The sequence below is a fragment of the Rothia sp. ND6WE1A genome, from assembly GCF_001683935.1.
Taxonomy (GTDB): Bacteria; Actinomycetota; Actinomycetes; order Actinomycetales; family Micrococcaceae; genus Rothia; species Rothia amarae.
Window position 1 is genome coordinate 1 of the sequence record NZ_LXTU01000073.1, and the last position, 57,671, is coordinate 57,671.

Below are 57,671 nucleotides of genomic sequence, written 5' to 3' on the forward strand. Positions count from 1 at the left end.
CACCCCGCCATATTCAAGAGCTTTAGGCTCCTAATGCGTCCAAACCAGGAAGGGTCTTACCCTCAATGTATTCGAGGGAAGCACCGCCGCCGGTTGAGATATGACCAAACTGATCGTCGGTGTAACCAAGCTTGCGAACAGCGGCTGCTGAATCGCCTCCACCAATGATGGAGAAAGCATCTGAATGCACGATAGCTTCAGCGACTGCCTTGGTACCGTGAGCAGTGTTTTCAAACTCCGCTACGCCTACAGGACCATTCCAGAAGATAGTCTTTGCAGACTTAATTTTCTCTGCAAAGAGCTTACGAGTCTCAGGACCAATATCCAGGCCGTCAGCGTCTGCGCCCAGCTCTCCACCTTCCATATCGTCAATGGGACGGGTTTCGAACTTGGCATCATTGGAGAAGTCATCGCCGCAAACAACATCAACTGCAGTCACCAGTTCGGTGCCCTTTGATTGCGCTTCTTCAATGTAACGCTTCACAGTAGAAATCTGATCCGATTCAAGAATCGACTTACCTACCTTGTAACCCTGCGCAGCAGCGAAGGTGTAACCCATACCGCCGCCAATCAGGATGGTGTCAGCTTTACCAATCAAGTTGTCGATGACCGCAAGCTTATCCGATACCTTAGCGCCACCCATGATTACCACGAACGGACGCTCAGGATTGTTCAGTGTCTTCGCCAAGACATCAACTTCGGTCTTGACCAGGTCGCCCAGGTAAGACGGCAAACGCTTGGCGACATCGTACACCGATGCGTGTTTGCGGTGCACAGCACCAAAAGCATCATCAACATAAGCACCGTTTTCACCGGTGAGCTTTACTAACTCATCTGCGAATTCTCCGCGCTCAGCGTCGTCCTTAGAAGTTTCGCGCGCATCGAAACGAACGTTCTCTAGCACGAGAACTTCGCCGTCCTGCAATGATTCAGCCTTGGACTGAGCGTCCTGACCTACTACATCTTCAGCAACGATGACGCTGAAATCAGCAAGTTCTGACAGGCGGGTAGCCGCAGGAGCAATGCTGAACTGAGGATCAACCTTGCCCTTGGGGCGACCGAGGTGAGCCATAACGATCACCTTAGCGCCAGCCTGAGCGAGCTTAGTAAGAACCGGAAGTGATGCCTTGACGCGGCCATCATCGGTAACGGTGGTGCCATCCAGAGGCACGTTCAAGTCCGAGCGGACCAGAACGTGACGACCAGATACACCTTCAGCAAGAAGATCTTCAACAGATTTTGCCATGGTGTTCAACTCCAATATTGATGAGCTATGAGTGCTTACAGAACAACTCTAAGAGATTAGAGTGCTGAAACAACCTTGTTGGTGAACATTACAAGACGTGAAGTGTAGCCATATTCGTTGTCGTACCAAGCGATAACCTTGACCTGGTTACCAATAACCTTGGTCAGAGGAGCGTCGAATACGGTGGAGATAGCTTCACCTTCGATGTCCTTAGACACGATGGGGTCTTCGTTGTACTTGATGATTCCCTTGAAGTCACCTTCAGCGGCTTCCTTCATTGCAGCGTTGATTTCCTCAGCGGTGACATCCTTCTCGGTCTCGAAAGTGAGGTCGGTGATGGATCCGGTGGGGGTGGGAACCCGAACAGCGAAGCCGTCTAGCTTACCCTTGAGTTCAGGAAGAACCAAGCCAACAGCAGCTGCTGCGCCGGTTGAGGTGGGAACCATGTTAAGAGCTGCTGCGCGTGCGCGGCGAAGATCTGAGTGAGGAGCATCCTGCAAACGCTGATCAGCGGTGTAAGCGTGGATGGTGGTCATGAGCCCCTTCTTGATACCGAACTTGTCGTTCAGAACCTTTGCCATGGGAGCCAGGCAGTTGGTAGTGCAAGAAGCGTTAGAAACGATGTGCATTGACTCTGAATCGTAGTCAGAATCGTTGACGCCCATGACGAAGGTGCCGTCAATGTTCTTGCCGGGTGCAGAAAGGATAACCTTCTTAGCGCCAGCTTCGATGTGAGCCTTTGCCTTCTCACCATCGGTGAAGAAACCGGTGGATTCGAGAACGATGTCAACCCCAAGGTCCTTCCAGGGTAGGTCAGCGGGGTTACGCTCAGCCAGAACCTTGATTTCCTTGCCGTCTACGGAGATACCGTTTTCAGTAACCTCTACTTCACCGTTAAAGCGACCCATGATGGAGTCATACTTCAGAAGGTGAGCAAGAGTCTTAACATCGGTGAGGTCGTTGATAGCAACAATCTCAAAACCTTCGCCGTGTTCCTTTGCTGCGCGAAGGAAGTTACGACCGATGCGTCCAAAACCATTAATAGCTACGCGAGTAGTCACTGTTATCAATCTCCTTAGTATCAGTGAACTGTTATAAGAGAAACGAAGAAATGCTCCTTCAGGAGAATGTTCTCCTCTTCTCTTTCATCCATAATTTTACACTGTTTATGTGAGTTTGGGTGTGAATTTGTGTTTTTTATTGGTAAATACATATTCAAAATGCCTAAAAAGTCCTCAATTGTTGATAAATCACGTTGTTTTGAGTTGTTTTGCGGGGTTGCATGTGCACAATCTGCGTTTGCCCCTTAAAAGCAATAAGGGATGAGCTTTTTTGCTCATCCCTTATTTGAAGGCAATCTTATAGGTAAAAATCCGACCCGTTAGATGTACCGGGTAAACCGTTTTCTTGCGCTCGTTTGTCCGCCATAGCCAAAAGTCTGCGAATCCGCCCAGCAATAGCGTCCTTCGTCATCGGCGGATCAGCCAAACGACCCAACTCATCCAGCGAGGCCTGTTTATGTGCAACCCTCAGTTGTCCAGCATACCGAAGATGCTCAGGTACCCGATCTCCCAAAATTTCAAGTGCTCTTTCGACTCGCGCGCCCGCAGCCACTGCCGCCTGCGCAGACCGGCGCAGGTTGGCATCATCAAAATTTGCGAGGCGGTTCGCAGTCGCTCTCACTTCTTTACGAGCACGCTTCTCCTGCCAATTATTCAGAGTTTCGGTAGCGCCCATTCGTTCCAGAAGTGCGCTAATGGTTTCGCCATCTCGTACAACCACTCGGTCTACGCCGCGCACTTCGCGCGCCTTTGCGATGACATCCAGACGTCGAGCCGCACCCACCAAGGCAAGAGCAGCTTCTGAACCGGGGCACGTAAATTCAAGCGCAGAAGAACGCCCCGGTTCGGTGAGCGAACCGTGCGCTAAGAATGCACCGCGCATGACCGCCTCCGAATCAGCTACCGAACCATTGACCACTGCAGGAGGTAGTCCCCGAACCGGGCGACCCCGTCCGTCCAACAGTCCTGTCTGCCGAGCTAATGCCTCTCCCCCATTATTAACCCGCAAAATATAGCGACCACCGCGGCGCAGACCGCCGCCAGAGACAGAAGTTATCTCGGATTCATGTCCATACAATTCAGCGATGTTGTATTGCAGGCGTAGAGCGGTGGCTTCTATATCCACCTCAGATTCGATTACAATACGACCCGATACCAAGTGCAGACCACTGGTAAAACGCAGAATCGTGGAAACCTCCGCTTTGCGAACCGACGATTTCGTCGTCTCAAAGCGAGCCAATTCTTCTTTAACCGAAGCCGTCAGGGCCATACGGAAGTGCCTCCAATTACCAAGCCGTGCCGAAAGTACACAGCATTTTTGTTGCTATAGCGAGTGTACAGGGAGTTGACTAGGTGCGTTATTTAAATATGCCGTCTAAATAGATCTTGGTACGCCGCTCCCAATCTCAGCGCATCATGAACATTCCGATCCTGAGAGCTTCTCACGGAAACCCACGAAACTTCTGCGCCCATTTGAGCTGCGATTTCTTCAAGCTCGGTGGGCTCGCCCATGCCATCGCTGTCGGCAATGACCGCGTTAAGCCTAAATTCAGGAGCGTAGTTTCGCAAAATTTGTAGATGCTCAGCAGCAGAAAGACCCATTGTTTCTTTGTCTTCCAACTCCAGATTCATGACCAAACAGATTTGGGCAGAAGTCTTTAGCAGAGCCTCCCGGATACCGGGCAACAACAAATGAGGTAAAACCGAGGTATACCACGAGCCTGGTCCCAAAATCACCCAATCGGCATCCAGAATGGACTGAACTGCTTCCGGGCATGCTTCCGCGTCCGCAGGAGTAAGGGTCACATGAGAAACTTCCGTTGCTTGAGCAACATTCACCTGCCCGACAATATGTTCACGTGTCTCAACGCCTTGAGCATTGAGCGTACGACTCTGCGCCTCAATGACCAACGGGGTGCAAGACATGGGGAGCACTCGACCGCGCGCATGCAAAAGAGCCCCCGCCCAATCAAGACCAGCCACGGTGTTTCCCAGCAATTGCCACAGAGTCACAATCAAGAGATTCCCCAGGGCATGTTGATTCAGAGCGCCTTCGGCATCTGGGGCATCTGAAGTAAACCGGTGCTGCATGACATCTCGCCATGTTCTGCCCCAATTAGAATCGTCGCACAAAGCAGAGAGCGCCATGCGCAAATCTCCCGGAGGAACCACCCCGAATTCTTGGCGGAGCCGACCAGATGAGCCACCGTCGTCCGCAACCGTAACCACTGCCGTCAAATCTGTAGTGACGTGTTTCAGAGCGGACAAAGAACCATACAGCCCATGCCCACCGCCCAAAGCACAGACGCGCGGTGTGAGATGCGCTGGAACTTCAAATTCAGGGGTGCGCACGATGTCACCGGGTTCAGGACTTGAAGGAGAAATATTCATACTCTTTCCTTATTCCCTACCGATATCACGGTGCTGAATGTTCACGTGGACCTCGGGATTTTCGCTCAGACGCCGAGCGAGCTCTTCGGTCACAGCCACAGAACGATGTTTACCACCGGTGCACCCAATAGCAATAGTTGCATAGTGCTTACCCTCATGCCGGTACCCAGTGATAACGGGCCTGAGAGCCTGCAAATAGTTCTCCACAAACTCCAAAGTACCCGGATTCTGGAAGACGAAATCCCGTACACCGGCATCCTTGCCAGTCAGAGCACGGAGTTCGGGAACCCAGTGAGGATTAGGGATAAAACGCATATCTACCATCATGTTGGCATCCGAAGGTGCGCCATATTTGAATCCAAAACTCATGAGAGTGAGGTTGAGGAGCTTGGGGCCCTTTTGCGAGTACATTTCCCGGATAGTTTTGGCCAATTGATGCACGTTCATATCCGAAGTATCAATCACCGAGTCAGCTGCTTCTTTAAGCTCTGAAAACAGTTTGCGCTCACGCACAATACCATCCAAAACGCGACCCTCGCCCTGCAGAGGATGCGGACGGCGCTGTGCTTCATAACGGGCGATAATATCTTTATCTTTTGCATCCATGAAAAGCATGGAGAACTCAACATCAGATTTACGCAAAGTATCAATTGCCGCGGGCAAGTCATTGAACAGGGCGCGGGACCGAATATCAATACCAACAGCCAGCTTGGGCATAGAATCCGGTGCACGAGTAACCAGATCCGCTAAAGCCTCAAGCATCTGAGGTGGAATGTTATCGACGACGTACCACCCCTCATCTTCTAAGGTGTTCGCGGCGGTACTACGCCCCGCCCCCGAAATACCGGTAATCACCAATATTTCAGGTCGCTTGCTAAAATCGGTCTGCAGGCTTTGCTCCTCAGGCATCGTGAAATACTCCCTCCCCTTTAAAAACTCAACTAATTCTAGGGTAGTCTGCAATAATTTTTTGCGCCATTAAAATACCCAGGAAGCGAAAAACGCTGTTACCTACGATTCCAGTAATTCACCGGTGACAGGGTTGAAACCACCTTCGGGTATTTCACTTGTCTCACCCGTCCCATCCAGCTCAAGCGTTCCAGCAGTAGGATCCGTTTGCGCGCCAAAGTGCTCCAAAATCTTATCTGCCATGGAAGGCCCAACTCCCTTCACTTCTTGAAGCTGCTCGGAAGTTGCTTGCGCAAGCTGTTTGAGCGAACCAAAGTGTTTAATGAGCGCTTCCCGTTTGGCAGGCCCAAGTCCATCGACGCCGTCTAGCGCAGACTTAACCATCGCCTTACCACGCTTAGTGCGATGGAAGGTAATTGCAAAGCGGTGCGCCTCATCACGGATTCGCTGAATTAAGAAGAGGGCATCTGATGAACGCGGCATAATCACCGGGAAGTCATCATCTGCTAGCCATAATTCTTCCAGCCGCTTAGCAATACCGGCCACATGAACATCATGAATTCCTAAATCGTCAAGGGCTTGTTGCGCTGCATTCACCTGGGGCTTACCGCCATCAACCACCACCAAATTCGGTGGATATGCGAACTTTTGCGGTTCTTTTTCTACTGCTTGTTCACCAGAAATCTCCCCCGAATGTGCAGGGTGCCCCGCCCTATTTTTTTGATCTTGTAAGAAGCGTCTGAAACGGCGATGAATAACGTCGTACATGCTGGCGGTATCGTCCCGAGCTGCTTCACCGGTAATCGAGAACTTTCGATAGTCGCTCTTCTTAGGCAGCCCGTCCTCAAAAACAACCATCGAAGCAACCACGTTGGTACCTTGCACATGGGAGATGTCGTAGCACTCAATGCGTAATAACGGCTCTTCTATTTCTAGTGCCTCTTGCAATTCCACCAAAGAGGCAGAGCGCGTGGTCAAATCCCCCGCGCGCCGGGACTTGTGAAGCGTAAGGGACTGCTTGGCGTTTTCTTCCACAGTCTTCATCAACTCATGCTTTTCTCCGCGCTGGGACACCACAATTTCGCATTTCGCCCCGCGGACGCCGGACAGCCATTCTTCCAACTTTTCTTGATTTGAGGGAAGAGTAGGAACGATGATTTGCTTAGGAATATCGTGCTGGTTTTGTTCAATTTCACGGGCGGTACTTCCGGCACTGGCTTGAGCAGCCGTTTCGCCGTAGACCTCCATAATCAACCGTTCTACCATGGCGGCGTCGTCGGTTTCCTCAGATTTTTCTACAATCCAGCCACGTTGCCCGCGAATTCGCCCCTCACGCACAAAGAAAACCTGAATGGCGATTTCTAAATCGTCCTCAGCGAACCCAAACAAGTCGGCGTTGACTGCATCCGAGAGAACTACCGCGTTACGCTCAAATGCTTTGGTGAGCGCTGCAATGTCATCCCGTAAAATGGCTGCTTTTTCAAAATCAAAGTCTGCGGCAGCTGCCTTCATCTGTTCGTTGAGTTCGGCGATAAATTTTTCTGCGCCACCCCCCATAAACCGACATAAATTCTCAGCCAGCTCTCTGTGGTCTTCGGTCGAAATGTTGCCGACGCACGGTGCTGAGCACTTATCGATGTATCCCAGCAAGCAGGGTCGCCCAGATTTCTCTGCCCGATTAAAGACCCCTGCCGAGCATGTGCGTACCGGGAAAACGCGCAAAAGGGCATCCAGTGTCTCGCGGATAGCCCATGCCTGTGAGTAGGGGCCAAAGTAACGGACACCCTTCTTTTTCTCACCACGCATCACCTGGGCACGGGGATAACGGTCCTTGAGGGTGACTGCAAGGTAGGGATATGACTTATCGTCGCGAAAGGCGATATTGAATCGTGGCTTATATTCCTTGATCCAGGTGTATTCGAGCTGTAAAGATTCCAGCTCGCTGGAGACCACTGTCCATTCCACCGAGGCGCCGGTGTGCACCATTGCGTAGGTCTTGGGAGAAAGAGCATGGACATTCTGAAAATATGAGTTCAGCCTGTTACGCAGGTTCTTAGCTTTACCCACATAAATAACCCTGCCAAATTCGTCACGGAATCGGTAGACGCCAGGAACAGTAGGAATTTCCCCCGGGGCAGGACGGTAAGTTTCAGGTTTAGCCAAGAAAAGTGCTCTTTCTTCTCAGATGCTTCAGTTATTATGAATCTCCGCCATCGCGTGCTGCTGATGGTGAGATGTTGTATTCATTTTTTTGTGCTTGACCCGACAGATGCGCAATGGCAGTCATAATCTGATCGGTGGTTTCACGGCGCTGTTTGCCGGTCATTTTCGCACCGGTTTTTTCAAAGTACATTGGCTCGCCCACCCGCACCGTAAAACGATGGGGGTACACCATGTTGGAACCCTGCTTTTGCAGCTTTTCGGTGCCGATGAGACCGATAGGCACGACGGGCGCGCCGGTCATATGAGCCAACCATGCCACCCCAATCTTGCCCTTGTAGAGGTATCCATCCAACGACCGAGTACCCTCAGGATAAATGCCAAAGACTCTATCTTCGTTGAGCACTTCCACTGCCTGGTCTAATGCTTTGACGGACTCTGAGCGATCTGAACGATTCACCGGGATGATGTCGATCGCCTCAAAGATTTTCTTCATGGCTTTGCCTTTAAAGCCGGGGGAATTAACGTATTCGGCCTTCGCGAAAAAAGCCACGCGGCGAGGCATCAAAGCAGAGATAATGACCGAGTCTAAGAAAGCCAAGTGATTTGAGGCAACGATGACCGGACCTTCTACCGGGAAGTTTTCAAGTCCAGTTACCCTCGCTCGGCATATCCCTTTGGAGACAGCGGTGATAGCTTGTTGAATCAACTTGTAGGTCTGCACGAAGAATTCCTTGGATTGTATTGGTTCTGCGCTAGCCGGAAACGCTGGGTGAACAAATGTCCTGGATGAACGTAAGGAGTAAAGTTCTCAGCTCTTGTACGTCAGCGGCCACAGGACACTTGAACTGCTCTAGTTCACCTTCGCTAGCATAACCCCAATTCACCCCAATAAAAGGAATACTTGCTGAAACGGCTGCTTCAGCGTCAAACGCTCTATCACCAACCATAACTGACGACGAAACATCTGCCTTTGAAGTCGCCATCGAGAGTGCGCGGCGAAGTATCCCAGGCTTGTCGCGGGGTAAATGGCTATTGATTTGCCCAAAATCATCGGCAGAACCTGACACGACGTCAAAGAGATGTTCCAGTCCGTAACTTTTCAGTACATCAATCACTAAATGCTCAGGTTTCTGGCTCGCTATTCCCTGCAATGCGCCTAGCTCTTGCAATTCGGTGTGCAGCTCCAGCATTCCAGGGTAGAGCTGAGCATTCTTATAATGCCGTGGATAAGTAACCATCTTAAATTCACCGAGAATTTCGTGATGGTACTCCACCGGAATATCTGTGTACAATGCCAGGGAATCCAAGATCTGTGGCCCTATGAAACGCCGCAGCACAGGAGCTTCTGGAACTGCAAAACCCCTGTTTTGAAAAGCCTCTTCCAGCGCAGGCAATATCCCTAGACTCGCATCGAGAATAGTTCCATCTAAATCCCACAAAATAAGAGGTCTATTTTCCAGCATGCGCGTGTTCTGCGAAGATTTCCTTCAAGAAGTAACCGGTGTGGGATTCTTCGACTTTTGCAAGTTCCTCAGGTGTCCCCTCAGCAATCACCTGACCGCCACCGTCGCCGCCCTCAGGCCCCATGTCGATGAGCCAGTCTGCACTCTTGATGACATCCAAATTGTGCTCGATAGTGATAACTGTATTGCCCTTTTCCACCAGACCTTGAAGAACCTTCAGCAGTTTGCGGATATCTTCGAAATGCAAACCGGTCGTCGGCTCATCCAGCACATAAATAGAGCGTCCATTGGAGCGTTTCTGCAGCTCAGACGCCAGTTTTACACGCTGGGCTTCGCCGCCTGAGAGCGTTGTACCCGGCTGCCCCAAACGGATATAACCCAGCCCCACGTCCACCAGCGTATTAAGGTGGCGGGCAATCGGTGAGAAAGCGGCAAAGAATTCTGCAGCCTCCTCCACCGGCATCTGAAGTACCTCAGCAATATTCTTACCCTTGTACTTAACCTCAAGGGTTTCGCGATTATAGCGCGCCCCATGGCACACTTCGCAAGGCACGAAGACATCAGGGAGGAAGTTCATCTCAATCTTCAACGTGCCATCACCGTGGCATGCCTCGCAACGCCCACCCTTGACGTTAAAGCTGAAACGACCCGGCTGATAGCCGCGTATTTTCGCCTCGTTAGTCTCGGCAAAGAGTCTGCGGATATGGTCGAAAACACCGGTATAGGTCGCTGGGTTTGACCGCGGAGTGCGACCAATTGGTGACTGATCAACATGGATAATCTTATCCAGCTGATCAACTCCTTCGATGGACTTATGACGGCCGGGCACCTTTTTAGCGCCGTTGAGCTTGCTCGCCAGCGCCGTATAAAGAATTTCGTTGACGAGCGTCGATTTGCCGGAACCAGAAACACCGGTAACAGCAGTCAGCACGCCCAGCGGGAATTTTACACTGATATTTTGCAGATTGTTCTCGCGAGCACCGACCACCTTAATCATGCGCTTCTTATCGACGGGTCTGCGCTTTTCAGGGACTTCGATAGATTTCTTGCCAGAAACATAGGCGCCTGTGAGCGAATCCTTATTCTTCAAGAGCTCCTGGTAGGTTCCCGAGTGCACGATTTCCCCGCCGTGCTCCCCCGCGCCGGGTCCCACATCCACGATCCAATCGGACTCCTTCATAGTGTCTTCATCGTGTTCGACCACGATGAGGGTATTGCCCATGTTGCGCAGTTTGACGAGAGTTTCAATCAGACGGCGGTTATCGCGCTGGTGGAGACCGATGGAAGGCTCATCTAATACGTAGAGAACACCGGTCAGTCCGGAACCAATCTGTGTTGCCAGGCGGATGCGCTGCGCCTCACCACCTGAGAGTGTGGCTGCGGGGCGGGAAAGTGTGAGGTAGTCTAGTCCGACGTCGAGCAGGAACTGCAGACGGGCATCAATTTCGCGCAGTACGAGTTCAGCGATCTTTGCTTCACGATCGTTGAGTTCGAGTTTGCGCATGAAGGTGAGGGACTCGCGCATGGGCATACCTGTAACGTCTGCAATCGATTTTCCACCCACTAGCACAGCCAAAATGGTGGGGTTGAGACGAGCGCCGTTGCAGGCTTCACAGGCGACATTGCGCATGTACTGCTCGTAACGGTCCTTCGACCAGTCAGACTCGGTTTCCTCGTGTTTGCGCTTGATGTAGGCGTAGACGCCTTCAAAGCCCGAAGTGTAGCGGCGTTCGCGGCCGAAACGGTTCTTGTAAGAAACCGTCACTTTGAAGTCTTTGCCGTTGAGTACGGCTTTCTTCGCTCTCGCGGGGAGGTCTTTCCACGGGGTGTTGAGGTCAAACCCTACCTCTTTACCCAAGCCTTTAAGCAGGCGTAGCCAGTATTCGGTAGTGGCTTTACCCTGCGACCAGGGAGCGATAGCGCCTTCACCCAGTGTCAAATCTGCGTTAGGAATAACGAGTTCTTCATCGACCTGCAACTTGGAGCCTATGCCGTCACACGCCGAACAGGCGCCAAAAGGTGAGTTGAAAGAGAAAGCTCGCGGCTCAATCTCATCAATCTGCAACGGGTGGTTATTGGGGCAGGAAAGATTTTCGCTGAACGTCCGAACGCGTTCGGGTGAATCTGCAGGTTCATCCACTAAATCCACCATGACGCGACCGTCTGCAAGTTTCAGAGCGGTTTCGATGGAGTCGGTGAGGCGCTGATGTACAGATTCTTTGATGACCAGGCGATCTACTACCACCTCGATGGTGTGCTTATACTGCTTTTCAAGCCTAGGCGGTTCGGAGAGCTGAATGGTTTCGCCATCTACGCGCGCACGCGAATATCCCTGTAACGCAAGATCTTTAAACAGATCAACGAATTCGCCCTTACGCGCGGATACAACGGGAGCGAGCACCTGCAGTTTGGTGCGCTCAGGCAAACTCATGAGCTGATCGACAATCTGCTGGGGAGTTTGCTGCGTAATTTCCTCACCGCATTCAGGGCAGTGCGGGCGACCAATGCGCGACCATAGCAGGCGCATGTAGTCGTAAATCTCGGTAATAGTACCCACGGTAGAACGAGGGTTCTTAGAGGTGGACTTCTGATCGATGGAAACAGCCGGGGATAGACCTTCGATGAAGTCGACGTCGGGCTTATCTACCTGCCCCAAAAACATGCGGGCATAGGATGAGAGCGACTCAACGTATCGACGCTGTCCTTCAGCAAAAATGGTGTCAAAAGCCAAAGATGATTTGCCTGAACCCGAAAGTCCGGTGAAAACCACCATAGCGTTACGAGGAATTGTGAGGTCCACATTCTTCAAATTATTCTCGCGAGCGCCTTGTACGTGAATGTGGGTGAGGTCCTGTACGCCGGTTTGAGCAGGAGCTTTAGCCATCATGGTCCTTTGACTGTGGGGAATCAGTGTCTTGAGCAAACAGCTCACTTCGAAGATATATTCTAGTACGAAATAGTGGCTCAGTTGAGTTGGTTTTTTCGGCTGTTGGCTTATTTGTTCTCTCAGCTCGTCGGCAGTACTAGTGTGCTCTGGAGTTTGTTCATCTGCACAATTATCATTGAGCTATGAATACTCCCGCAGGAAACCTGATTGTTGACCATCCCCGCTATACGATTCGTTCCATTTCTGTGTCTGATATGGATAATAATGTTTATCTTTTGACCTCTAAGCAGAGTGGCGAGCAAGTTTTGATTGACGCCGCAGATCAGTTTGAGCAGATTAAGGAGTTTGTTCGAGCTGCGGCAGAAGAAGATGCTCCTAATACACATTCCAAATCGTTGAAAGATGTTTTGACAACCCACGGGCATTGGGATCATATTCGTGCGCTCAAAGATGTTTCTTCTCATTACTCGGCGACTACTGTGGCGGGTCAGATGGACGCCGGAGCTATTGCTGAGCAGGAGAAAGTTGAGGTGGAGCGTACCCTACTCGGAGATGAAGAGCTGACCTATGATTCCTGGATTCTTCAGACCATCCATTTGACTGGACATACTCCGGGTTCTATTGCCTTTGTTTTGGATGATGAAGACGAAGCTTACCCCACCGTTATTTTCACCGGTGATTCGTTGTTTCCTGGCGGCGTCGGCAAGACTAACTCCCCCGAAGATTTTCAGAACCTGCTTCACGATGTAAAAACCAAGATCTTCGACCGTTTCGATGATTCGACAGTTGTGCTCCCGGGGCATGGTAATGCCACTACGTTGGGTGTTGACCGAGGGAACCTTGAAGAATGGGAAGAACGCGGCTGGTAAAACGCTTTAGTTCTTCACAGATAAACGGAGAAAATAAGGGCTTCCGCTCAAATGAGCGGGAGCCCTTATTTCTATCTTTGCGAACCTATTTCAGTTGCGTAAAAGGCTTAGGAGAGACCGTACATGTTGCCGTTCTCGTCGAAGCCCATCTGACCTGCTGCAGGGGTCTTTGCCAAACCGGGCATGGTACGCATGGTACCGCAGATGGCGTAAACGTATCCTGCGCCAGCAGCCAAACGTACTTCACGAACAGGAAGAGTCCAGCCGGTGGGTGCACCCTTGAGTGAAGGATCGGATGAGATGGAAAGGTGGGTCTTTGCAATAACTACGGGGAGATCGCCAAAGCCGAGCTCTTCGAAGCGCTTGAGCTGCTTCTTCGCTGCGGGAGCAACCTCGATGCCGTCAGCACCGTAAACCTTGGTTGCAACCTTCTCAATCTTGGTTTCCAGTGAGTCAGAGTCTTCGTAGGTGTAGACCAAGTCGCTCTTGTCGTCACATGCTTCGACAACAGCTTCAGCAAGCTCTGTGACACCTGCGCCACCTTCTGCAACACCGCGGTGGATAGCGACGCGAGCGCCAGCTTCCTCTGCGATTTCGCGGATGGCGTCGTGTTCTGAGTCGAAGTCGGTGGGGAATGCGTTGATAGCAACAACCGGCTGAACACCGAAGCTACGAACGATTTCGATGTGCTTCTGGAGGTTAGCTGCGCCTGCCTTAACGTCTGAAGGTGATTCCTTGAGCATGTCTTCTGGAAGGGGCTTGCCGGGGGTGATTTTGTAGAGGCCGGAGTGAGACTTCAGCGCACGTACGGTGACAACCAGAACTGCAGCGTTAGGCTTCAGACCGGACTTGCGGCACTTGACGTTGAAGAAGCGCTCTGCGCCCATGTCTGCGCCGAAGCCTGCTTCGGTAATCACATAGTCGGAGTGTTCCAAACCAACGTAGTCAGCTACAACCGAGGAGTTACCGGTTGCGATGTTGCCGAAGGGGCCAGCGTGAATCAGGGCAGGGGTGTGCTCAAGGGTCTGGAGCAGGTTGGGGTTGATGGCGTCCTGAAGCAGGATTGCCATTGCGCCGTCTGCGCCAAGGTCCTTAGCGGTTACGGGGTCGCCGTTCATGTTGTAGCCGATGACGATGCGTGCCAGGCGGTTGCGCAGGTCTTCGAAGCTGGAGGACAGTGAAACGATGACCATGACCTCGGATGCTGGGGTGATGTCGAAACCGGTTTCGCGGGGTACGCCATCCATGCGTTCGCCCAAACCTACGATGATGTTACGCAGGGAGCGGTCGTTCATATCCATGACGCGGCGCCATGAAATGTTGCGGGTATCGATGTTTAGTTCGTTACCGTGGTGCAGGTGGTTATCAATCAGCGCTGCAAGGAGGTTGTGTGCACTGGTGATGGCGTGGAAGTCGCCGGTGAGGTGAAGGTTGAGCTTCTCCATGGGAACAATCTGGGAGTAGCCGCCGCCTGCTGCGCCACCCTTCACACCGAATACGGGACCCAAAGCGGGTTCGCGTAGGGTCAAGGTAGCGTTCTTGCCAATCTTGTGCATACCCTGTGCGAGAGAAACAGAGGTAGCGGTCTTGCCCTCGCCCAAAGGAGTGGGAGTTACCGCGGTAACTACGATGTACTTTGCGCCCTTTTTCTTGGCGTTTTCAGCGTTGGTAGTTTCATCCAGCAAAACCTTGGCTACGTATTTGCCATAAGGCTCTAGGCGATCTTCGCTAATGCCGGTCTTTTCTGCAATCTCAACGATCGGATCCATCTCTGCTTTCTGAGCGATTTCCAGATCGGAGGGGAATGGCTTACTCAAAGTAACTCCTTTGTTCATTTAGTAATTCCTCTTCTCATGGTAGTGGTCTCTGTCTCTTTTATCGAACCTGGAGAAACATTGTGAAGGTGACTTTTTGATGAATGAGTCGTAGGAGTTACCTCGGGCACCAGTATTAGATATTGTGCAGAACCCATTGATTCAGCGCTAATGCCCTTGAGAATCGAATACCGGGCAGAGTACTCAGGGTGTTCTGATTGGGTGGGAATTGCGCTGCCCATGTATAGAATCCTGCTGCGTACACTATGTTTGCTTCGAGGTAGTTCGCCGGCGCCTGTTGCAGTGTATGTGAGAGCTTCACCATGTTCTTTATTTTTCGGTGAGGATTTTGCGTCAGTACATCGACGACGAGCGCCGCTGAGTCGGCTGCGGGATGCCCGATGCATGTCCAGGGCCAGTCCACGATAATTGCTTGATTTTCAGGGGTTAGCAAAATATTGTCTGCCCGGATATCTGTGTGGTTGTAAGAGTTTCCTTCTAAATACGGGCGCAAATATCTATCCACGTAGACTGCATAATCTGAGGTCTCCCCTGTGAGGCGAGGGTGCCGACCCTCAATATCTTCAATAAGTACGGCTACCCACTGATCACAATTCAGGTGGGCAATATAACCGGCAACAGGTGCAGACTTGGGAAGCGACTGAAGCACCACCGCTTCTTGGGCATGAAGTTTAGCGGTAAATTCCTGCTCCTTGCTATTGACTGCCTTGAGAAACGCCCGCCGCCCATCAGAAAAAAGCAGACGATCGGCGGTCCCTAGACTGAATCCTCCGGATTGAGAAGCTGAGGAAATGACGGATGCGCCCATCACATCGTGTACCCAATCCTGCACATGCTGGGGCAGGTCATCCCAAGTGAGACGCTGTGTATTGCTTCCTTTCATTGTGCCTCCCCTGTAGGCTGAACTTTCTTTTCATCGCGCACAATACGTCCGTCGTCGAGGTAGACAAATCGATCTGCCAACGAAGCGATGCGCGAATCATGACTAATGATGATGACGGTCCGTCCGGCGAGAATTCCACGGATAGAATCCTGAGCATCCGCCAACTCTAGTTGGGTGGTGGATTCATCAAGAATCACGATGTGCGGGTTCGCTACCACAATGCGTGCCAAGGATAGCTGTTGGATCTGGTCACGGCTCAACTCGGAATTTCCAATACCTACCACCGTATTCAAACTCTGCTCAAGGTCACGCCACCATGTGGCTCCGACTTCATCCAATGCCTGTTTCATCTGCTCCTGAGTAGCCTGTGGATTAGCCACAGACATATTCTCAGCTAACGTGCCCAAGAAAAGATGCGCTTCTTGAGTGCAAATGAGTAATTGAGGACGCCCGGCCGCATCCGGAGCAGTGGGAAAATCTCCTAACCCAACTCTTTGCCCCATTACAGATACGCTCCCGTCAGTTGCCGTCAACGAACCTGAAATCAGACGAGCCAGAGTGGTTTTACCCGATCCCGAGCGTCCAATGAAAGCTACCGATTGACCTCGTGGAATCTCAAGGTTTATCTGGTGCATCACCGGGGATCCCGGGCGATACCCAAATTCAAGATTTTCAATCTTCACAGCGGCTGGGATTTGATCACACGGCGTTTTTTTAGACTGCCCGGATTCTCCCGCCCTTACCTTTTTGAGATTTCGCTGTTGCCGGTGCTGTTCTGCAAGGTCGATGACGCCGGAGATTCGGCCCATAGTAACCGTCATTTCGCGAACGATACTCAGCCAATAACCAAAAATATCGGCATTTACTCTCATGGTGAAGACCAACACCGCCGCCGTAGAAACCATCCCCCAGGTTGCCCATCCGCGATGTACACAGTAAGAACCCCAGATGAGTGAAAGCATCAGGGGTGTGTAGGCGATGAAGGAATCTACAGCCCAAAAGTTCGAGCGCAGGCGAATGAGCCCGTCTTGAACCTCGTACTGCTCATGAATCTTTCGATTCATGGTGTTCTGCCGGGCATTAACGATGCCCAATTCTGCTGAGGTGCGAGCACCTCGAACGTTTTCAGTCACCGTAGTGGTCAGCGATGATACTTTCTCGGCGCGAACGGTGACGATTGCTGCAATGCGCGGAAGAAAATAAGAAAAGGAAAATACTTGGGCGATTATCATCGGTACGGTTATGAGCCCAAGCATCGGCGAGAGGACAAAAACTGAGGCGCAGATGACCAAGATGGATACGGTGACCGCCACAAGTTCTGGAATCGCCTGAGTGATGACGCGACGCACAGAGTCTAAATCATCTGTTATACGGGAGACGAGATCCCCGCCACCGGCGTCCTCAATGGTCTGGGCATCGAGGTTGAGGGAAGACTCGATGAGATCAATGCCAAGATCTTGATTAATGCGGGTCCCAACGATTTCGCTCTGATAAACCCACCAGCGAGCCGACACCGTAGAGAGCACCACAGCACCAAAAATCAAGGCAAGCGGCGTCCATGGGAAAGAATGCAGATTATTGGCTATAGCGTCGTCGATGAGATGCCCAATTTGCCAGGGGGTGACCAGGGCAAGTACGGAGTTCAGTACAAAAAGTGCTGCGATAAGCGCGACACGCCCAGGAGATTTGCGCATGGATTTCCAGAGCATTCCCCAGGTGATCTTTGCCGGAGCAATAGGTAAGAGGTTAGCCATGTTCTACTCCCCCTGCCTCTGGTTTGCGCGGGCTATTCGTCGATCTACTTCCATCGTGGTGGAGATGATATAGACCTCTCGAAGGTGTTCTAACACGCCGGGATTCCCAGCGCATTTCTCCAACTGATTGAAAATGAATTGCTGGCTCGGCTCATCTACAGAGTTAACCGGCTCGGTGAGAACGAGAACGGGTTTTTTCTGGGCGTAGGCGCGAGCAAGTGCCAGGCGCTGCCGTTGACCGCCGGAGAGGTTTGTACCTTCTGCGCTGATTTCAGCTAACCAATAGTCAGTAGGGTTTTCGCCACCGAGGCGGTGCGCTATTTCCAAAGAGTCGGTGAGTTTCAAGTATTCTTCGCGTTCATCGATGGTCAACGCAGGTGGGCCCGACGTCAGATGGTCTTCGAGTGTGCCGGCAAATATCATGGGATTGGGCTCGGAGAGTAAAATTTCCTCGCGGTTGTCGCTGTTTACACGCAAGTATTCCACCAGCGTTTCGGCATATTCCTGCGCTGTAAGACCCACCGAACGGGGGTTAATGTAGACCACCCGTCGCGTTTCTGCGTTCAATCTCAACTGAGCGAAGGACGCTGGTAGGGGCTGAGAACTGCCAGCATGTTCGTGAGATTGAGAGGCCAACGATGCCGTCGGTTCGGAGCGCTTTTCTAACCCGACAATGCGGCGGTGGGCTACTTTTGCGTCGCGGTAAATCAGCAGAAACATTTCAACTGCCCAAATGGGACCCACCATCATTGCAAGAACACCTGAAACGGTCACCAGCTGACTAGGATCAATACTGGTTATCCATGCGCCATTCAGGGTGTGTCCCCGGAGGGCGAGAGCAATGGTCACCGTGGTGGTACAGCCAATGAGGAATACTCGGGCAGCCCCTTGCCAGGAATGGACTCTCTCATAGGCGAGCTGTGCTTTCCGTACGTCAAGTGCCGAGGTGCGATAGCGTCCCAGCATGGTTTGTCCAGCGCCCAACCCGACGATGGTACGAATAGAGGTAGCTATATCGCTGGCCTTTGAGGTGCTGATTCCGATTTTATCGCGGAAAATCTCAGCACGTTGCTCGAGAATTTTGGAGATGCGGGTCAGCAGTACAATCGTCAGAATCATTCCGCCTAAACCAGAGACCGCGAGTAAGGGGCTGAGTAGCCAGAGTTGGATGGTTCCAAAAAATGCGATAGCGAAGGATGAGAATGCCTGATTCAGCGGTTGCAATGTGTTTGCAACATTTCTGGTGTCTTTGTTGATGACCGCCACGATGGCGCCGGGGTCACCCGCTTGAGAAGAACGTGGAACGAGGGAACATGCGTACAGTTTCCAATCGCGTTCGAGCATGACGATGGTGCGAAAGCAGGTGCCCCATCCTATCTTTTCGTTCAAGGAGAGAAAGAGCACCAGCAAACATAACCCGGTGATATCAATCCAGGCTTGCTGCACATCACCTATGGTGAAAAGTTCGATGATGCGAGCGACCAGCGCTGGCATAAACACTAAGGCTGTGCCAGATATGGTCTCTGTGATAAAGGGCAAGATAAAGCGCCACTTGGGGTAGCGAAATCCGGGTGGAATGAGACTAAAACGGGGGTTATCTTCTGCGTTTTGAAGAGAGTTCTGCTCTGAAATTTTTTTTGAAGGCACGACTTTATTCCTTGGGTGAAAACGAAAAGATGATGATTTATGCGGAATAAAGATCGTTGTTCATCGTGAACGTCCTTTTGGAAAGGGAATACAGACAGTTATGATAAGCATCACTTTACCCCAAAATTCTTGGCTGAGAGATAAAGGCGCCCTGAAACTTCTCAACATTTCTTCCCGGCTCGATAAACTAGTGCCATCATGAAAAAAATTCTCGAGTACCTCGACCCCAAACTGGCAGAGTCCTCCCACCACTACTTCCGCGGCGATTTCGCGTCGAATCCGCTCTCCAGCGATGAAATCTACGAAGCATTTCTTGAGTGGATTTCTGCCCGCGGAATGGAGTTATACCCTGCCCAGGATGAGGCGGTTCTTGAAATTGCGGGCGGTTCCAACGTCATTCTGGCAACTCCCACGGGCTCTGGAAAATCTACGGTTGCCATGGCTGCACATTTTGCCGGTCTTGCAACAGGGCAACGTTCTTATTACACCGCGCCCATCAAGGCTTTGGTGAGCGAAAAGTTTTTTGACCTCGTTGAGATTTTTGGTGCCGAGAACGTCGGTATGGTCACCGGCGATTCATCCATTAATTCAAATGCGCCGATTATTTGTTGCACCGCAGAAATTCTTGCCAACATTGTGCTTCGTGAAGGGCCGGGTGCAGATTTATGCCAGGTCATCATGGACGAGTTTCACTTCTATTCAGATCCTCAACGTGGATGGGCTTGGCAGACTCCCCTACTCGACCTACCCCAGGCACAGTTCCTGCTAATGAGCGCCACTTTGGGGGATACCACTCGCTTCGAAAAGGACCTCACTGAGTTGACGGGACGTCCCACTGCGCTCGTCACCTCAAAGACCAGGCCTATCCCCCTGCATTTCTACTACTCCACAGAACCTGTCCAAGAGGCAGTATCTGAACTTGTTTCTACCGGTCAGACACCGGTATATATCGTTCACTTCTCGCAGCTACAAGCCATTGATACTGCAGGTGCGCTGATGAGTGTTTCAATCGCGTCCAAATCGGATAAAGAGCGTATCAATGAACTGCTGGAAAATTTCCGCTTTTCTGCTGGATTTGGCAAAACCTTGCAACGTCTGGTCAAGAACGGAATCGGTGTGCACCACGCAGGCATGTTGCCAAAGTATCGCCGCCTGGTAGAACAGCTTGCACAAGCAGGACTGCTGAAGGTTATTTGCGGTACCGACACCTTGGGCGTAGGCATCAATGTACCCATCCGTACCGTCCTGATTACCGCGCTCTCCAAATACGATGGACAGCGTACCCGCCGTCTTAAAGCCCGCGAATTCCATCAGATCGCAGGACGCGCGGGCCGCGCCGGATTCGATACGGCCGGTACCGTCGTGGTTCAGGCACCTGAACACGACATTGAAAATGAGCGCCTCGAAGCAAAAGCCCGTGAAAAATTCGCAGGTGATGAAAAGAAAATGAACCAGTCACTACGCGGCAAGAAGAAAAAGCCACCGCAGGGATTCGTCGCCTGGTCGAAGAAGACTTTCGAACAGCTGGTAGAGGCTGAGCCAGAAGCACTGACCGGCTCTTTTGATATCACCCACTCCATGTTGCTGAATATTCTGCAGCGCGAAGAAGACCCGTTTAGGGTAGTCCGCCATTTGCTCACTGCCAATCATGAGCCGCCCGTCAAGCAACGCCAGCTCATGCGTAAGGCACTCGGAATTTACCGAGAACTCCTTGCAGGAGGTGTGGTTGAACGTCTCGATGAACCCGATGAATTTGGGCGCAACGTACGTCTGACCGTGCAACTGCAAGAGAACTTCGCTCTCAATCAGCCGCTCTCCCCCTTCGCGTTGGCATCTCTCTCCCTACTGGATAAAGAATCTGAGACATACGCTCTCGACGCTGTGTCCATCATCGAAGCGACCCTGGAGAATCCCCGCCAGGTGCTCAATATGCAAGAGAAGAAAGCGAAGTCTGAAGCTCTTGCCGAAATGAAGGCAGAGGGCATGGACTACAACGAGCGCATGCGCGAACTCGACGAGGTCACCTATGCTAAACCGCTTCAAGAAACTCTCGAAGCTGCTTTCGAGACCTATCGTTCGAGTGCGCCGTGGATGAGCGAATTCGAAGTAGCACCCAAATCAGTAGTGCGCGATATGTACGAGCGGGCCATGGATTTTGGCTCCTACGTGCAGTATTACTCGTTGGACCGCTCCGAAGGCATTTTGCTGCGCTACCTCTCCGACGCCTATAAGGCGCTGCGGCAGACGGTACCGCTTTCAGCTTTGACCGAAGAACTCACCGACATCATAGAGTGGTTAGGCGAAATTATTCGCCAGACCGACTCCTCCTTGGTGGATGAATGGGAACGTCTGGCAGCGGGTGAAGACCCTCTGAAGGTACGTGAGGAAGAAGAAACCATCGGCGAAGAAACAGCGCCGGTTGTCACCGGTAATCCCCGCGCTTTCAAAGTCATGATCCGCAATGCTCTCTTCCGCCGCGTCGAACTATTCGCCGACGAAAAAGACCGAATCTTGGGAGAAATGGACGGCGAATCCGGCTGGGACGCAGACCGCTGGGCTGATGCTCTCGATGAGTATTTCGACGAATACGACGACATTTTCACTGACGCCGCAGCCCGCTCGCCGCGCCTGGTTGCCATCGATGAAAACGTTAAAGAACATCCAGGCATGTGGAAGGTGACCCAATCTTTCTCTGATCCCGAGGATAACCACGACTTCGGTATCCGAGCAGATGTTGATTTGAAGGCTTCCGACAAGGCGGGTCTGCCCGTCCTTCGCATCACTCACGTAGGAGCACTCTAAATGGTTTTAGCTCTATCCCCTCAACTTCCGGTTCCCTCTCATCAAGTGGGAGCAACCGTCGCCGTCGGAGATTTTGCGCTCACCGACCATTACTTTTCGGTACCGGTAACCCACGGGTTGGTGTACTCGCTGGGGCGTGAAGCGGCAGAAAACCATCCGCTGGCTCAACGAACTCTCACGGTGTTTGCCCGTGAAGTAGTCAATACGTCATCTGAGCTGACCATCAGCCCCGAAGACCGCCCTTTCATGGTCTATTTGCAAGGTGGACCGGGCGGCAAAAGCCCCCGACCCACCATAGACTCCGGATGGGTCCACGAACTCTCTAAAACCCACCGCATCGTGCTTCTCGATCAGCGTGGCACCGGACTTTCCACGCCGCTTTCAGCCCCTTCCATCCTTGCCCAAGGCTCCGTGAGAGAGCAGGAACAGTACCTCGAGCTCTTCCGCGCCGATTCGATCATCGCCGACGCCGAAGTCATCCGCTCATATCTTCTAGCTGAAAGAAAAGATCAGCGATGGTCCACCATGGGCCAAAGCTTCGGCGGCTTCCTCACGCTCTCCTATCTCTCATTCGCGCCCGAATCCCTCAGAGATTCCCGCATGACAGCAGGCCTAGCCCCCATCCGTGCACATATCGACGACGTCTACCGGCATACCCTTGAGCGCGTCAAAGAACGCAACGAAGAATTCTACGGCTGGTACCCCCAGGACCGCGTTCTCGCAACTCGCATTGCCGAATTTATTCGCGAGAAGAAGCCCACCCTTCCCACCGGGGAAACACTCACCGACCATCGCTTCCAGATGCTCGGCGCATACCTCGGTGGAAACGCACGCGTACGCGAACTGCACTACATCCTCGAAACCGCTTTCGCAGAATCGAACAATTACCTCTCGGCGCAATTCCTCAGCTCCGTCAGCGAAATTGTATCCTTCGCTTCCGCCCCGCTTTACGGACTCCTCCACGAATCGATTTACGCCGACGGTCCCGCTCAGGGAGCTTCCCCCTCCCCCGCACCCACCAATTGGTCGGCAGCGCGCATGGCGAATGCCCGAGATGATTTCTCACCCGAAGCTGAAACGCTCTTATTTACCGGCGAGCACATCTTCCCCTGGTACTTCGAAGAAGACCCCGCCCTTGCACCGCTCCACGACGTCGCCCACGCGCTCGCTGAAAAAGACGACTGGGGCAGGCTATACGACCACGAACAGCTTGCCCAAAATACCGTACCGTTGGTTGCTGCTGTCTATCGCCCCGATATCTATGTGGACTATGAACACTCCATGAAAACAGCACAGGCAGTAGCGAATACTCGCGTCTGGTCATCGGACACCCACCACCACGATGGGCTCAGCGCTGACGGCACGGCGATTCTTACGCATCTGAAGAATCTGCTGGCTGATAACCGGTAGACTGGGTCGCATTCGCATTTTTATTTAGAGGGGGAATTCGCGTGGTTACACGTGCACAATTTCTAGGCGGTACAGCACTGGGAGTGCTTGCCGCATCCATGACAGCAACCAGCGCTTCGGCAGACAGCTCTGACCGTATGCTCATCGCCACCGACGAAGGGATCAATCCCGGGGACGACGCTGTCAACAACAAAATCAACAAACTCATAGATCGCCTAGCGGGCGACGGCGGCGGGGCAATCATCTTTCCTCCGGGAATTTACAACGTTGATTCTGACGGCATTCAGCTCAAAAACCAGGTCAGCATCATGGGCTTGGGGGAAGCAACCCAATTTCGCCCCGTAGGCGAGTGGAAGGAACTTGCCGGCGTCTTTCGCATTGGATCGCATAGCTCCCCCTCTTCTGACCCTGTGTACCGCACCGGAATTCACAATCTCTCCATCAAAACCGGCGAAGATTCAATGGCTCATACCGATGCCATCCCTAACACCGTGGGTATTCTCTTTAACACTTCAAACGGCGATAAGCCGGCGGATCCAGATGCGGCGCACCGCATTTCAGGTATTACACTATGGGATTTGGATATGGGGATTATCCTCAAAGGAAAAGATGACCAGGGTTGCACGGTCAGCGACATCCGCGGACGCCGTTTTCTACGTACAGCGCTACAGGTGGGGGAAATTGGGGCCGAAGGCGGAGCGGACAATCAGTTCTCCATGATTGATTTTTCCTCTGCAAATTTGTCACGCCTCGATTGCGCCACCATCGAAATTTATACGTCCAATTGTTCATTTTCCCAGGTCAAAAGCTGGTATTCAAAACGTACGATGAGCTTTGATGAGGCAGTCAAAGCCGGTTCCGGTTACTACGTTAAGGGAACCCGTAACACGTTCAGCCAGTGCGATGCCCAGGACAATGGTGGTCACGGTTTCGTGCTCGAATACCCCAACAACACTCTGATGAACTGCGTTTCAGATTCCAACGGTTATGCCGAAAACGTTTCGGGCAAGGCTAATCCCTCAGAAGCACACGGTTTCCATATCCTTTCCGGTGCGCATGGGACTCAGCTCATTGGATGTCAGTCCTTCAACCGGACAAAGGATAAGCCTGGCCAAAAGATTGGTTTCTGGGTTGATAATTCTAATACGCAGGTAACTCTTATTGGTTCTGCTGCCGACAATACAGAGGCCGCTGCGCAAACAGGTTCATTGAATCAATCGCAGAAGACAGTGCTCAATACAGACGATAAGAAGTAACATTTCATCTAGCAAGAAGCCCTCAACACCGATTCGGTGTTGAGGGCTTCTTGGTATCTAACTTATTTCAAGCGATGCATGATTACTGTTGCATGTATGCTTCGTGTTCACCGCGAGCACGGGAAACTAAGTCTTGGAATTCTCGTTCTGAGTCAATCAGTTCGTCGCGGTATTTCTGAGGTACGTTACGAGACTTTGCGGTGGCGTCGTCCAGCTTTTTCTGTAGCTCCTTGCGTTCCTCAGTGGATGCGTTATCGGGAAGTTCCAGGTACTGCTCGGATAGGCGCTGTACCTTTTGGATGGCAGCGAGTGCTTTGCCCTTGGGGCTCAGAAGCGATGCCAGAACGGTGATGGTCAAGATACCGATAATGACCGTGAGAGAAAGACCGATACTAACTTCCACTACGTGAACTGGCTGACCGTCGTTGATGAAGGACAGGGTGTTCTCGTGCAGGGCGTGGAGGAGCAACTTGACACCGATGAAGGCGAGGATTGCAGAGAGACCCCAGGAGAGGTAAATCAGACGATCGAGCATTCCATCAATGAGGAAGTATAGCTGGCGCAGACCCATGAGGGAGAATGCGGTAGCGGTGAAGACGATGTAGGATTCCTGGGTTAGACCGAAAATCGCGGGAATGGAGTCAAGTGCGAACAGAATATCTGTACCGCCGATAGCCACCATCACCAGCAGCATGGGGGTCATAACCTTTTTGCCGTTTTCTACGGTGAAGAGCTTATCGCCATCGTAGTAATCGGTGGTGTGGAAAATCTTTTTCGCCAGACGAATGATGAAGTTGTTGGCTTCATCTTCCTCATCTTTATCGGTTACTTCGCCCTTGATAAGGTTGCCTGCGGTCCAGAGCAGAATAATACCGAAAAGGTAGAAGACCCAGCTCCAGCGCTCAATAGCCGCGGCACCTACCAGAATGAAGGCGGTGCGGGCAATCAAAGCAAAGACGATGCCAAAAAGCAGTACCTTCTGCTGATCTTCACGCGGAACCTTGAAAGAGCCCATAATGATCAAGAAAACGAAGAGGTTATCAACACTCAATGCTTTCTCGGTAATGTAGCCGCCGTAGTATTCTGCGCCGAACTGCGGGCCGTCCCAGATGAGGATGACCAGGCCGAAGAGTAGAGCGATACCTACGTAAAATGCTGACCAAACAGCGGCTTCTCTAATAGTAGGTTCGTGCGGTTTGCGCACGTGAAAGAAAAAGTCATAGGCCAAAAGAGCCAAAATGACGGCGATTGTTACCGCCCATTGCAACCCAGAAATATGCATGGGAGCCTTTCTTGTGGTGAGGATATGCCAGAAACCACAAGTCTCTCCCACCACCAATAGACGGTGGTTTTCTACTCCGGTTGAACATCTTTGGTCAACGTGCTGACGAAATAGAAATTAGCGGGATACTCCCTTGCTCGTGCTAAAAGTTTACCCTAGATAAGCGCACGTAGCTTAAGTTATTCCACGTGAGGTTAAGCAAATCCCCGTGTGCTGGCTATTCTGCCACCACACGGGGATTAATTCACAAGCAACTTAACTGTTTATTTACCTTGCGCCGTTTCTTCGTCCTGGGAAGCCACGGTAAAGCGTTCACGCATATGTTTGGGTGCTACAGCTTCATCAATTAGTGCAACTGCAAAATCTTCTGCCGAAACAAAACCACCGGCAGGGGTATCTTTGCTTTCAAAATACAGACCGGTGCGAACGCCGGGAGCAATGACGAACGCAGGAGCGAGCATAGTCCACTTGAGCATGGAGGCATTCTCACGGTAATCATCGAGGATTCCTCCAAATTTCTTGGCTTCAGAGCGGTATTCCTCGGGAAAATCAGGGGTGTTGTAGAAACGCTCACCTTCAGAATTCTCTAACGCACCGGCTCCACCGACCACGATGAGGCGGCCGCTGGGCGCTGCGGCAATGAGCTGAGAGTGCAGGTTTTTCATGCTTTCATCGGACTGGTCTCGACCAGCGGTGGCGATAATAGTGGCATCGTGGCTGTTGATGACCTGAACCAATTCGGTGGTGTTGGTTGCGTCCAGAGAGTACCCGGTTGCTCCGTGGACATCGTTGCCCTTGCGTGAGTAGGCATCTACTTCATGCGAGCGCCCTACTGCTTCTGCTATCGCCCGTGAACCTACCATTCCATTGGCACCAATAACTGCTATTTTCATTGCCGTATCCTTTCGCTTATTTTCCAACAGTCTTATTCTGTGTTGACCTTTTCAAAACCGATGTGCCTGTGAAAATATTCCCGAACGGTCTAAACGTTCGGGAATCTTTCATAGTGAGACGGCTGAAGAATAATCTTTACAGAGTCCTGGATTCTATAGCTTAGGCGTGCCCCGCGTTCTTCATTTGCCGCAGTTCTTTCTTCAAGTCGGCAATTTCGTCGCGGAGACGACCAGCCAATTCGAACTTAAGCTCTTCTGCGGCTTTCATCATCTGCGCCGTCATATCTTCAATCAGATCCATGAGGTCCTCTGCCGGTGCCGCAGCCAAACCATCTGAACGCACCCGCGCTTCAGCACGAGCCAGAACTTCTGCGGCTTCACCGGACGCCTGGGCGTTTTTCGCCGAGCCCTTTTTCTGGGAGACCGGTGCCAGCTTACCGTTTGCTGCTTTACGCTGGGCAAGTAGTTCAGCAGTATCTTCGACCTCGCGGTTGAGCTGGTCGGTGATGTCAGCAATTTTTTTACGCAGAGGGGTCGGGTCAATGCCGTGCTCTTTGTTGTAAGCGGTTTGAATTTCCCGGCGGCGGGTGGTCTCATCAATCGCCGTGCGCATAGAATCGGTGATCTTATCCGCGTACATGTGCACCTGCCCCGAAACGTTACGCGCGGCACGCCCAATGGTCTGGATAAGTGAAGTAGTAGAGCGCAGGAAGCCTTCTTTGTCGGCGTCCAAAATGGCAACCAAGGACACCTCAGGCAGGTCCAAACCTTCGCGAAGCAGATTAATACCCACCAAAACATCGTAGGATCCCATGCGCAATTCTCTCAGTAGTTCAATACGCTTGAGGGTGTCGACGTCCGAGTGCAGGTACTGCACGCGCACCCCGTGCTGGGAGAGATATTCGGTCAGGTCCTCTGCCATTCGTTTAGTCAAAGTGGTCACGAGAACACGCTCGTCCCGATCCACTCGAAGCCGGATTTCCTCCAGCAAATCATCAATCTGCCCCTTGGTCGGTTTGACCACGATTTCAGGGTCCACCAAGCCGGTGGGTCGGATAATCTGCTCCACTACCCCGTCCGCCTGGGACAGCTCGTATTTACCAGGGGTTGCCGACATATAAACGGTTTGTCCGATTCGATCCAGAAACTCGTTCCATTTGAGCGGTCGATTATCCATCGCCGACGGCAGGCGGAATCCGAATTCGACCAGTGTACGCTTGCGGCTCATATCGCCTTCGTACATTGCTCCAATCTGAGGAATGGTCACATGTGACTCGTCTACTACGAGCAAGAAGTCATCGGGGAAATAATCCAACAGACAGTGCGGAGCGGAACCGGGTGCGCGCCCGTCAATATGACGGGAATAGTTTTCGATGCCATTGCAGAAACCCATCTGCTCCATCATTTCAAGGTCATACTGAGTACGCATGCGCAAACGTTGCGCCTCTAACAGCTTGTTCTGCCCTTCTAGTTCGTTGAGGCGGTTGCCGAGTTCGTCTTCGATGGAGTGAAGAGCACGAGCCATTCGTTCGGCACCGGCAACATAGTGAGAAGCGGGGAAAACGTACATCTCTTTTTCCTCGCGGATGATATTGCCCGTCAAAGGATGCAGGGTATAAATCGCTTCAATTTCATCGCCAAAGAATTCAATCCGAATAGCGTTTTCTTCGTACATGGGGATAATTTCTACGGTGTCCCCACGCACGCGGAAGGTTCCGCGGTGAAAATCCATATCGTTGCGCACATACTGCATATTGACGAAGCGGCGCAGTAGTTCATCGCGGTCGAGCTCTTGTCCTACTTTCACCGTGACCATCTGTTCAACATATTCTTCGGGCGTACCCAAACCGTAGATGCAGGAAACGGTAGATACCACGACGACGTCGCGGCGCGTCAGCAAGGCATTGGTGGCTGAGTGACGTAGACGCTCCACTTCTTCATTAATGGAAGAGTCTTTTTCGATAAAAGTATCGGTCTGGGGAACGTAGGCCTCTGGCTGGTAGTAGTCGTAGTAGGAAACGAAATATTCAACAGCGTTGTTGGGTAACAGTTCGCGCAACTCGTTGGCAAGCTGGGCAGCCAGGGTTTTGTTCTGCACCATGATTAGTGTCGGCCTTTGCACCGATTCGATGAGCCAGGCAGCTGTTGCTGACTTACCTGTGCCGGTGGCACCCATAAGAACGACGTCTTTTTCTCCGGCGTTGACACGTTCTGTCAGCTCGGCGATGGCTTTTGGCTGGTCGCCTGCGGGTTTGTATTCTGAAATGACTTCGAAGGGCGCAACTACACGCTCAATTTTCTGCGCAAGACTCATAGATACAAGAGTACAACTGTGGAGATAGTTGAACTAGAACATACCTACGAATTATTCTCTGCGCCAATTTCAGTTGGTCAGTCAGTTTTTATTGGGTGAGTCAATGGTTCGATTCTAGAAAGTATGTGGGTATTTCACTTCTTTCTTATTGTGAATTTATCAAAATAAGGTAGAGTTTGAAGAACAAGTTGTCAGAAAAACGAACTCTACTGACCCAATCGGGAAGGATTATCATGGTTGAGAACCCCCTGAAAAAAATCAAAGAAACGGTAACAGGTGGCTCCCCCGTCAATCACCGCGGCGATTTTACCACCACTACCACCGGGACTCCCGTGGCAGATGACGCTCACTCACTCACCGTGAGAAACGATGGTCCCATCGTCCTACACGACGTCTACACCGTAGAAAAGCTGGCTCAGTTCAACCGCGAACGCGTTCCCGAACGTAACCCCCACGCCAAAGGCGCCGGAGCTTACGGCGTTCTGGAAGTCACCGAGGACGTTTCTGCTTACACCAAGGCAGCCCTCTTCCAGCCCGGCGAAAAAACTGACATGCTGATTCGTTTCTCCACCGTGGCAGGCGAGCAAGGCTCACCCGATACTTGGCGAGATCCCCGTGGCTTCTCCATGAAGTTCTACACCACCGAGGGAAACTACGACCTCGTGGGCAACAACACCCCTATCTTCTTCATCCGCGACGGCATCAAGTTCCCTGACTTCATACACTCGCAAAAGCGCCACCCTCAAACCGGTTTGCGCGATCACGACATGCATTGGGATTTTTGGAGCCTCTCCCCCGAGTCCGCCCACCAGGTTACCTGGCTCATGGGTGACCGCGGTCTGCCCAAGACGTGGCGTCATATGGATGGCTTTGGATCCCACACCTTCCAGTGGATTAACGCTGAAGGTGAGCGCTTCTGGGTCAAGTACCACTTCAAGACCGACCAGGGCATCGATTTCTTGACTGAAGAAGAAGGCGCCAAGATGGCAGGTGAAAACCCAGACTTCCACCGTGAAGACCTCTATAACGCCATCGAAGAAGGCAACTATCCTTCGTGGACTCTCTACGTTCAGGTCATGCCTTACGAAGATGCAAAGACCTACCGCTTTAATCCTTTCGACGTCACCAAGACCATTTCGCAGAAGGATTACCCGCTCATCAAGGTCGGTAAGCTCACTTTGAATCGCAACCCGCAGAACTTCTTCGCTGAAATCGAGCAGGCTGCCTTCTCGCCGGCGAACATGGTTCCTGGTATTGCCGTTTCACCTGACAAGATGTTGCTCGCGCGTATCTTCTCCTACCCAGATGCCCAGCGCTACCGCATTGGTACCAACTATGCTCAGTTGCCGGTCAACCAGCCCAAGAATGCGCAGAACAACAGCTACTCGGTAGAGGGCTCTATGCGTTATCAGTACACCCCCGCCGATGCCCCGAACTATGCGCCCAACAGCGTTGGAGGTCCGGTAGCTGATTCAGATCGTGCTTTCGAATCTCGCGGCTGGGAGTCAGACGGTGAGATGGTACGCGCCGCAGCAACTTTGCACTCAGAAGACGACGACTTCGGCCAGGCACGCACCCTCTATGCTGAGGTTATGGACGCCGCAACTCGGGAACGTTTGGTCTCGAACATTGCCGGGCACCTGGGCGTGGTGAAATCCGATGAGATTCGCGAACGCGGTATGAAGTACTGGGATAACGTTCATCCAGAACTTGGTGCACGCGTACGCGAGGCTATTGCTCAGCAGCGAGCATAAGCTAGCCACGAGATAGCTTTTTTCTGAAGCTATTTTCAACGATGAAGGGGTCGGGGAGAAATCTCCCCGACCCCTTCATCGTTTATGATTACACACCTTTATTCTGCCGATGTGCTGGAACTCTTTTCAGTCTTCGAATCAGCTTTAACCGCCCTTATCTGTCCCGTATTAGGCACACGAGCTTCAAATTCTGGCTCCGTTCCTTCTTCAAATTCGGGTCTTATAACCACTTCCTGAACGGAGCTGAAGTCCTCCCGCGCACGTCGGCGATATTCTTCAGCGGGGATAACCTGCTTCCACTGGCGAGTTCTCATAGGAGCTACTTCCCCAGCATCTTCACGCAATGCGCGAATAACCATCCACATTTGCAAGAATCCCAGAATAAAGACGGGGAAACCCACCACGATAATGACATGTTGCAGAATATCTAGGCCGGAGTCTCCTGTTGTCACGAGAATAACCGCGCACACTACTCCGATGCAGAGCGCCCAAAAGACCCTTTGACGTTTAGGAGCTTTATCTTCATGACCGTTGGCAATAGCGTCCATAGTCAGCGCTGCTGAGTCGATGGAGGTAATGAAGAAGATAGTGATGACCAAAACGGTGAAAGGCGCAACGAATTCAAACAGAGGGAAATGCCCCAGGAACTCGAAGAGAGCTGCCGGAATGTCACCTTTATCCACTACATTTTCAATCAGCTGACCATTCTGGTTGCGCTCAATATCAAAAGCGTTCATCCCGAAAATACCAATCCAAAACATCACAAAAATGGAAGGTACGGCCAGCACGCCAATCACAAACTCTCGAATGGTGCGCCCTTGAGAAATACGGGCAATAAACAGTCCCACGAAAGGAGCCCACGACACCGTCCATGCCCAGTAAAAGACAGTCCACGAGCCTATCCATCCGGTGTCTGCAAAGGCATCGTTGAAAAACATCATTTCGGGTAGACGCATCAAGAAATACCCGGCAGACTCAATGGTTCCCATCAAGACAGTACGGGTAGCGCCGGCCATCAGGATGAAAAGCAGGAGTGCTACCGCCATCAAGATGTTGAAGTAGGACAGCCGTTTCACGCCTTTGTCCATACCAGCTACCACTGATGTGATGCCTGCAGCAGTCACTAAAGCAATAATTCCAGCTTGGATCCATCCGACATAAGGAACACCGTAGAGAATCTGCAAGCCCGAATTGATTTGGAGGGCTCCAAGACCTACAGATACAGCCAGCCCAAATACGGTAGAGATAATGGCCAACGCATCTATCATCTTGCCAAGCGGACCGTGAATACCTTCACCGAGAATCGGCTGAAAAATTGACGAAACACGCGGGGGTAGTTTGCGCTTATACGTAAAATATCCAAAGGCAAGCCCAGGGACGGTTAAAATGACCCACATAAACAGCCCGATATGAAAGTTAGAAATTGCCAGCGCATCGCGGGCTGCCCTATCGGACTGAGGTTCGACACCGTCATAGGGCGGGTTAGCGAAGTGAGAAATAGGTTCTGCGGCTCCCCAAAAGAGAAGCACTGCGCCAACTCCAGCAGCGAACAGCATTCCAAACCATGCCACGCCTGAATACTGCGGAACCGAATCGTCTGGCCCTAGTTTAACGCGTCCAAATCGGCTTGCTGCTAGATACACCAGGAAGATGAAGAATAAAGCATTGCCCAGGACGTAAAACCACCCAAAATAGGTGATAATCCATTGAGCCATGGCACCAAAGACGCCTTCCATTTGTGTGGGAAAGGCGATAAAGCTGAGGGTAAAAAGTGCTATAAACCCTGCAGTCGTAAAGAAAATAGGGGGATTCGTACGCAATCCCAATCTGTCATGGAGTTTTAGCAACACGGGTTTCCCGGTGGAGGTTGTGGTCTTACAACGGCACTATGATCCACCCCGTTGTAAATCGTCCAAAAGAAACGACTTAATGATGGTATTGATTTTAGAGTTCAGAATCCATTTATGAAGCAGGCTGAATGATTTCTTGCCAGACCCGTTCCACCTGGTGCTGTGTGTCTTCTCGGCTGCCGGAGTTGTCGATAATCCAACGGGCTATCTGGGCTCTTTCCTCATCGCTGGCCTGCGCCTTGATACGTGCCAGGGCATCTTCTTTCAGAATCCCACGTTGGGTGGTGAGGCGTTCCAAACGCACCTTCTCATTTGCACACACTACAATGACGCCGTCGAAGCGGTCGGCTTGCCCTGTTTCAGTAAGTAGTGGGATGTCTTCGATAATGGTTGCGTTCTCCCCCTGCTGTGCGACGGCTTCCTCCCTCAGTAATTGAGAGCGCTCACGTACTGCAGGATGAACAATCGCGTTCAACTTTTCCCGTTCTGCGGGGTTCGCGAAGATGAGAGAAGCTAGGTGGGGGCGGTTGAGTTGCCCGTTATCCAACAGTATTTCCTCACCGAATGCGGCAACTACCCGTTGTAACGTTTCTTCACCTGGTTCCATAAGTTCGCGTGAAATGGCATCGGAGTCAATAATAAAGGCACCTTTGTCTGAAAACATGGCGGCAACAGTCGATTTGCCTGAACCGATTCCCCCGGTGAGTCCATAATGCGGCAATGTGCTGACCTTTCAACTTACTTATCTTTTTCAACCCCACACTATCGCGCCTTTTCCCACAGGACACTTCAACAAGCTTCTTCCCCATAGAATAAGGAGATGAATACCGACCATGAAACTCGTGCCACCTCATACGCCGTTCTTACTCAATGGGAGCCTGTTCAATCGCTTTTGGAAATTAAGAGGAGTGAGTTTATCGCCTTTGCCCAGCGTGTAGAATCCGAGGCTGATGCGAGGGCATTCATAGAGTCTTTGCGCAAGCAGTATCACGATGCCCGCCACGTATGTTCGGCATTCGTCATTGGTGCAGACCGAGATATTCAAAGATCTTCGGACGATGGAGAACCTGCCGGAACTGCTGGTATCCCTATGTTGCAAGCTGTACTGGCAAGGAGAACTGACCCCGATTCGGAAGCTAGCAGTACAAATCTCTCTGATATTTGCGTGGTAGTTGTTCGCTATTTTGGCGGAATCAAACTCGGTGCTGGCGGTTTGGTGCGGGCATATACAGACGCCGTGGTTCAGGTACTTGATGAAGCAACTACGACTCAGCGACGACGCCTACGGGCGGGCGTAGTGAAACTGCCCCATGCAGAAGCAGGAAAGTTTGAAAACGAGGTGAGGTCTCTAGGGTTTACTATTATCTCAGTCGACTACTTCGCCTCGCACGCTGTGGTTACTCTCGGTGTATTTGATTCTCCCGCCACCCGCAATGAAGCTAAGACTAAAGTAGCCGAACTGACCATGGGTAAGGGAGAAATTTCATGGGGAGAGACGTCGTGGGTTGATGAGGTAATGAATTAGCGACGCAGGCGTATTAGGTCCCAGCTCAAACATCGCGTGTTTCGCTAGGCGAAACTCGCACGACTCTCCTGCTCTGTTAATCTTTACCGGCAAATAAAAGAAGCCCGCCCCAATAATCTGGGGCGGGCTCTTCTAAGCTACTTCGGCTTTTACATCTTAATTGCCGGTGAGCTTCTTGCGATGGAGCTGAATTTCCGCGAAGCGAATCAGAAATTCGGCGGAATCAGCTTCGCAAGAAACTAATCGGTAAACCTCTTAGTTGCCGGTGAGCTTCTTGCGAAGCTCAGCGAGTGCCTCGTCTGATGCCAAGGTGCCGGACTCGGTACCCTTGTCATCGGATGAGTAAGAGGTAGGAGCTGCGGGAGCTGAGTTGGAGGAGGAAGATGAGGATGAAGAGGTAGTAGCCGCAGTAGCTGCTGCTTCTGCATCTGCCTCCATCGCCTTAGCAACCTGAACCTTGTGTGCTTCCCAGCGAGCCTGAGCGTCTGCGTACTGCTGTTCCCAAGTTGCACGCTGAGTTTCGTAGCCTTCGAGCCATTCGTTGGTCTCGGGGTCGAAGCCCTCGGGGTACTTGTAGTTACCCTCTTCGTCGTACTCTGCAGCCATGCCGTAGAGTGCGGGGTCGAACTCGGTGCCCTCAGGGTCAACGCCTTCGTTAGCCTGCTTGAGTGAGAGGGAGATACGACGACGATCGAGATCGATGTCGATAACCTTCACGAACAATTCGTCTCCAACGGAAACTACCTGCTCAGCAAGATCTACGTGGCGAACAGCAAGCTCAGAGATATGGACAAGACCTTCGATACCGTCTTCAACGCGAACGAATGCGCCGAAGGGAACGAGCTTGGTGACCTTACCGGGTACAACCTGACCCAGCGCGTGAGTGCGAGCAAATGCCTGCCAAGGATCTTCCTGAGTTGCCTTGAGCGAAAGTGAAACGCGTTCACGATCAAGATCAACTTCGAGAACCTCAACGGTTACCTCGGTGCCAACTTCAACAACCTCTGAGGGGTGATCAATGTGCTTCCAGGAGAGCTCGGAAACGTGAACGAGACCGTCTACGCCGCCAAGGTCCACGAATGCACCGAAGTTGACGATGGAGGAAACGACACCGGTGCGAACCTGACCCTTTTCGAGCTGGTTGAGGAAGGTTGAGCGAACCTCAGACTGGGTCTGCTCAAGCCATGCACGGCGCGAAAGAACAACGTTGTTACGGTTCTTGTCGAGCTCGATAATCTTAGCTTCAATTTCCTGACCGATGTAGGGAGCGAGGTCGCGTACACGACGCATTTCGACGAGGGATGCAGGCAAGAAGCCACGAAGACCGATGTCCAGGATAAGGCCGCCCTTGACAACCTCGATGACGGTGCCGGTAACAACGCCGTCATTTTCCTTAATCTGCTCGATGTCGCCCCAGGCACGCTCGTATTGTGCGCGCTTCTTGGAGAGAATCAGACGACCTTCTTTGTCTTCCTTGGTCAGGACGAGGGCCTCAACTTCGTCACCAACGGAGACGACTTCGCCGGGATCAATGTCGTGCTTGATGGAAAGTTCACGAGAAGGAATAACGCCTTCGGTCTTGTAACCGATATCGAGGAGAACCTCATCGCGGTCAACCTTGACAACTTCACCTGAGACGAGATCGCCGTCGTTGAAGTACTTGATGGTTTCGTCAACGGCCTTGAGGAAGTCTTCTTCAGTTCCGATGTCGTTGATTGCAACCTGAGGAGTGTTGGTGCTCATGTAGTAAAGGGCTCCATTATGGATAGATTTGGTAGGTCGATACAGCCGTAGTTCCCCCGCAAGCTTCTAGTTCCCAATTGAGAGTATCTACCTGCGGTATCGCAACGAGTGGTTCCGCTCTGTACCGAGCGTTTATTCGGACAATGTGCGCGCATAGTACACGCACTTATTAAATATTAGGGAGGACTCCCCCGAAGGTCAACGATTGGCGCGGTTAAATCACCGGTTATTTTCGGTAATTTACCCCTTATGTAGAGGCAATCACGCGTTCGGGTGTGTCGTATCACCAATAAGATACCGAGAGCCGCTTCTTCTGAGCTTATTGTGCGAACATAGCCGACCAAGAGCCCAGCGGCTGTTTGAGCACAATTTCCTGGTGCTGTTCTACCTCGTACACGCTCAATCCGCGTGCCTGATAATTCGCGAGAGCGTGCGGACCATCGAGATTACAGGTATGCACCCACACCCGATGAACCTCCGGCAAATGATGTCTATTGGGAATATCCCACGCCCGTTGAATGACGGTCTGCAAGAAAAGACGACCCAAGCCTTTGCCATGTGCCCAGTCCATCAGCCCAAAATAGAGAATTTCGACGTCCGCGGTGGGAGCTATGGAGGACGCCATGAGCTCGGCACTGAGTTGGCAGTACCCTGCAGGAGTGCCATCGAGCGTCAGAATCCAAACTTCGCTACCTTCTGCATCAAGTTCTTCCTGCCACTGCTCACGCGACCACCCTAACCGTTCATACCAGCGATATGGACCACCAACTACTGCGTAGAACCAGCGGACCAGCTCAGGGGTAACATGTTGCGCACGTTCAATACGAACCCCCTGGGGAAGCTCTGCAGGCTGCTCAGCCAGGGCAGAATCCAGCATTTGTAAGGACGTAATAGTGACATCCTGAGGATACGCTTCCACGCCCCAATCTGCCTGATCTTCAATTTTTTCTTGCGGAAAGTCGTTCACTTAATGCCCCGCTTTATACCAAGAGATTCCGCTACCCACCTGCACGTCCATGGGTACATTGAGGCTGACTGCACTACTCATTTCTTCTTGTAATAGTTGGGTTGCAGCCTCTTCCTCACCCGGCGCAACTTCCAGAATGAGTTCGTCGTGAATCTGCAAAAGCATGCGCGTTTTGAGCTGCTCTTTTTCCAAACGATTCTGCACATTAATCATGGCAATCTTCATAATGTCTGCGGCTGTACCTTGAATGGGAGCGTTCAAAGCTGCACGCTCGGCGGCCTCGCGGCGCTGGCGGTTAGAGCTATTCAAGTCGCTCAGTGTACGGCGTCGCCCAAACATCGTTTCGGTATAGCCATCTTTGTGGGCTTGCTGAACGGTGCCCCGCAAGAAACGCCCGACATCACCAAATCGCTTGAAATAGTTAACGGTAAGTAGGGCAGCTTCATCCACAGGTATACCCAACTGTTTGGACAGTCCGAAACGGGAGAGCCCGTATGCGAGTCCATAGGACATCGCTTTTACTTTGGCGCGCATCTCTGAAGTCACGTCCTCGGGAGCCACTCCGAAGACTTCTGAACCGACGAAGCGGTGCAAGTCTTCGCCGTCCTTATACGCCTGAATCAGCTTTTCATCATCCGCCAGATGCACCATAATCCGCATTTCAATCTGCGAATAATCGGCGGTCAGCAAGGTGGTGAAATCGGTGCCGTCAATCGTGCGAGGATCCACGATGAACGCCTCGCGAATCTTTCGACCCTCAGCAGTACGAATCGGGATGTTCTGCAGGTTGGGATCGGTCGAGGAAAGACGCCCCGTTGCAGCAACATTTTGCTGGAAAGTGGTGTGAATGCGCCCGTCCCCCGCTGTAGCCTTTTGCAAGCCCTCGACAGTCTGTTTGAGTTTCGTGAAGTCACGGTAGGTCTGAAGTGCCACCAAGAACTGCGCGCCCTTAGACTCTGGGCTAATTTTTGCGAGTAAGTCAGCCATTGAATCGGCGTCGGTAGAATATCCAGATTTCAGTTTGCGAGTAGTAGGCAGTTCAAGTTCTTCAAAGAGGACGCTTTGAAGCTGCTTGGGCGATCCTAGGTTCACCTCATGGTTAATGAGGCTGTATGCCTCTTCGGTAGCCTGTTTGATGAAGCTTTGGTAATACTCCTTGAGCTCCCCCAGCACCTGGGAATCTACCGCGATACCTGCAATTTCCATTTCAGCAAGCACAGTAGCCAGAGGTAGTTCGATTTCTTCATACAGTTTAAGTTGATTTTGCTGGCGCAAATCCATATCCAGGGCAAGCGTTAGTTCTTGAAGATAGCGGGCGGTCAACGCTGCATATTCAATGTCCACACTGGGCTCTTCAGCAAACAGGTCCCCTTGCACATTTTCTTCTTGCGCCTCGGGCTCGGGAAAATCTGTGTGCAGATACTGAGTACAGAGATCTTGCATCATGGCTAAAAAGCTACGACGACGTGCGGTAGGAATATGCCCGCAGACATAGGAACTCAGCATCGGGTCTTCCACTGCGCCCGTGAGCTGAAAACCACGAGCTTTCAGAGACTTAAACTGCTGCTTGAGGTCATAGACGATTTTCGGTGCGTTTTCATCGCTTAGCCAATCAGAAAAAGCTTTCTCTAGCTCGGGACTTGCTGAGGTGAAATCAATCCATGCAGCCTGAGTACCGCCCAGCAACACTGCTCCCTGAAGGTTTTCTTCATGCGCATAACCGGCTTCCGGTGCATCTGGCTGCGCTTGCGGGAGCAACACCAGCGCGTTTGCCAGCCGCTGGGGAACTTCGACGGGACGGTTCGTTGCCGAGATTGATTCCTGGGCGTTTTGCACGAACCCAGAAAAACCTTCAGCAGTTTCGACCCTAGTCACCGCATCCACAGTAATATCTACCTGCATTGCGGCTGCTTGCGCCATCGAAGAGAAAAGTTCGGCGGTTCGCTTGCGAATCGTGGAAAATTCCAGTTCGTCAAAGAGCGCGTCTAACTCTGCCGGGTCTGCAGGACCATAGTGTGCGGCGTCGTCCAGAGTAATTGGCATCTCCAAATCATCCACCAGCCTATTGAGGCGGCGGTTACGCAGAACGTCTTCTACATGTTCCCGCAGGGCTTCACCCTTTTTGCCTTTGATTTTATCCTGGTTCTGAATGATGCCGTTGAGATCGCCAAATTCGTTAATCCATTTAGCGGCGAAACCTGGTCCAACACCGGGAACACCAGGAAGGTTATCTGCCTGTTCGCCGGTGAGCGCAGCCAGGTCGGGGTAAAGGTGAGGAGGTACTTTGTATTTTTCTTCTACTGCCGCGGCATCCATTCGACGAATTCCCTTGGAGGGGCCGGTGGTGACAGGGTAAAGAATAGTGACGTCGTCGTTAATGAGCTGGAAAGCATCACGGTCGCCGGAGACTATGTCCACGGTAAATCCTTGAGCCACTGCCACTTTCGCAAAAGTTGCCACGATGTCATCGGCTTCATAGCGTTCAACCGTCACCGACGGAATCTGCAGAGCTTCCAAAACCTTTTGGATGAGTTCAATCTGGCCAAAAAATTCCTCGGGAGTTTCCGAGCGACCGCCCTTGTATTCGCCATATTCTTCAGTGCGGAACGTACCGCCAGCTAGGTCAAATGCAGTAATAATATGAGTTGGTTGCTCAGACTTGATGAGGCTCAATAAAGTGGAGAGGAACCCGTGGACGGCGTTAGTGTGCTGCCCGTAGCTGGTCACGAAGACTTCCGCAGGAGCACCGTAGAAGGAACGGAAAGCTAGCGAATGCCCGTCAATGAGGAGAAGCTTTTTCTTATCGTTTACTGCATCAGTTGTAGTCACGGTGTCCATCCTAATTGCTTCCAGCATTTGCTTCTACGGTGAAAAGTTCAGGTTACTAGGATACTCTCATAGGCGAATCTTCTAGAGAAAGGCATCCGATGACTCCCAATTCTGAGTACTCCAGTGAACCACTCGACCCTCAATTTCAACGGGACCTAGAAAAGAGCGGCATTCCTCAAGAAAAGTGGCACAGGTTCTCCCAGCATGGACTGGGAACACTGATTCCTAAAATGGGCATCTTTTTTGAAGAATTAACTGCAGAATATACTGTGGCAACTATGCCAGTGGCAGAAAATACTCAACCCGGCGGCCTATTGCACGGTGGAGCCAGCGCGGCCCTCCTCGAGACGCTCGGCTCTTTCGCAGCCAACGAAGCTACGCCCGAAGGATACGTGGCGGTTGGTACAGAACTCAATATTTCCCATGTTCGCTCGGCAACTTCGGGTTTGGTTCGGGGAACCTGCATCGCCCTAAAAATCGGTCGGAGGCAGTGCGTGCACCGCATTGATATCACCGATGAACGTGGAAAGCTCATCAGTACCGGGCGCATGACAAACAGCATCATCCCCCGCAGATAACCAACTCTTTAGCTAGCGAAAGTACTTTATATGCGTCAAAAAATCGGCACAGTCTTTCTTCTGCTTACCATACTTTGCCTGGTGACAGCTATCAATATAGGTAGTTGGTGGTGGTTGGGCGTCTTTCTCTGCACTTTAGTGACTCTGTGGGGTATCGGCTTTACATCATCAGATTCTGAAGAAAAATCACAGCGGTAACGCCTATAAAATCAGCGACGTCCCGCTTAATAGAGGGACGTCGCTGATATGAGGTTCTTTCACCTTTAACAAACGGTTAGGAAACTTGATTGACGATGGTTTCCGCTACTTCTTTCATCGACAGTCTGCGATCCATAGAAGTTTTCTGTATCCAGCGGAAAGCTTCAGGCTCGCTCAATCCCATCTTTGAAATCAGCAAAGACTTCGCGCGATCGACTAATTTGCGGGTTTCGAATTGGTCCTTGATATTTGTCACTTCGTTCTGCAAGGCAACAATTTGTTCGTACCTGCTGATGGCAACTTCAATCGCAGGAATCAAATCATGGGGGCCAAAAGGCTTGACGACGTACGCCATTGCCCCAGCTTCTGTAGCTCGATCGACTAGTTCTTTTTGGCTAAATGCCGTCAGCAAAACTACCGGTGCCAATTGTTTCTTGGAAATTTCTTCGGCTGCTGTAATGCCGTCCATAATCGGCATTTTCACGTCCATCAACACCAGATGGGGGCGATGCAGTTCAGCTAGTTCAACAGCTTTTTGACCGTTGTCCGTCTCTGCAACGACGTCAAAGCCTTGGTCACGCAAGATTTCAACAATATCCATACGGATGAGGGCTTCATCTTCTGCAACGACGACGGTGCGGGCAGGCTCCTGTTCTTCGCTGACTGAATCAGCTGGCGTCTGCTCTGACATGCTTTACTCCTTTAATCTTATTCTTATATTTAAGTTTCTCACGTTTGAGGCTGTGGTAGCGAAGCTAGGAGGTAAATTCTGGTGCGAAATCGGTGGGGGTGGGCAATGGAATATGAGCCGATTTTATTTTTTAGAAAAATCAATGTACAGTAATAAAGCACTCACCGATTGGTGGATGTCTCTGAGACAGAGGCCCAAGTGGCGGAATTGGCAGACGCGCCGCACTCAAAATGCGGTTCTTAGGAGTGTGGGTTCGAGTCCCACCTTGGGCACAATATAGCCCCTGACTAGGCGAAACAAACCTAGTCGGGGGCATTTTTTATGCCCCGATAAACATTGCTGCACGTAGTTCCGCACGTAGTTAACAAAAAAGAAGCCCCCCACCACCCGTAAGGGCAATGAGGGGCAAACAATTTTTTAGGCAGGAACCGAACCGCCACCAGGAGTAATCGAAGGATCCTCCTCACTGAGAGGAGTCTCCTCCCCTTTGTTTTGGGTATAAAAAAGTCCCAGGGGAAGGCACTCCCCCCTGAGACGCTGGCTTATATATAGTTATGAGAATGACTGCACTTGAAATACTCACCATTGTTGGAATTGTTGCCTCAGTAATGGCAGCAGGATTCGCTCTTTTTCAGATTCTTCTTACTCGAGAAAAATCTGATGTTGAATGGGAAGACTATAAAGAATCAGACGGTATTTTCCGCGTCCGAAATATCGGTACTAGCACCGCGTATAAAGTGCAGTTATCTGCTTGGACTAGTGAAGAAATTGCAGAGACCGTTGAGGAGAAAAAAGTTGAACCAAACGGTTATGTAACTTTTGTTTTGCCTGAACGAGAATCTAAAGACCCCGCTCCGGTTAATATCCCCAGAGTTTCTCTACCTCGTGTTTCTGATATACCACCTAGTGAACGGTCAGATACTGATAATCCGATACTCCGGAATATGCGTAAAGACCTCGATTCGCAGTGGGCTATGAAAAAGCAGATGCAGGATGCAGACGACGCAATGTTTCTTCATGCCAAGAAGCAAGCTGAATCTCAGCAGGTTATCTATAAAGTAATCTGGTGCAGTAGGCGCGGCGTGTGGAGTACTTATTCATCGGCGACTGGATAAGTATTTGACAGTTTCATTGAGGTTGAGGATGAAAGAATTTATTTCCTGAAATGTTTCTATGTCATTCTCGTTTTTTGTTTTGAGAGCTTGGACTGCTAAATCTGTTTTCCGGTTTATCGTGTAAATGGATATTCCAAACCCGGCGCCTATGCCGATTAGTATTAGATTTTTTAGAATCTTACTTTCCTTTCGTGGTTGGTTTTTGTGGCCTCTCGCCCCTTTCTTTTTGGGGTGGGAAGCTTTTTTGTTTAAGCCGTGTGTTCTCTATGTGGTTTTCAATCAGCGACCAGCGAGCTCTCACCTCGTTTTTTGAAACCGCACCTAGCGTTTGCGGTCGGCACCCTTTAGACCCTGCGCTCGGGTTCCCCATTTAGGGAAGTTTGGGTAAAAAAATTAGGCGGCTTTATTCTGAATTTCAGAAATATGCTCTTCGGTAAACCAGGTAATTGAGGTTCCGAAGAATTCAGTTACCCGCACCAATTCGGTGGCAGATAATGAGCGCCATCCCTTAGTGATTTCACTAATGGTGTTTTTGCCAAAGCCTAGATTGATTGCAAGTTCAGCCTGCGTGAATCCTTGCTTGGCGAGTGCTATGCGGATGTTTTCTCCGATAGTCGCATTTAGGTTTTTCATGTCACCTCCTTGAGGTACGTCAACTACACTAATTCACCAAATAGGGAATTATCAAACAAAAAAGGGAAAAAGTTTTGAAACTGGGGTAAAGTTCCTTATATGCCACGTAAAGGAACCGGAAAAGCAAACAGATTCAGTGAACTACTGAATGAAGAAATCAAAGTCCTTATGACCCGTCAATCACAGACTCTCGTAAGCATGGAAGAACAGACAGGCATCAGTCGAAACCGCCTCAGTAAATCCGTATACAACTCAGAATCTCCACTAAACACTAATGAATTAGATCAACTATGTAAGGCGCTAGGGGCCAAGCCTTCCGAAGTTGTACGTCGAGCAGAGAGAGCTCTCCAGTACGAAAGTTTCGCCCTTGCCGCTTACCGATCAGATGAACCGAAAGGCGCAGACGAAATCTTTGAATAACTACGAGCCCTTCCAACACGCCGAATCCCTCAACATCGACGTCCATTGGGAGGAACTCCCCCACAACATCCACGGACTATGGACCGGAACAGCAATCATCATCGACCCCGATGAATACCAATGCGTACTGAAGGCATACCCTAACAACCTCCCCTACATCGCTAATGAACTAGGGGTCACCCAACGAATCCTTCACGTATTAGCGCAACACCACTCACGAGAAAGTAAAAAAATGCCAACACCAACCACTAACGCAATCCTCGCCTGGACTCTCATCTCAGAAATCCAGCACCCCGCTGACCTCCCCCAAATCCTCACCACCAACGAACACCCCATCGTCTCCTTTAAAACCTTCAGAGATTCAGCAACGTTCACCAACAAACGACTCATTGTCCGTGATGCTCAAGGACTCACAGGGAAGAAAGTTGAAATGTACTCCTTGCCCTACTCCTCTATTCACATGTGGTCATCCGAGAACTCTGCATCATCTCTCGACCGAGACGAAGAACTAGAGCTCTGGACAAAAATGGGGCACATTAAAATAAGAATCCGCAAAGGACTCGATGTCCGAAAGATTGACCGACTCATCAGCGAAAACGTCCTTAAATAAAAAAGACCCCGCTCCACCAGCATTGGTGGGGCGGGGATAGTAAAAAACTTACTGGGCAAGAGCCCAACGAAGCGTACCCAAAGCACCTTTGCGCTTGAGCGTATTTCTAAAAGTAGGGTTCTGCTCTTCTTGGCGAAGTCGAGCGTTATCAGCTGCCATCTGGCGACGCTGCTCCGCAACGAGCTTCCTCGCGCGCTCCTCACTCAAAGGACGAGGGGCAGGCAAACCCTTAAATTGTGATGATTTTGTTGTCATGGGGCATGTCTCCTTTCACAGGAATCCCATCCTAGCGAGCTAGAAAGTTCTTCCTGTAACCCTCACTATACAGTCCCAAAATGAAATTCAAAGGAAATTTTTTACTGTGAATCTTCGGTGGCAGGCTGATCTTCGATGACCTGCATGTTTTCCAGAGTCTGGCGCACCTCAAGAACCAGTTCGTGTTCCTCGTTGGAGAGATGTTTAGGTTTGTTGTTGGCAAAATGCTGGATTACTGCTTGCGCGAAAGCAACCTCAAACTGATTTTCGTTGTCGGCTGCCCTCTCAACTGCCCATTGCAAATGGTCACGAAAATTACTACTAGCGGCTTCCTTCTCACGCGAGCGGTTAGTGATGTGCATGGCCGTAATAGTTCCAGCAGCAGCGAACAATGCTACCCAACCAGAGGTGTTACGTGACACATCACCTATGACGGACCACTGATGAGAATCAAAGGGAGCGATCAAAACTATAAGGAGTATTGCTATTACAAGCAGAATAAATACAAGAAGCACTAACGCCACAAAATATAGTACTGAAACGATTTTGACCCAAAGTGGAGTAACAGAATTATTTGAATTATTAGCCATGCATAGTTTTCTTTCTCATTAGCAACCCTCGTAAGGATATCAGTACCATGTCCACTCGCAGAGCTGACGGTGAGGGCACCAAACCCTACAAACGCAAAGACGGCCGCTGGCAAATCACCGCCTCAACCACAGCCACCACCACCGGACGCCCCGTCCGCAAATCATTCACAGGCAAAACCGCAGCCGAAGCACGCGCTAAACACCGAGCCTGGAAAAAGAACCTCGACAACGGGCTACTCGAAAACCCAGAAAAAACAACCCTAGCCACCTGGATAAACCACTGGCTAGAAACCATCGCCAAAAACGAAGTCTCCGACCGCTCCTGGCGCGACTACAAACAACAACTCGGACGCTGGGTGCTCACCCAGCCCGTAGCCGGCCAAGAGCTTCACAAAGTCACAGCCCTACATATCGAACGCGTCCTACAAAACATGCGCGAAGCTGGCAGGAGCGAATCCACCGTCCTCAAGGTCTACCGTGTCCTCTCCAAATGCCTCAAAGACGCCGTGCACCGCGACCTCATACCCCGCAACCCTATCGAGCGCATCAAACCACCACGCCCGGCAGCCTTCGAACCCACTGTCATGACCCCAGCCCAAGCTAAGGCGCTCATATCCACGCTCCGCTTCAACGACCAGTGGGGGCCATCCTTTACCGTAGCCCTCGCCCTCGGCCTACGCCAAGGCGAAAGGCTCGGGCTGTGCTGGGACGACGTCAACCTAGACGAAGGGTTACTGTATGTGCGTCGCTCCCTCGCCGCTCGTACCTGGTGGAGGGTTCACCATGAAAAGCCCTAAGACCGCCTCGGGGGTGCGTACTATTGCTCTACCGGCCGAGCTTATTCGCGTTTTTCGGCATCAGCGGGTGCTGCAAGCAAAGTGGAGGCTCGAGCAGGGGCCAGCCTGGGTAGGGGCGTATGACGTTGAGGGGAAGTCGTGGGACCTGGTCTTTACTACACAGCAGGGTAAACAGATCATGCCAGCCTACGACCGGAAACACTGGAAGCAGATAACTGGGGAGATGGGTTTGGATATGCGTGTCCATGACGCCAGGCATACTGCGGCGACCACTCTCCTCGCGCTCGGGGTGAACCCGAGGGTGACTATGCAGATGATGGGCTGGTCGTCGGCGACCATGCTCAACCGGTATCAACATGTTCTGGAGGAGATGGAGCGGGACGTTGCGGTACAGGTGAACGCTGCTTTATTCGGTTAGTTTTGCACGTAGTTCCGCACGTAGTTGAAAAAAACGTAATGCCACCACCCGACACGAAAACTGGTGTAAAAACCCCGGAATCGCGCGAAAAGTCATGACCGGTCACGACCCGCCACGAAACCCCGGAAAACTCAAAATACGGTTCTTAGGAGTGTGGGTTCGAGTCCCACCTTGGGCACCATTCAACGCTTAGCTTGAGCGTTACAAACCCTCTCTTGTTGACAAGAGAGGGTTTTTTGTTGACAAGGTATTCCTCACATGCCAATTTCAAATTCCACTGTCCCCTTGGCGATACGCTAATCCGTGACCTCAAAATCTAGATGTTATATGTTGAAATATCCCAGATATTTTTCAAGAATTGGTTGTATCCTTAGAGCCCCGATACATAATCTACGAACGAACGCACATGAAACTCAAAATTCTTCCGTTGCTCATAGCTTCCTCCACGCTGTTGTTGAGTTCCTGCGCCGATTCCGCGCCCAAAGATGCCAAAACCCAAGCTGTCGACGAAGCCAGCGCCATCTTTGAGCAACAGATTGTGGATCCCATGAACAAGGCGCTGTACAACGATTTCACCAACGAGCAGCTGGATCAGCTGATCACCAAAGACAATATAGATACAGCATTCGCCAGTTTCATTTATGGGTTCATGGAGATTGGAAAAGCAGCGGCTGACGACGGGCAAAAACCTTTAGGATTGATGAAAGGAACTGTTTACAAAGACAGCCGAAGCCAAAATGCTCCCGAATTCTACAAAGGTGACGACAATACGGACGCCTTCAAAATGTACGCATGTGTTGATATTTCCGAGATGAAATACGGGGATCAATCATTTTTGGACTACACCGGAAAAGCCCAAGAAGGATATACCGCCTACGATTTTTACGTCATTGATGTCACCAGAAATAACAAAGGCGAATACAAACTCACCTATGCCAATGCTGAAGACGAGGGCATGGTCGATCGTTGTTAGTGATTCTCTCAGACACCACCAGGTAAAAAGGACTCGCTCCCCCAACGGGAACGAGTCCTTTTTATTTCTGATTCACAATCAAAAAAGATTAGCCGTGAATGTTCTGGTCATCCAACCAGGGTCCTAGCTTCTCACGCTCTTCAGGGAGCACCGCACCGGCGTCGTCCATATCTCCAACGCGGTGAACCTTCAATAGGTTGGTTGAACCGGCTACTCCGGGAGGTGAACCTGCAGCCATTACAATCAACTTACCGGGCTCGGATAACTTATTAGCCAACAGGTAGCGATCAACCAAAGCGGTCATCTCATCCGTATTCCCTACGCTACTTGCCTGAACGGTTTGTACGCCCCACAGCAAAGCAAGGAATGCGCGAACCTTGGGATCCGGGGTGAACGCAATGACCGGTTTTGCGGGACGCAAACGAGCCAGACGTCGAGCGGTATCACCTGACTGTGTAAAGGTGGTAATGAAATCGGTATCGAGCTGATCTGCAACGTTTACAGCCGCGCGGGTGATTGCGCCACCGCGAGTCTTCGGAGCAGTTCCCAACGGGGGTACACGGTACAGACCGCGCTCTTCGGTAGCCGCAATAATGCGCCCCATCGTCTGAATGGTGATAATGGGGTACTTACCCACTGAAGTCTCGCCAGAAAGCATCACAGCATCTGCGCCATCGAGGATGGCGTTTGCGCAGTCAGATGCCTCAGCGCGAGTAGGTGTGGGGTTATTTATCATAGTTTCCAGAACCTGGGTAGCCACAATCACGGGCTTAGCCCAACGGCGAGCAAGTTCAATGGCGCGTTTCTGCACCAGAGGAACTTCTTCCAGAGGATATTCAACACCGAGATCGCCACGAGCAACCATGATGCCGTCGAATTTATCCACAATATCCTGCAAGTTTTCAACTGCCTGGGGCTTCTCGATCTTTGCAATGACGGGAAGCTTGACGCCTTCTTCTTCCATGATTTCGTGAACGCGAATGATGTCGTTCCCAGAACGCACGAAAGAGAGCGCAATAATGTCTACGCCAAGCTTCAGAGCGAAGCGAAGATCAATTTCGTCTTTAGGAGTAAGCGCAGGGATAGAAACTGCAACACCCGGTAGGTTAATACCCTTGTTGTTGGAAACAGGACCGCCAACGACGACGCGGGTAGTGACGGTGCGCTCGTCTACTTCTACAGCCTGCAGGCGGATTTTGCCGTCATCAATGAGCAGAGTATCGCCGGGCCTCACGTCGCCGGGCAACCCCTTGTAGGTAGTTCCACAGATCTCTTTGTTACCTGCAACATCATCAATGGTGATTTTGAAGGTGTCACCGGGCTCAAGAATTTCCGCACCGTTTTCAAATGTTTCCAGACGAATCTTAGGCCCCTGCAAGTCAGCAAGAATTGCGACGTTGCGGCCGAGCTTCTGGCTCTGCTCGCGCAGGTTAGTGTAGGACTCCGTATGAACATTGTGCGTGCCGTGGCTCATGTTCAAACGAGCTACGTTCATGCCAGCTTCAATCGCTGCTGCAAGTTTTTCGGAGGAAGATATTGCCGGACCAATAGTACATACAATTTTTGCGCGTCTCATGTGTTAAACCTTAGTCAGTTCAGTAGTCGTAATAATAGGGGCATGGGGAAGGTGAGCATATGTGCAATCTGAACTTTCCGTGGGAAACTTCCCAACAGTTCACACATTATCACTTCAAAACCCAACTCAACATTCCCTATTATACGTGGTGTTCTGTGGGATTGTTCAAGAAAATCACCATCCAGTCCGTCAATTTCTCCATCTAACCCACAAAAACTCACATTAGCTCCGTAATGGTTTCTTCCCCGTCGTTTCTGTTCTATCCTGGCAGGTAAACAAACATTTTTAGTCAGAAAAATATGACTAAAACTTTGCAAGCAAGGACATAACTGTGACATCAAAAAACGTAGTAATTCTCTACGGTTCAAACTACGGATTCACCGAACGCTACTCTCGGTGGATTGCAGAAGATTTGCGGGAACTGGAGACCCAACCCACCGTGATTCTCTCCCCCATTGCCGAGGCTACCGATGAGCTCATTGAATCCGCCGACGTCCTCATCGTAGGCGCAAGCTACCTGGGTGGTTTCCTCACCGGGGCACCCACTTTGCGCAAGCGCCGCGAAGCAATGGCTAAAGTTTCGCACCGGGTTTTCTTCACCGTGTGCTTCAACGGGCTTGCAGTATATCCACGCGAATACCTCGATAACCGTGTGCTCAAGAGCTACAAAGAAGAGATTGCAGGCGGCCGCCCCGCATTCCACTTCCGTGGTGGTCTAGACCTTTCCCAGATGACACGAACCCACAAGACTGTTCTAGCTGGCGTGCGTACCGCATACAAGCTCAAGCCCCACGCCAACGAATATGACAAGCAGATGGTGGAATCATTCGACAACGGCGGCGGTGATTACACCAACCGCGAAGACACCAAGCCGCTGGTAGCCACCGTGGCGGAGATGCTCCAAAAATAAGGGGATTTTCTACTCTTAACAAAGTGCTCCTCCTACTCAACGAGTAGGAGGAGCACTTTCTTATTGGACTGCTTGAGTGGACAGGACTCTTACTTTTTGCCCGCTACATTGTGCTCATAGCGGTAAATAAAAGCCGCCATTGCATCACGCTTGATGGGATCAGCGGGGCGGTAGGTGCCGTCGTCCCAACCTGTAGAAATACCCTTAGAATGCATCCAGGAGATTTCTTTATAGAATGCTCCACCGGGCTGAACATCAGAGAATTCAGCGCTACGAGGTGCTACATAGTGAGGGGAACCTGCTACGCGATAGAAGAATGCTGCCATCGCTGCACGTTCTACAGGAGCTTCGGGGCGGAAAGTACCGTCTGCCCAGCCGGTAGTAATCCCCTGCTCTGCCATCCATGAAATTTCCTTATAGAAGGGATGTGTGGTGGAAACATCAGAGAACTTGGACTGAGCTGGCGCGTTGTACTCAGGTTCACCCGCCATGCGGTAGAAAAAAGCAGCCATTGCCCCGCGGGAGATGTTGTCATGCGGACGGAAGGTGCCGTCATCCCACCCCTGAGTAATACCGGACTGAGCCAGCCACATGATTTCAGAATAGAAGGGTGAGTTTCCCGGGACGTCGGTAAACGAAATGGGAGCATCCGCGCGCAAGTTGAAACCCACGACCTTTGGATCGTGATCGGAGGAACGGTAGGCGTTGGGCTGGTAGAAGTTTGTAGCGTTGTAGTTATAGCGGCTGTATTCAAAAGCAATGGATTCTACGGAGTTGATGTTCCAAACATCTGCCCCGGTCACCTGTTTGAACATAGAGGGAGAAGCCAACACGTGGTCCAGGCTGCCCTGGCGTCCGCCATAAACATAAGAGTAACCGGCGTCGAATTGATCACCAATGTTAATGTATCCAGCATCTGCCAGAATCTTCATAGGATCTTCTTTTGAGTAAGAGTTGAAGTCACCGAGCAGAACAACGTTGTCTGTTTTATTTTCTTTTTTCTCCTGGTCCGCAAAAGCTACCAGAGCTTGTGCCTGCTTCTTGCGATCGGCGTTGGAGGCGCCTTGACCATCGCCCTGATCGGCATTTACGCCAGAACCTGAGCCCTTAGACTTGAAATGGTTGACGATGGCTACGAATTCATCGCCTTTAACCTTTGATCCAACAGGTTCGAAGGTTTGCGCTAGCGGTTTACGGGCATTATTGAATGCATCCGAATCAAGCAAGATTTCAGAATCACCTTGAGGTTGAACCTGGTCATCTTGATAGATGAAAGCGGTGCGAATGACATCTTCTTGACCAGGGAGCGCCTCCGGTGAAGGAACTGCCTTCCACCGCTCAAATCCGGCATCATCATTCAGCGCTGCCACCAAGGTGTTCAATGCTTCGTCGCGGTTCTTGCCGAATGCCGCTGAGTTCTCGATTTCTTCTAGGGAGAGAATAGAGGTGTTCATGGTGTTGATGGCGGCGACGATTTTGTCTTGTTGGCGCTTGAGGTTTTCATCGTTGGCAGCACCGCGCGCATCACAGCCGCTATTGACCGTAATGGGGTTCTTGGCGCGGTCAGTGTAGAACGTGCAACCGGTGAGTTCATCGCCGGTGGTGGAGAAATAGTTGAGCACGTTGAAGCTGGCGATAGTGTAATCCCCACCCACCTTTTCAGGGGCTGCAGTGCGGGTGTTGGTGAACGTTGCGGGAATTGTGGCGGGATTGCTGGCACCGGTGATGGGCTCGGTAGGGTTCAAGCGCCACTCATCGAAGCTATACAGCAACACCGTGGGTTGAGTGAACGTGACTGCCGAACCAACGCGCACGGGGTTCTGCTCAGAAAGATAAGGTAGCGGGATATCTTTGCCACCTCGGGTGTAATCAACGGTAGCGCCGTCGTCCACAATGAAATCTTTTTCGGCGTTAGCTGCCTCGTATGCTTTGGCGGCTTCGCCAGGAGCGACGACGTCGGTGGCAGTGCGCAATGGTGAGGTGCCGTTGGTCAGCTTGATTTCGCCGTAGCGGTTTGTGTTGTAGTTATCGGTCACCGTAATATTACCGGTGGGCTGGAGCAACATGCTCTCCAGTTCTTCGCGCCCTGCCGAGGTGTCAGGGAAAGCACCCTTATAGGGTTGCACGGGGATAATACGGGTGGGAACCTGGCGCATTTTGCCTTGGGCAACAGTCATCTGGGTTAGACCGTGGTATTCGGAAATGGTGCCGGTAACTTCTACGTAGTCTCCGATATGTACCGATCCGACGGTGTCCGGTGAATAGATGAAGAGACCATCTGAGATACCCGGAGTGGGGTCGTTCTCTCCCCCGGTTCCTGCGGTTTGAATGGTGTAACCGCGTAGCCCGCCCTCAGCATAGACTGCGGTGACTTGACCGCTGGTGGTCACTGTTTTATTGACCAATGGAGAGGTATCTGCGGTGCCCTGGATGTCCGCAATGCTGGTGATTTCAGCGGCTGATGCAGCGGTGGTGGACGACGCCGCAGTCGGAACGACGACGACGAATGCGGCGGTGGCGACCGAAAGCGATGCCGCTAGCTTTCGGGAAGTTGAAGCTGAGCTCACGAGAGAATCCTTAGCGAAAATATACGTGGTGTGGATTGAGCCAGTGTGAAGGGGCTCTCTCAAAAGTTTAAATTCAGCTTGATGTTTTCCGGCAGATTCAACGGTGAATGTTGGGTTAAGAATCGATGGCGGTTCTAGTCTTTAGCGTTCTTTTCGCTCCCATTACTACCCCTGTGGTATGAATTTTATTCACTGAAAGTTAGTTGTCGCGGCTAGAAATATTCTCGGAATTTTTCTCTTGCCTGCGTAATGAGAAATAGATATAAATTGCCAAGGGTGCCCAATAAGGGCGAAAAAGCGGGTAAGTCCCTTAGAAACTTACCCGCTTTTCAACCACTTAGAAATAACTAAACCCGCACAGATACCTGCTGTTCGCCGTCTAGCTGAACCTTCCGGCGTCCCCGAGCACCTGCAATCAGAAACCCGACTAGACCCAGCAGAATCAGGAACCCTGAAGTCCAAATGTGGATGCGCAGTCCCCACAGCATTTCTGAGTGGTCAATGCGCAAAAAGACCTCAATCATGAACCTGCCGATTCCATACCACAGCACATAAAGCCAAAAAGTCTGCCCCAGCTTCAGAGCAGCTTTTCGCCCCAGCACTATCAGCAAGATAGCACCCAGCAGATTCCATACCGACTCATAGAGAAAAGTAGGGTGAAAGAGAGTTTCTGCAGGATACTGCGAGGGAAAATTCGCCGACCTCGGATCGATTTCTAGTCCCCAGGGCAGCGTGGTTGGTTTACCGAAAAGTTCCTGGTTGAACCAGTTGCCCCAACGACCGCATGCCTGTGCAAGCAAGATACCCGGCGCGGCGGCGTCGGCAAATTTGGCCAACGAAACCCCGTAGCGTTTGCAGGCAATCCAAGCACCCAAAGCACCGACTGAGATGGCGCCCATAATGCCGATGCCACCCTCCCAGATTTTTGCCCAGCCCCAGGGGTCAACCCCGGGTCCAAAGTAGCTTTGGGGGTCAGTAATAAGCACGTGATAGGCGCGCGCACCTACTATGCCAAAAGGGATAGCCCACAGAGCAATATCCCACACGTTATCGGAGTTCTCCCCCTTGCGCGTCCACCGCACGCTCGTGAGCCAAAGGCACACGGCAATACCCGTCAAGATACACAGTGCATAAATGTGTACGGTGAACGGCCCCACGGGGAACGAACTAACAGAGGGTGAAGGAATAGAGGCAAGAATCAGTGAATCAGAGGAACTATGGAGCACTACTGACGCCCCGCTAGTTCGCGCGCGAGCTGACCCACTGCCTCGGGCCCGCCGGACTGCAATGCCTTGACCAAGGCAGTACCCACAATCACACCGTCGGCATAGGCACCGATTTCTTCTACATGCTCGCGCTTAGAAACACCCAAGCCAACGCACACATTAGGAGCGCCAGCCGAGCGGAGATTCTCCACCAGGGAGTGCGCGGCGTTATTGACCGACGAGCGAGCGCCCGTCACGCCCATCACCGACACTGCATAGACGAAGCCGGAGGATGCCTCAGAAATCATGTGCAAACGTTCCGTTGAGCTGGAAATAGCCGCCAAAAAGATACGGTCAAGACCGTATTTTTCCGATACTTCAAACCACTCTGATGCCTCGTTGGGAACCAAATCCGGGGTAATGAAACCAGAGCCACCAGCTTCAGAAAATTCGCGGGCAAATTCATCGACGCCAAAACGCAGAATGGGGTTCCAGTAGGTCATGACGGTAACAACGGCATCGCACGCTGCGGTAATCTCTCGTGTGGCTCGGAAGGTATCGGTAAGGCGGAAGCCGTTCTCGATGGCTTCTTCTGTTGCCTTCTGAATGACGGGACCATCCATTACAGGGTCAGAATAAGGAATACCCAGTTCAATGATATCTGCACCGTTTTTGCCCAGTTCAATAGCAGCAGCAATCGATTCTTCCACGCTGGGATAACCCACGGGCAAATACCCGACCAAAGCGGGGCGCCCCTCAGCCTTGCACTGAGCGATTTTTGCCGCCAGCTTTGAGTCGGTGTTGGGTGCGGGGAACGATTTATTCAGCACAGAATACTTAGCTGCGCCAGAAATTGCATCCTGATAAGTCATTACTTCTGCTCGCTTTTCTGCGCTTTGCGCTCGTTAGTTGCCTCAGTGTTACCGGTGGTCAAAGATGAGCTAGGGATTGCCTTGCCCAACTTGAACCATTCCAGAGCCGTTCCCATGTCTTTATCGCCACGGCCAGAGAGGCAGACGATCATGATTTTCTCGCGAGCGCCCTCGGGGTCTTCTTTCGCCCATTCGTTGGCAACGCGCAGAGCACCTGCCAGCGCGTGGGCAGATTCGATGGCGGGAATAATGCCTTCGGTCTGGCAGAGCAGGCGGAGGGCGTCCATGGCTTCGGCGTCGGTAACCGGCTGGTAGCTGACGCGTCCGATGTCGTTCAGGTAGGAGTGCTCGGGACCAACGCCGGGGTAATCCAAACCTGCGGAAATGGAGTGAGATTCGATGATTTGACCGTCTTCATTTTGCATCAGGTAGGTTACTGCGCCGTGCAGGACACCGGGGCGGCCCAGGTTGATGGTTGCGGCGTGGCGAGGGGTATCGATACCGTCTCCGCCTGCTTCGAAGCCAAAGATTTGGACGTCGCGGTCGTCGAGGAAAGCATGGAACATGCCGATGGCGTTGGAGCCGCCACCGACACAGGCTGCGATGCCGTCGGGTAGTTTGCCGGTGAGTTCTTGGATTTGCTCGCGGGCTTCGGTACCAATGGCGTCATGGAAGAAGCGCACCATGGCGGGGAAAGGATGCGCCCCGGCAGCAGTTCCTAGCAGGTAGTGAGTGTTTTCCACGTTGGCTACCCAGTCACGCAAAGCTTCGTTAATGGCGTCTTTGAGGGTACGAGATCCGGTTTGAACCGCAATCACGGTTGCCCCCAGAAGCTGCATACGCGCAACGTTCAGAGCCTGACGTTCGGTGTCTTCCTCCCCCATGTACACCACGCATTCCATGCCAAAGAGCGCTGCGGCGGTTGCGGTTGCCACACCGTGCTGGCCGGCACCGGTTTCAGCAATCAAGCGGGTCTTGCCCATGCGCTTTGCCAAAAGCGCCTGACCAATCACGTTGTTAATCTTGTGCGAGCCGGTGTGGTTGAGGTCCTCACGTTTGAGGAAGAAACGGACTCCCCCGGCATGTTCTGAGAATCGAGGTGCCTCGGTTAGCAAAGAAGGACGGTTGGAATATTCGCGGGAGAGGCGCTGAAATTCTTCCATGAACTCAGTGTCTTCCTTCGCTTTGTTGAAGGTTTCCTCTAGTTCTTCCATCGCTGCCATCAATGATTCGGGCATCCACTGACCACCGTACTTGCCGAAGTAAGGGCCAGGCGCGTTCTTCAGCGAATCGGATTCTTGGGGGTTCAAAAAGGCATCTGCCAGTTGTTCGGACATCTCTTATTCCTTTGCCTTAGTTCTTTAGATGGTTCAAAAATTCGTGACGGGCGCGTTGACCTGTCTCGCGGAATAGCTGGACTGTTTCGGTAGGTTCGCCAGATTGCACCAAAGCTTCACCGACCAAAATAGCTTGGGCGCCGTGGGAGGCGTAGTCGGCTACCTCCTGTGCAGAGAGCACTCCTGATTCGGCGATGGTGACGGCATCTTCAGGCAGGAGCTGGGCAAGCTTTTCAAAGTTCGAATTATCGACCTCTAGGGTTTTCAGGTTACGCACGTTGACTCCCACGATGCGAGCACCTACCGCTTTTGCCCGTTCGATTTCCTCCGGGGTATGGGTTTCTACCAGGGCGCTCATGCCCAATTCGTGGGTGAGGTCAAGAAAACGCTGGAGGGTCTCATCATCGAGCGCCGCCACAATCAGCAGAACCAAATCGGCGCCATATGCCCGCGCCTCATAAATTTGGTACTCATCCACGGTGAAATCTTTGCGCAGTACGGGGATGGAAACTCGTTCGCGAACTGCTTTGAGATCAGCTAGCGACCCCTTGAATCGACGTTGTTCAGTCAGCACGGAGATTGCTGCAGCTCCACCCGCTTCGTAGGCGGCAGCAAGATCGGCAGGGTCAGGAATATCAGAAAGCGCACCTTTAGAAGGCGATGATCGCTTGACTTCTGAAATCACCTCAAGGGTATCTTCCGAAGCCCCGCGCAGAGCCGCCAGCGCATCAAGTGCCGCAGGAGCGTGCGCAGCTTTTTCCTTCATTTCTTCCAGCGGTACCTGAGCTTTACGCTCGTCCATATCTTGACGAACACCCACAATAATGTCGTCTAAAACTGTTGTCATCTTGCTACCAACTCCTTATCACCTATTAAAAAAGCGCCCCGCTACGATGCGAGGCGCCCACCATCAATTCACCCGGATGGTTTAGTGATGCTTGTATTTGGTCTTCGAACCGCCCTGGCCGTAACCAGCTGCGCGAAGTACGATGCCAACGATAACGCCAACAACCATCACTACTGCACCTGCAATAACAACTGGCCAATGGAAAGTATCAAAACCGACAGCTGCAATGATAGCGCCAATAACGGTAATAGAAACAAGGGCCCATGCCGCTACGGTGTTACCGTGGTTAGGGTAGGGAACCTCGGGAGTGAGCGTCAGCTGCTTCTCTGCCATGTTTTCTCCTTGAACGTATGTGACCCGCGAAACGTGTGAAAGTATTCTGCGGAGAGTTCTTCTTAATGATTCTAGGTGAAAATTTAGAACTCGTGTTCATTGAGTCCATATGTTGCCCCATTTGATGCAACTTTTCACTGTGTAAGGGTTCTTATACGCGAGCTGTGGGATCTTCTCCTGCGGAGAACGAATCCCAGGTGTCGATTTCGTCGAGGTCTTCATGTTCGGTGCGGACAGCACGCTCGTATTTACGACGCACGGGCCAGGATCGGGACACATAGGCGGTCCACAGGGCGTTGATGAAAAGGACTACCGCCATACAAAGTGCAAGCCAGGGCCAGAACGTCACCGTGAAGTCGCTGCTGGAATCTGCCATACCGGTAGCGTTGCCCACCTCTGTGAGGGTTGCTGAGCCAGGATCCTGCGCTACCGAGAAAATGGATAGAATCATACCCAATCCAGCCAGCGCCATAATGGCACTGATTGCCCACCGTAGCTTGGGCCCTGCAATCCGGATAGCAACTGAGGCAGCTAGCGATACCAAGGCTAACGAACTTACCGCCGGGGCGGCGTCAGATCCAGCAACTTCAATAGTGGGTGAGCTCAGAGTATTCTTTACGTGAACGATGACCCAGGTGGGCAACGTGGTCCCAAAAGCAATGGCGGCAGCGCCCAGGGAAATCAGCATCACTGTTCCAGGGCGTGTCATAGATGAAGACAATTAGCTCTCCTTCGAAAGGCGGTTGAGAGAGGTATCTAGGGGTTCTAGCCCCGAAGCGGTGAGCACTGCTCGCAGAGGTGCAGCCGATTTATTGACGGTTTCCAGTGCTTCTGAAGCAGGGTCAGAATCCATCACGATACCGGCGCCCGCTTGTACATACGCTTTATTTCCTTTGAGGAGCGCGGTGCGTATAGCAATGGCCATATCCATGTTTCCCGCAAAATCAAAATAGCCGCACACTCCCCCGTAAATACCGCGTGCTACTGGCTCATATTCGTCCAGAAGTTGCATG

48 protein-coding genes and 1 tRNA gene (1 of these 49 running past the window's edge) are annotated in these 57,671 nt (G+C 51.6%); 15 read left to right on the forward strand and 34 right to left on the reverse strand.

Going from position 1 to position 57,671, the window contains the following annotated elements:
- Positions 1-22: 22 nt before the first annotated feature.
- From pgk to uvrA, 9 genes are all read right to left on the reverse strand, one after another.
- Positions 23-1,246, reverse strand: coding sequence for a phosphoglycerate kinase (gene pgk / locus A7E48_RS09895; protein ID WP_068172934.1), 1,224 nt, complete (start codon positions 1,244-1,246; stop codon positions 23-25).
- A gap of 56 nt (positions 1,247-1,302) precedes the next feature.
- Positions 1,303-2,307 (reverse strand): type I glyceraldehyde-3-phosphate dehydrogenase, encoded by a 1,005-nt coding sequence (gene gap / locus A7E48_RS09900; protein WP_068172937.1) that lies wholly within the window; start codon positions 2,305-2,307, stop codon positions 1,303-1,305.
- A gap of 298 nt (positions 2,308-2,605) precedes the next feature.
- Positions 2,606-3,577, reverse strand: a complete 972-nt coding sequence (gene whiA / locus A7E48_RS09905; RefSeq protein ID WP_068172939.1) for a DNA-binding protein WhiA — start codon at positions 3,575-3,577, stop codon at positions 2,606-2,608.
- Between the two features lie 92 nt (positions 3,578-3,669).
- Entirely contained in the window at positions 3,670-4,698 is a 1,029-nt protein-coding gene (gene yvcK / locus A7E48_RS09910; protein ID WP_083147362.1) for a gluconeogenesis factor YvcK family protein, read from the reverse strand.
- Positions 4,699-4,707: 9 nt separating this feature from the next.
- A complete protein-coding gene (rapZ, locus tag A7E48_RS09915; RefSeq protein ID WP_068172941.1) occupies positions 4,708-5,607 on the reverse strand; it encodes an RNase adapter RapZ in 900 nt (299 codons plus the stop codon).
- A gap of 102 nt (positions 5,608-5,709) precedes the next feature.
- Positions 5,710-7,770 carry an excinuclease ABC subunit UvrC gene (gene uvrC, locus A7E48_RS09920; RefSeq protein ID WP_068172943.1) on the reverse strand — a complete coding sequence of 687 codons (2,061 nt, stop codon included), beginning with the start codon at positions 7,768-7,770 and terminating at the stop codon, positions 5,710-5,712.
- A 34-nt stretch (positions 7,771-7,804) separates the two neighbouring features.
- Complete coding sequence (locus A7E48_RS09925; protein WP_068172946.1) at positions 7,805-8,491, reverse strand: 1-acyl-sn-glycerol-3-phosphate acyltransferase; 687 nt, start codon at positions 8,489-8,491, stop codon at positions 7,805-7,807.
- 31 nt (positions 8,492-8,522) lie between these two features.
- On the reverse strand, positions 8,523-9,233 hold the full coding sequence (locus A7E48_RS09930) for an HAD family hydrolase (RefSeq protein ID WP_068172949.1): 711 nt from the start codon (positions 9,231-9,233) through the stop codon (positions 8,523-8,525).
- Positions 9,220-12,117, reverse strand: a complete 2,898-nt coding sequence (gene uvrA, locus A7E48_RS09935; RefSeq protein ID WP_233126070.1) for an excinuclease ABC subunit UvrA — start codon at positions 12,115-12,117, stop codon at positions 9,220-9,222. Before uvrA ends, A7E48_RS09930 begins: the two co-directional genes overlap by 14 nt.
- 185 nt (positions 12,118-12,302) lie before the next feature.
- Between uvrA and A7E48_RS09940 the strand changes: the two genes are divergently transcribed.
- Positions 12,303-12,989, forward strand: coding sequence for an MBL fold metallo-hydrolase (locus A7E48_RS09940; RefSeq protein WP_068172954.1), 687 nt, complete (start codon positions 12,303-12,305; stop codon positions 12,987-12,989).
- A 107-nt stretch (positions 12,990-13,096) separates the two neighbouring features.
- Here the strand turns inward: A7E48_RS09940 and A7E48_RS09945 are convergent, their stop codons facing one another.
- From A7E48_RS09945 to A7E48_RS09960, 4 genes are all read right to left on the reverse strand, one after another.
- A complete protein-coding gene (locus A7E48_RS09945) occupies positions 13,097-14,824 on the reverse strand; it encodes a formate--tetrahydrofolate ligase (RefSeq protein WP_068172967.1) in 1,728 nt (575 codons plus the stop codon).
- Between the two features lie 115 nt (positions 14,825-14,939).
- Positions 14,940-15,707 (reverse strand): phosphotransferase, encoded by a 768-nt coding sequence (locus tag A7E48_RS09950; protein ID WP_068172968.1) that lies wholly within the window; start codon positions 15,705-15,707, stop codon positions 14,940-14,942.
- The gene (locus A7E48_RS09955) at positions 15,704-17,461 is read right to left on the reverse strand and encodes an ABC transporter ATP-binding protein (RefSeq protein ID WP_068172969.1); all 1,758 of its coding nucleotides are present in this window, start codon (positions 17,459-17,461) and stop codon (positions 15,704-15,706) included. The genes A7E48_RS09950 and A7E48_RS09955 overlap by 4 nt, the downstream gene beginning before the upstream one ends.
- A gap of 3 nt (positions 17,462-17,464) precedes the next feature.
- Positions 17,465-19,108 (reverse strand): ABC transporter ATP-binding protein, encoded by a 1,644-nt coding sequence (locus A7E48_RS09960; protein WP_068172970.1) that lies wholly within the window; start codon positions 19,106-19,108, stop codon positions 17,465-17,467.
- A 198-nt stretch (positions 19,109-19,306) separates the two neighbouring features.
- On the opposite strand from A7E48_RS09960, the gene A7E48_RS09965 reads away from it, so the two are divergent.
- The 3 genes from A7E48_RS09965 to A7E48_RS09975 are packed head-to-tail and all read left to right on the forward strand — an operon-like array spanning position 19,307 to position 24,576.
- Positions 19,307-21,910 (forward strand): RNA helicase, encoded by a 2,604-nt coding sequence (locus A7E48_RS09965; RefSeq protein ID WP_068172971.1) that lies wholly within the window; start codon positions 19,307-19,309, stop codon positions 21,908-21,910.
- Entirely contained in the window at positions 21,911-23,320 is a 1,410-nt protein-coding gene (locus A7E48_RS09970) for an alpha/beta fold hydrolase (protein WP_068172972.1), read from the forward strand. It abuts the gene before it with no gap.
- A 41-nt stretch (positions 23,321-23,361) separates the two neighbouring features.
- On the forward strand, positions 23,362-24,576 hold the full coding sequence (locus A7E48_RS09975; RefSeq protein WP_068172973.1) for a hypothetical protein: 1,215 nt from the start codon (positions 23,362-23,364) through the stop codon (positions 24,574-24,576).
- An 82-nt stretch (positions 24,577-24,658) separates the two neighbouring features.
- Here the strand turns inward: A7E48_RS09975 and A7E48_RS09980 are convergent, their stop codons facing one another.
- From A7E48_RS09980 to uvrB, 3 genes are all read right to left on the reverse strand, one after another.
- Positions 24,659-25,858: a TerC family protein gene (locus tag A7E48_RS09980; RefSeq protein ID WP_068172976.1), complete on the reverse strand. Its 1,200-nt coding sequence runs from the start codon at positions 25,856-25,858 to the stop codon at positions 24,659-24,661.
- A gap of 263 nt (positions 25,859-26,121) precedes the next feature.
- Positions 26,122-26,751, reverse strand: a complete 630-nt coding sequence (locus A7E48_RS09985; protein ID WP_068172979.1) for an NAD(P)-dependent oxidoreductase — start codon at positions 26,749-26,751, stop codon at positions 26,122-26,124.
- 160 nt (positions 26,752-26,911) lie between these two features.
- The gene (gene uvrB / locus A7E48_RS09990) at positions 26,912-29,065 is read right to left on the reverse strand and encodes an excinuclease ABC subunit UvrB (RefSeq protein ID WP_068172981.1); all 2,154 of its coding nucleotides are present in this window, start codon (positions 29,063-29,065) and stop codon (positions 26,912-26,914) included.
- Between the two features lie 233 nt (positions 29,066-29,298).
- Between uvrB and A7E48_RS09995 the strand changes: the two genes are divergently transcribed.
- Positions 29,299-30,819 carry a catalase gene (locus tag A7E48_RS09995; RefSeq protein WP_083147363.1) on the forward strand — a complete coding sequence of 507 codons (1,521 nt, stop codon included), beginning with the start codon at positions 29,299-29,301 and terminating at the stop codon, positions 30,817-30,819.
- 98 nt (positions 30,820-30,917) lie between these two features.
- Here the strand turns inward: A7E48_RS09995 and A7E48_RS10000 are convergent, their stop codons facing one another.
- Together A7E48_RS10000 and coaE are read right to left on the reverse strand one after the other, a co-directional pair.
- A complete protein-coding gene (locus tag A7E48_RS10000; protein WP_083147364.1) occupies positions 30,918-32,669 on the reverse strand; it encodes a BCCT family transporter in 1,752 nt (583 codons plus the stop codon).
- Positions 32,670-32,781: 112 nt separating this feature from the next.
- The gene (gene coaE, locus A7E48_RS10005) at positions 32,782-33,390 is read right to left on the reverse strand and encodes a dephospho-CoA kinase (protein ID WP_068172987.1); all 609 of its coding nucleotides are present in this window, start codon (positions 33,388-33,390) and stop codon (positions 32,782-32,784) included.
- Between the two features lie 99 nt (positions 33,391-33,489).
- On the opposite strand from coaE, the gene A7E48_RS10010 reads away from it, so the two are divergent.
- A complete protein-coding gene (locus A7E48_RS10010; RefSeq protein ID WP_068172989.1) occupies positions 33,490-34,194 on the forward strand; it encodes a YigZ family protein in 705 nt (234 codons plus the stop codon).
- Positions 34,195-34,449: 255 nt separating this feature from the next.
- Here A7E48_RS10010 and rpsA read toward each other — a convergent pair whose 3' ends face one another.
- The 3 genes from rpsA to polA form a co-directional block, all read right to left on the reverse strand.
- Positions 34,450-35,937, reverse strand: coding sequence for a 30S ribosomal protein S1 (gene rpsA / locus A7E48_RS10015; RefSeq protein ID WP_068172991.1), 1,488 nt, complete (start codon positions 35,935-35,937; stop codon positions 34,450-34,452).
- Positions 35,938-36,256: 319 nt separating this feature from the next.
- Positions 36,257-36,904: a GNAT family N-acetyltransferase gene (locus A7E48_RS10020; RefSeq protein ID WP_083147365.1), complete on the reverse strand. Its 648-nt coding sequence runs from the start codon at positions 36,902-36,904 to the stop codon at positions 36,257-36,259.
- Entirely contained in the window at positions 36,905-39,742 is a 2,838-nt protein-coding gene (gene polA, locus A7E48_RS10025) for a DNA polymerase I (RefSeq protein ID WP_068172993.1), read from the reverse strand. It lies immediately after the preceding gene.
- 89 nt (positions 39,743-39,831) lie between these two features.
- Between polA and A7E48_RS10030 the strand changes: the two genes are divergently transcribed.
- Positions 39,832-40,311 (forward strand): PaaI family thioesterase, encoded by a 480-nt coding sequence (locus A7E48_RS10030; protein WP_068172995.1) that lies wholly within the window; start codon positions 39,832-39,834, stop codon positions 40,309-40,311.
- 274 nt (positions 40,312-40,585) lie between these two features.
- Here the strand turns inward: A7E48_RS10030 and A7E48_RS10035 are convergent, their stop codons facing one another.
- Positions 40,586-41,200 carry an ANTAR domain-containing response regulator gene (locus A7E48_RS10035; protein ID WP_068172997.1) on the reverse strand — a complete coding sequence of 205 codons (615 nt, stop codon included), beginning with the start codon at positions 41,198-41,200 and terminating at the stop codon, positions 40,586-40,588.
- Positions 41,201-41,392: 192 nt separating this feature from the next.
- Here A7E48_RS10035 and A7E48_RS10040 point away from each other — a divergent pair.
- Both A7E48_RS10040 and A7E48_RS10045 read left to right on the forward strand, forming a co-directional pair.
- Positions 41,393-41,472: transfer RNA gene (locus A7E48_RS10040), tRNA-Leu, on the forward strand.
- Between the two features lie 288 nt (positions 41,473-41,760).
- Complete coding sequence (locus tag A7E48_RS10045) at positions 41,761-42,315, forward strand: hypothetical protein (RefSeq protein WP_068172998.1); 555 nt, start codon at positions 41,761-41,763, stop codon at positions 42,313-42,315.
- 393 nt (positions 42,316-42,708) lie between these two features.
- On the opposite strand, the gene A7E48_RS10050 is transcribed toward A7E48_RS10045, so the two are convergent.
- The gene (locus tag A7E48_RS10050) at positions 42,709-42,948 is read right to left on the reverse strand and encodes a helix-turn-helix domain-containing protein (RefSeq protein ID WP_068173000.1); all 240 of its coding nucleotides are present in this window, start codon (positions 42,946-42,948) and stop codon (positions 42,709-42,711) included.
- Positions 42,949-43,116: 168 nt separating this feature from the next.
- On the opposite strand from A7E48_RS10050, the gene A7E48_RS11635 reads away from it, so the two are divergent.
- Together A7E48_RS11635 and A7E48_RS11640 are read left to right on the forward strand one after the other, a co-directional pair.
- On the forward strand, positions 43,117-43,368 hold the full coding sequence (locus A7E48_RS11635; protein ID WP_186303164.1) for a helix-turn-helix transcriptional regulator: 252 nt from the start codon (positions 43,117-43,119) through the stop codon (positions 43,366-43,368).
- Positions 43,316-43,978 (forward strand): PH domain-containing protein, encoded by a 663-nt coding sequence (locus A7E48_RS11640; RefSeq protein ID WP_369796783.1) that lies wholly within the window; start codon positions 43,316-43,318, stop codon positions 43,976-43,978. The genes A7E48_RS11635 and A7E48_RS11640 overlap by 53 nt, the downstream gene beginning before the upstream one ends.
- A gap of 48 nt (positions 43,979-44,026) precedes the next feature.
- Here the strand turns inward: A7E48_RS11640 and A7E48_RS10065 are convergent, their stop codons facing one another.
- Together A7E48_RS10065 and A7E48_RS10070 are read right to left on the reverse strand one after the other, a co-directional pair.
- Positions 44,027-44,233 carry a hypothetical protein gene (locus tag A7E48_RS10065; RefSeq protein ID WP_068173004.1) on the reverse strand — a complete coding sequence of 69 codons (207 nt, stop codon included), beginning with the start codon at positions 44,231-44,233 and terminating at the stop codon, positions 44,027-44,029.
- Positions 44,234-44,334: 101 nt separating this feature from the next.
- Positions 44,335-44,655 (reverse strand): hypothetical protein, encoded by a 321-nt coding sequence (locus A7E48_RS10070; protein ID WP_141669448.1) that lies wholly within the window; start codon positions 44,653-44,655, stop codon positions 44,335-44,337.
- Positions 44,656-44,870: 215 nt separating this feature from the next.
- Between A7E48_RS10070 and xerC the strand changes: the two genes are divergently transcribed.
- From xerC to A7E48_RS10085, 3 genes are all read left to right on the forward strand, one after another.
- Complete coding sequence (gene xerC, locus A7E48_RS11035) at positions 44,871-45,620, forward strand: tyrosine recombinase XerC (RefSeq protein WP_068173006.1); 750 nt, start codon at positions 44,871-44,873, stop codon at positions 45,618-45,620.
- The gene (locus tag A7E48_RS10080; RefSeq protein WP_068173007.1) at positions 45,607-46,038 is read left to right on the forward strand and encodes a tyrosine-type recombinase/integrase; all 432 of its coding nucleotides are present in this window, start codon (positions 45,607-45,609) and stop codon (positions 46,036-46,038) included. Before xerC ends, A7E48_RS10080 begins: the two co-directional genes overlap by 14 nt.
- 406 nt (positions 46,039-46,444) lie before the next feature.
- The gene (locus A7E48_RS10085; protein WP_068173010.1) at positions 46,445-47,011 is read left to right on the forward strand and encodes a hypothetical protein; all 567 of its coding nucleotides are present in this window, start codon (positions 46,445-46,447) and stop codon (positions 47,009-47,011) included.
- A gap of 88 nt (positions 47,012-47,099) precedes the next feature.
- On the opposite strand, the gene pyk is transcribed toward A7E48_RS10085, so the two are convergent.
- Positions 47,100-48,587: a pyruvate kinase gene (gene pyk, locus A7E48_RS10090; protein ID WP_068173011.1), complete on the reverse strand. Its 1,488-nt coding sequence runs from the start codon at positions 48,585-48,587 to the stop codon at positions 47,100-47,102.
- Between the two features lie 331 nt (positions 48,588-48,918).
- Between pyk and A7E48_RS10095 the strand changes: the two genes are divergently transcribed.
- Positions 48,919-49,497, forward strand: coding sequence for a flavodoxin domain-containing protein (locus A7E48_RS10095; RefSeq protein WP_068173013.1), 579 nt, complete (start codon positions 48,919-48,921; stop codon positions 49,495-49,497).
- A gap of 89 nt (positions 49,498-49,586) precedes the next feature.
- On the opposite strand, the gene A7E48_RS10100 is transcribed toward A7E48_RS10095, so the two are convergent.
- From A7E48_RS10100 to A7E48_RS10135, 8 genes are all read right to left on the reverse strand, one after another.
- A complete protein-coding gene (locus tag A7E48_RS10100; protein WP_068173015.1) occupies positions 49,587-52,064 on the reverse strand; it encodes an ExeM/NucH family extracellular endonuclease in 2,478 nt (825 codons plus the stop codon).
- A gap of 347 nt (positions 52,065-52,411) precedes the next feature.
- Positions 52,412-53,290 carry a prolipoprotein diacylglyceryl transferase gene (gene lgt, locus A7E48_RS10105; protein ID WP_233126072.1) on the reverse strand — a complete coding sequence of 293 codons (879 nt, stop codon included), beginning with the start codon at positions 53,288-53,290 and terminating at the stop codon, positions 52,412-52,414.
- The gene (gene trpA, locus A7E48_RS10110; protein ID WP_068173018.1) at positions 53,290-54,141 is read right to left on the reverse strand and encodes a tryptophan synthase subunit alpha; all 852 of its coding nucleotides are present in this window, start codon (positions 54,139-54,141) and stop codon (positions 53,290-53,292) included. The genes lgt and trpA overlap by 1 nt, the downstream gene beginning before the upstream one ends.
- The gene (gene trpB / locus A7E48_RS10115) at positions 54,141-55,478 is read right to left on the reverse strand and encodes a tryptophan synthase subunit beta (RefSeq protein ID WP_068173019.1); all 1,338 of its coding nucleotides are present in this window, start codon (positions 55,476-55,478) and stop codon (positions 54,141-54,143) included. Before trpB ends, trpA begins: the two co-directional genes overlap by 1 nt.
- A gap of 16 nt (positions 55,479-55,494) precedes the next feature.
- Entirely contained in the window at positions 55,495-56,325 is an 831-nt protein-coding gene (trpC, locus tag A7E48_RS10120) for an indole-3-glycerol phosphate synthase TrpC (RefSeq protein WP_068173020.1), read from the reverse strand.
- A gap of 81 nt (positions 56,326-56,406) precedes the next feature.
- Entirely contained in the window at positions 56,407-56,658 is a 252-nt protein-coding gene (locus A7E48_RS10125; RefSeq protein WP_068173021.1) for an HGxxPAAW family protein, read from the reverse strand.
- Positions 56,659-56,809: 151 nt separating this feature from the next.
- Positions 56,810-57,379: a Trp biosynthesis-associated membrane protein gene (locus A7E48_RS10130; protein ID WP_083147369.1), complete on the reverse strand. Its 570-nt coding sequence runs from the start codon at positions 57,377-57,379 to the stop codon at positions 56,810-56,812.
- A protein-coding gene (locus tag A7E48_RS10135; protein WP_068173023.1) for an anthranilate synthase component I crosses the window boundary here: on the reverse strand, positions 57,380-57,671 show its 3' portion. 1,295 nt of this gene lie beyond the right edge of the window; 292 of the gene's 1,587 nt are visible here — the last part of the coding sequence; its start codon lies beyond the right edge, outside the window — the gene reads right to left on this strand; the stop codon is at positions 57,380-57,382.

Bases quoted from the DNA above. Each gene is read 5' to 3' on its own strand.
- pgk (WP_068172934.1), bottom strand. From the start codon at position 1,246: ATGGCAAAATCTGTTGAAGATCTTCTTGCTGAAGGTGTATCTGGTCGT.
- whiA (WP_068172939.1), bottom strand. From the start codon at position 3,577: ATGGCCCTGACGGCTTCGGTTAAAGAAGAATTGGCTCGCTTTGAGACG.
- yvcK (WP_083147362.1), bottom strand. From the start codon at position 4,698: ATGAATATTTCTCCTTCAAGTCCTGAACCCGGTGACATCGTGCGCACC.
- rapZ (WP_068172941.1), bottom strand. From the start codon at position 5,607: ATGCCTGAGGAGCAAAGCCTGCAGACCGATTTTAGCAAGCGACCTGAA.
- A7E48_RS09930 (WP_068172949.1), bottom strand. From the start codon at position 9,233: ATGCTGGAAAATAGACCTCTTATTTTGTGGGATTTAGATGGAACTATT.
- uvrA (WP_233126070.1), bottom strand. From the start codon at position 12,117: ATGGCTAAAGCTCCTGCTCAAACCGGCGTACAGGACCTCACCCACATT.
- A7E48_RS09940 (WP_068172954.1), top strand. From the start codon at position 12,303: ATGAATACTCCCGCAGGAAACCTGATTGTTGACCATCCCCGCTATACG.
- A7E48_RS09945 (WP_068172967.1), bottom strand. From the start codon at position 14,824: ATGAACAAAGGAGTTACTTTGAGTAAGCCATTCCCCTCCGATCTGGAA.
- A7E48_RS09950 (WP_068172968.1), bottom strand. From the start codon at position 15,707: ATGAAAGGAAGCAATACACAGCGTCTCACTTGGGATGACCTGCCCCAG.
- A7E48_RS09955 (WP_068172969.1), bottom strand. From the start codon at position 17,461: ATGGCTAACCTCTTACCTATTGCTCCGGCAAAGATCACCTGGGGAATG.
- A7E48_RS09965 (WP_068172971.1), top strand. From the start codon at position 19,307: ATGAAAAAAATTCTCGAGTACCTCGACCCCAAACTGGCAGAGTCCTCC.
- A7E48_RS09970 (WP_068172972.1), top strand. From the start codon at position 21,911: ATGGTTTTAGCTCTATCCCCTCAACTTCCGGTTCCCTCTCATCAAGTG.
- A7E48_RS09980 (WP_068172976.1), bottom strand. From the start codon at position 25,858: ATGCATATTTCTGGGTTGCAATGGGCGGTAACAATCGCCGTCATTTTG.
- A7E48_RS09985 (WP_068172979.1), bottom strand. From the start codon at position 26,751: ATGAAAATAGCAGTTATTGGTGCCAATGGAATGGTAGGTTCACGGGCG.
- uvrB (WP_068172981.1), bottom strand. From the start codon at position 29,065: ATGAGTCTTGCGCAGAAAATTGAGCGTGTAGTTGCGCCCTTCGAAGTC.
- A7E48_RS09995 (WP_083147363.1), top strand. From the start codon at position 29,299: ATGGTTGAGAACCCCCTGAAAAAAATCAAAGAAACGGTAACAGGTGGC.
- A7E48_RS10010 (WP_068172989.1), top strand. From the start codon at position 33,490: ATGAATACCGACCATGAAACTCGTGCCACCTCATACGCCGTTCTTACT.
- rpsA (WP_068172991.1), bottom strand. From the start codon at position 35,937: ATGAGCACCAACACTCCTCAGGTTGCAATCAACGACATCGGAACTGAA.
- polA (WP_068172993.1), bottom strand. From the start codon at position 39,742: ATGGACACCGTGACTACAACTGATGCAGTAAACGATAAGAAAAAGCTT.
- A7E48_RS10030 (WP_068172995.1), top strand. From the start codon at position 39,832: ATGACTCCCAATTCTGAGTACTCCAGTGAACCACTCGACCCTCAATTT.
- A7E48_RS10035 (WP_068172997.1), bottom strand. From the start codon at position 41,200: ATGTCAGAGCAGACGCCAGCTGATTCAGTCAGCGAAGAACAGGAGCCT.
- A7E48_RS10045 (WP_068172998.1), top strand. From the start codon at position 41,761: ATGACTGCACTTGAAATACTCACCATTGTTGGAATTGTTGCCTCAGTA.
- A7E48_RS10050 (WP_068173000.1), bottom strand. From the start codon at position 42,948: ATGAAAAACCTAAATGCGACTATCGGAGAAAACATCCGCATAGCACTC.
- A7E48_RS11635 (WP_186303164.1), top strand. From the start codon at position 43,117: ATGACCCGTCAATCACAGACTCTCGTAAGCATGGAAGAACAGACAGGC.
- A7E48_RS10065 (WP_068173004.1), bottom strand. From the start codon at position 44,233: ATGACAACAAAATCATCACAATTTAAGGGTTTGCCTGCCCCTCGTCCT.
- xerC (WP_068173006.1), top strand. From the start codon at position 44,871: ATGTCCACTCGCAGAGCTGACGGTGAGGGCACCAAACCCTACAAACGC.
- A7E48_RS10080 (WP_068173007.1), top strand. From the start codon at position 45,607: ATGAAAAGCCCTAAGACCGCCTCGGGGGTGCGTACTATTGCTCTACCG.
- A7E48_RS10085 (WP_068173010.1), top strand. From the start codon at position 46,445: ATGAAACTCAAAATTCTTCCGTTGCTCATAGCTTCCTCCACGCTGTTG.
- pyk (WP_068173011.1), bottom strand. From the start codon at position 48,587: ATGAGACGCGCAAAAATTGTATGTACTATTGGTCCGGCAATATCTTCC.
- trpA (WP_068173018.1), bottom strand. From the start codon at position 54,141: ATGACTTATCAGGATGCAATTTCTGGCGCAGCTAAGTATTCTGTGCTG.
- trpB (WP_068173019.1), bottom strand. From the start codon at position 55,478: ATGTCCGAACAACTGGCAGATGCCTTTTTGAACCCCCAAGAATCCGAT.
- trpC (WP_068173020.1), bottom strand. From the start codon at position 56,325: ATGACAACAGTTTTAGACGACATTATTGTGGGTGTTCGTCAAGATATG.
- A7E48_RS10125 (WP_068173021.1), bottom strand. From the start codon at position 56,658: ATGGCAGAGAAGCAGCTGACGCTCACTCCCGAGGTTCCCTACCCTAAC.